Genomic DNA, 56,229 nt, shown 5'->3' on the forward strand with positions numbered 1-56,229 from the left:
GCGAGGGTGCCTTCCGGTCCGTCCTGGACACGCTCATGGGTGGTCCTTGTCGGTCGGCGATGAACTGAACCCGGGCAGCCGGGGCACCCTGATGCAGCCACCCCGGCACGGCGAACCGGCTTCGGGAGGCTCAGGCGAGCTGACGGGCGAAGGTGTCCAGGTCGAAGTAGAGGGTCTCGTCGATCAGGACGTCGCCGTCGAAGTGGAAGAAGACGGCGACGGGGGCCTCGACGGTCTTGCCGTGGTTGGGTATGCCGCGCCAGTCCGCCTCCTGCTTGGCACGCATCTGCGCCTCGAGGATCACCGCGGTCGGCGTGTGGTGGACGTGGAACAGATCGTGCTCGGGGTTCGGGAAGGCCTTCTGCAGTTCGGCGAAGTAGCCCTTCTTGATGGCCTCTTCACCGATGAACGGGCTCTCCTCGTACGCCATGACCCGGTAGACGCCGCCGCGCGGGAACGTGGCGAGCACCCCGTCGATGTCCCAGGCGGACTCCGCGATGGTGTGCTCCGCGACAACCGCCTCACGCCGCTTGCGCAGCTCGGCGTCGGGCTGCGGAAGATCCGCACCAGGCAGCTTGAACTCGTGCTCCTCGGAGGACATGCAGGCTCCTTCAGACTTTGGCTGGTTCGGTTCGAGAGGCGACGCTAGGTCTCTTCCCTCGCCTGTCCCTCGCGCTCTGCTGGAGCGCGAGCGCCGCTCGTGCGCGGCCCGCGAACGGGCGCAGGCCCGTCGGTGCAGGACGGTGACGGAAACGGAATGAGGTGCTCCGTCAGGGCAGAGCGGAAATCTAGGAGCGCTGCACCGGCCGGAGTTAGCTTTCCGGACACTGAAGGGATACGGGTGATCTTCGATGGAGCTCCGGATACTGGGATCAATAGAACTCTGGACGGGCAGCGCGTTGGCCGATATTGGCCCCGCACGGCAACGCAGCATCCTCGGCGCCCTGCTGGTCGATCCGGAACGGCCGGTGCCGTTGGAATCCCTCGTCGACCGGGTGTGGGGCGACCGGCCGCCCGCGGGAGTCCGCAACGTCGTCCACACCTACATCACCCGGCTGCGCCGTGCCCTCGCCCAGGCCTCGGCGGAACTGCCCGAACCGATCGGCCTGATCAGGTCGCCGTCCGGCTACCTGGTCTCGACGGATCTCGGCGCCGTGGACCTGGTGCGGTTCCGCCGGCTGCTCAAGAGCGCCCAGCAGGACGACCTCGGCGACCAGGAACGCAGCGCGCTGCTCCAGCAGGCGCTGCACATGTGGCGGGGCAACGCACTCAGCGGCATGCACAGCGACTGGGCGGCCCGGGTCCGCGAGACACTGCGGCAGCTGCACCACGAGGCACTCAGCCAGTGGGCGGACACCGAGATTCGCCTCGAGCGCCCCGGCGCCGTCCTCGCGGAGCTGCGCGCGGCGCTGCTGACCGACCCGCTCTCCGAACAGCTCTGCGAGCGTCTGATGCTCGCGCTCTACCTGGAGGGGCGCAGCGTCGACGCCCTCGAGCACTACCAGTCGATGCGCCGGCTGATCTCCAAGGAACTCGGCACGGATCCGTCGCGGCGGGTGCAGCAGCTCTACGAGACGATCCTGCGCGGCGAGGTCGCCGCTCCGGCACCGCAGCCCGAGCGGAGCGGCGACCCGCACGGCGCCGGGACACACCAGGCTTTCGTCCCCTCCCGGCCCGCCCCCGTCGTCCCGCGGATGCTCCCGCTCGACCTCCCCGACTTCACGGGGCGCGAACGCGAACTCGACCTGGTCCAAAGGACCCTGACGCAACCAACCGCATCACAGCCGCCCGCCGTCCTGCTCGTCGGCGGCGGCGGTGTCGGCAAAACCGTGCTGGCCGTGCGCCTGGGACATCGGCTGCAGTCCGCCTTCCCGGACGGGCAGTTGTACGCGGCGCTGCGCGGCAGCGGCGCGCGTCCGGCCGACCCCCACGCGGTGCTGGGACGGCTGCTGCGGGCACTGGGGACGGAGCCCGAGCGGATCCCGCCCGACCCCGACGAGCGCGCCGAGGTCTACCGGTCGGCTCTGGCCGGGCGTCAGCTGCTGCTCACGCTCGACGACGCGGTCGACGACGAGCAGGTGCAGCCACTGCTGCCGGGCAGCGGGGACACCGCGGTACTGATCACCAGCAGAGGCCGGCTCAGCACTCCGCTCGGCACCCGCGTCGTGCATCTGGCGGAACTGCCGCACGGTCACAGTGTGCGGCTCCTGGCCAGGATGCTGGGCTCGGAGCGCGTCACCCGGGAGCCGGCCGCGGCTGCCGCGATCGCGCGGTACTGCGGTGGGCTGCCGCTTGCACTGCGCGCCGCGGCCGTACGGCTCAACACGCGCCCCCACTGGTCGCTGCGCCGCTACGCGGAACGGCTGAGTGACGAGGCGCAGCGTCTGGACGAGCTGGCGCACAGCTCGCTGAGCGTGCGCGACAGCTTCACGGCGTCGTACAACGCGCTGCCCGACGATGCCCGCGAGGCACTGCGCTGCCTGGCCGACCTGACGGTGTCCGAGTTCGACGCCCATCTGGCGTGCCCGGTGCTCGGCAAGGACTTCGCCACGGTCGAGGACGCCTGCGAGCAGTTGGTGGAGGCCCATTTCCTGACCGTGGCCGAGGCCGCGGTGGCCGACCTCCCCACCCGCTACCGGCTCGACGGACTGCAACGCAGCTTCGCGAACGGGCTCAGGGCGGGCCGCGCCGGCGAGCCGGCCGCGACCGCGCAGCCGTCCGTATAGGGGCGTCGACCTTTGAGTACACCTCCGGTCAAGAAGCGCTCCAGTCCTGCGTCCATCCCGGTGTCCGACAGTGGACCCCGAAGGCCCGAAGCGACAGGGCAGGACAGAGAGGGACCGCAATGGCTCTTCCGGACGCTCCCCAGGCCGTGCTGCCGGACCTCGGCGAGACCAACTCCGAGACCCCGCCGACGGCACCGGTGCGCACACCCACGATGGCGGACTTGACGGACGAGCTCACCGCCCGCAGGACGCAGGCCCACTTCGGCTCGAACAGCAGTGGAAGGTGATCTGAGATGAAGGGCATCATCCTGGCGGGCGGCAGCGGCACCCGGCTGCGCCCGCTGACCGGCGCGCTGTCCAAACAGATCCTGCCGGTCTACGACAAGCCGATGATCTACTACCCGCTCTCCGTACTGATGCTGGCGGGCATCCGGGACATCCTGCTGATCTCCTCCAAGGACCACTCGGACAGCTTCCGCACCCTCCTCGGGGACGGCTCCCAACTCGGCCTGAACATCTCCTACGCCGAACAGGACCAGCCGCGCGGCATCGCCGAAGCACTCCTCATCGGCGCCGACTTCATCGACGGCGACCAGGTCGCGCTGGTCCTCGGCGACAACATCTTCCACGGGCCACGCTTCTCGCTGCTCCTCGACGACGCGCTGCGCCAACTCGACGGCGCCGCACTGTTCGGCTACCGGGTACGCGATCCCCAGCGCTACGGGATCGGGGAGATCGACGAGCAGGGCCGGCTGCTGTCCCTGGAGGAGAAGCCACGCCACCCGCGCTCCAACCTCGCGGTGACCGGGCTGTACCTCTACGACAACGACGTGGTCGAGATCGCCAAGAACCTCACCCCCTCAGCGCGGGGCGAACTGGAGATCACCGACGTCAACCTGGCCTACCTGGCCCAGGGCCGGGCCCAACTCACCCCCCTCGGCCGCGGCTTCGCCTGGCTCGACATGGGCACCCACGACTCACTGCTGCAGGCAGCGCAGTACGTCCAACTGGTCGAGCAACGGCAGGGCGAGTTCATCGCCTGCCTCGAGGAACTCGCCCTCAACCGCGGCTTCATCACCCCCGAACAGTGCCTGAGCCTCGGCGAGAAAATGAACGGCACGGACTACGGCGCCTACGTCACCGAAGTGGCATCCCGCCGCATCCCACAGCCCGCCGTCCGCGCCGCCTGACCACAGCCCCCTCGCGATCACCGTCCTGGACAAGCTGACGCACGCGGGCAATCCGCGAGGAGCTCGGCTATTCACCCCGAATTGGCTTCGAGGAGGGTCTGGCCGAAACCGTCCGGTGGTACCGCGACAACCGAAGCTGGTGGGAACCACTCAAAGCGGCGACTGACGGAGCTGGGGCCTCCACTTGAGTGAGAACTTCACCCGTCACCAATGAACCCGACACTGTCCGTGAAGCCCTCACCCACGAAGAATTTTGGCCATTGGAGCACCAGCCGACCACGTCAGTGAGGACCTTCTCCGATGAGCCAGGCCATTGCCGCCCCCCTCACCCCCCACTCGGCGCGCATCACCGAGGCAGCTCCCGCACGTCCGTTCCTCGTCGTCGAAACCCTCGACCACGCCGCAGGCGCCACCATGCTGCTCACCTACACCTACGGCATGGAAGCCGCACCGGCACCCACCGGCACCACCCAGTTCACCTTCTGCGCCGACCCCATCCCCATGAACACCGCCCAGTTCACGTTCTGCGCCGACCCCGGCCCCGCCGCCACCCCCCAGCTCACCCAGTGCGCCCAGAGCGGTCCCACCGATGCCCTCGGTGCGCAGAGCGCGGCTCCCGTGGCCGCCGAGTGTGACGCGGTCGCGGGGTCCTGGATATGACTTCCGGGTCGCCGCACACCAGGAGATCCGAACCGGCCGCCCTGCAGGACGACTCAACCCTCGTGGGTTTCAGACACCACCTGCGTCCCGCGACCGTCCCCGGCGAGGCGACCTACCTGGTCTCCCGCCGGGGCGTGACCACCCTGCACGGCGCCCTCGCCGAGGTGCTCGTCCCGCTGCTCGACGGCACCCGGTCACTCGCCGAGATCCTGCACAGTGCCGCGCCCGCGCTGACCGCCGAGGAGGCACAGGGCGGGCTGCGCCTGCTCAGTGATGCCGGGCTGCTCCGCTTCGGCAGCCCCGCCCCGGCGCAGGCCGGCCCGGCGGTGGCGTCCAACGACCCGGTCGCCGAGGCGTACTGGGACCTGGCCGGCCTGGACGGCGCCCGGGCAGCGGCGGGGCTGGCCGGCTCCCGGCTCCGGGTCCTGCCGCTCGGCGGCGTCGACGCCGAGCCGGTGCTCGCGGCGGGTGTCGCGTCCGGCATCAACGTGACCGACGAGGACGCGGACCTCACGCTGGTCCTGTGCGACGACTACCTCTCCCCGGAGCTGGAGTGGGTCGACGCCGAGCACCGGGCGGCGGGCAGGCCGTGGCTGCTCACCCGGCTGTGCGGCTACGAACCCTGGATCGGCCCGTTCTTCCAGCCGGACGAGGGGCCCTGCTGGACGTGCCTGGCCGCCCGGCTGGAGCAGCACCGGGGATACGAGGGATCGCTCCAGCAGGCCCTGGGCCTCGACCGCCCGCTCGGCCGGCCGATCGCCTCACTGTCGGCCGGACGCGTCCTGGCCGCACAGAGCGCGGTCCTGGAGGCCGCCAAGTGGCTGGCCGGTCTGCGCTACGCCGACCAGGGCTCCGTCCGCACGGTCGACACCCTCAATCTGCGGACCCGCGTCCACACCGTGTCCCGGATTCCCCAGTGCCCCTCCTGCGGCGACCCCGGACTGACGAGCCGGCGCGTGCTCGCGCCGTTCGTCCCGGTGTCGCGGCCCAAGGCCGGGCAGGGCGGCGGCGGTCACCGGGCACTCAGCCCCGACCAGTTGCTGAAGCGCTACGAGCACCTGGTGAGCCCGATCACCGGAATCGTTCCGGTGCTCGAACCCTCCCCCGGAGCACCGGAGTTCGCCACCACCTACGTGTCGGGGCGCAACCTCGCGATGCGGGAGCGCGGTCTGGCCGGGCTGCGCTCGCTCAGCGGCGGCAAGGGCCTGACCGACGCCGAGGCCCGCACCAGCGCGCTGTGCGAGTCGGTGGAGCGCTACAGCGGCACCCGGCACGGCGACGAGCCGGTCATGGTGGACACCCTGCGCGCCCTCGGCGACCACGCCCTCCACCCCAACTCCTGCCAGCTGTACGCGGACCGGCAGTTCCGCGAGCGGGACCGCTGGAACCGCTCCGGCTCGCCCTTCCACCACGTACCTGAGCCCTTCGACGTGAACCGGCCGGTGGAGTGGACGCCCGTGTGGTCCATGACCGAGCAGCGTCACCGGTTCCTGCCCACGTCGATGCTCTACTTCCCGTCCACACCCGTTCCGCGCGGGCCGTACGCCGACTCGAACGGCAACGCGGCGGGCAGCAGCCCGGAGGACGCCCTTCTGCAGGGTTTCCTCGAACTCGTGGAGCGGGACGCCGTCGCCCTGTGGTGGTACAACCGCACCCGGCAGCCGGCGATCGACCTGGACTCGTTCGACGAGCCGTACATCGAGCGGCTGCGTGACGGATACCGCAAGCTGGGCCGGGAGTTGTGGGCGCTGGACCTCACCTCGGATCTCGGCATCCCCGCGATCGTGGCACTGTCCCGGCGTACGGAGGGGCCCACCGAGGACATCGTCTTCGGCTTCGGCGCACACTTCGACCCCGCGATCGCGCTGCGGCGGGCGCTCACCGAGATGGGCCAGCTGCTGCCGGCCGTGGGGGCGGGCCGTCCCGGCGGCGGCTACGGCATCACGGATCCGCTTCCGGTTCGCTGGTGGCGGCAGGCCACCCTCGCCAACCAGTCATATCTGGTGCCCGATCCGGCCACCCGGCCACGGACTCCCGCCGCTTGGACCTACGTTGTGCGCACCGATCTGCTCGCCGACGTCGAGGCCATCACCGAACTCGTCGGCGCCAAGGGCCTGGAGCTGCTCGTCCTCGACCAGACCCGGCCGGACGTCGGAATGCCGGTGGTCAAGGTGATCGTGCCGGGACTCCGCCACTTCTGGGCCCGGTACGCACCGGGCAGGCTCTTCGACGCTCCGGTCGCGCTCGGACGGCTCTCCCGACCCACGCCGTACGAGCAGTTGAACCCGATCCCCCTCTTTGTGTGACGCGACTGCTTTTGGACAGTTGCCCAACTGCCCAATGGATACTTTGCGCCAGTCTCCGACCGTGCTCTGTCTAGAATGACGCCGGTTCCATTCGAACCGGATTCGAGACACGACGGGGGAGAGATGAAATGGACGGTATCGATCCAAACAGGTCTCCATCGCATTCCGGCCAATCGCAGGACCACAGCAGCGTGGCCACAAGAACCGCCCGGGGCGTTCTGGTGGCCGCGTTGGTCTGTTATCTGGGGATTACGTTCCTCAACATCCTTTCCCAAGAGCTCAATCTGTACCGCCTGGCCCTCGCGCTGATCTGTCTGGTGCTGGTGTTCCTGCTGCAACTCGTGCACTCGGCACCCGGCATCTCCGGGGCGCGGATGCGCACCAAGATTCTGACCCTGGCCGCCCAAGGCGTCCTCTCCTACCTGCCGTTGATCTGGTTCGGGGTGTCCTGGGGTGCCATGGCGGGCTTCTTCGCCGGCTCCGTGCTGCTTCTCCTGCCGGCCCGGGCAGGCTGGACGCTGTACGGACTGACGACGCTGAGCCTGCTCGTCCCCGGCATCCTGAACGACCGCGGCGTCGTCGACCTGGTGTACATGTGCCAGACCACCGCGCTCACCGGTCTCGTGGTGTACGGCCTGAGCCGCTTGACCAGCCTGGTCGACCAGTTGCACCGGGCCCGCGCCGACCTGGCCCGACTGGCCGTCAGCAACGAGCAGTTACGGTTCTCCAGGGACCTGCACGACCTGCTCGGGTACAGCCTCTCCGCGATAACCCTCAAGAACGAGCTGATCCACCGCCTCATCCCGGCGAACCCGTTCCGGGCCCGTGAGGAGGTCGACGAGGTACTCGTCATCTCCCGCCAGGCACTGGCCGATGTGCGCCGGGTCGCCCGCGGGTACCGGGAGATGTCCCTCGGCTCCGAACTGGCCTCCGCCGAGTCGGTGCTGGCCGCCGCCGGGGTCTCGGTCACCGTCGACACCCACGACGCCATCGACCGCCTGGGACTGGCGACGTCCACCGTGCTGGCCACGGTACTGCGCGAGGGCGTCACCAACCTGCTGCGGCACTCCGTGGCCTCGTACTGCCGGATCTCCGCGCGGATCGAGGGCGATCTCGTCCGCCTCACGATCGTCAACGACGGCCTGATACTTGGCCATCAGGTGCCGTCGCCGGACAGTGGCAGCGGCCTGGGCAACCTCGAGCGGCGGCTGCAGGACATCGGAGGCCGGCTGATCGTGCGGCGCTTCCCCGACGGTTCCGACGTGGACGTCTTCCGGCTCACCGCCGAGGCACCGGTCCAAGAGGCCCGGGCCGGCGACCCGCGCGCAAATGAGGTCACGAGCGGCGGGCAGCCGTACGGCCGGGCCGGCAATGTCGCGTGAGCAATCGTGGCCTGATCTTTGCCTGTTGACGGAAACCCGTCGGCGCATGCGCTTGGGTAGGATCCAGTAACTTTCACGGGGGAACGGGGAAGCGACGATGATACGGATCCTCCTGGCCGAGGACATGCACATGGTTCGCGGCGCACTGGTGGCTCTGCTCAATCTGGAGGACGACCTGAAGGTGATCGCCGAGCTCGAGCGCGGTGATCAGATCCTGAGTGCCGCACGCGAACACCGGCCGGACGTGGCCATCATCGACATCGATCTGCCCGGCCTGGACGGACTCAGCGCGGCCGAACTCCTGCACGAGCGCGTTCCCGAGTGCCGGGCCCTGATCCTCACCAGCCTCGGCCGCCCCGGCACGCTACGCCGGGCGATGTCCGCGCACGTGGCCGGTTTCCTCCTCAAGGACGCCCCGCCCAGCGATCTCGCACAGGCCGTCCGCCGGGTCGTCGCCGGCCAGCGGGTGATCGACCCCCAACTGGCCCTGGCGGCCTGGGGCGGCAGGGAGAGCCCGCTCACCACCCGCGAGACCGAGGTGCTGCAACTGGCCGCACAGGGCACGGAACCACAGGAGATCGCCAAGCATCTCCGTCTTTCGGTGGGCACCGTACGCAACTACCTCACCACTACGGTGACCAAGCTCAACGCGCGTAACCGGGTCGACGCGATCCGTATCGCCCGTGAGTCGGGCTGGCTGCTGTGACCGGCCCGTCGGCTCCGTCCCGCCCCGGGCGATGGCGCGGTCAGCCCGCGGCCACCGTCATCCCGGCCCCTGCCAGATAGGCGAGGATCGCCAGGGTCAACTCGGCGGGCAGGGGTAACACTTCGACCATCGCGTCCGGTGTCATGGGCCAGGCCAGCAGCGACACCACCCACATCGCCTCGGGGCGGTGTATCTCCACCCGATGTTCCAGGGTGCGGCACTGTACGAGGAACACGTCCCCTCGCACGGTGATCGTCACGGTGGGCCGCAGCTGCACCCTGCGCTGCGCCGACAGCCGGACGAGCGAGAAGCGGGCGGTTCGGCCCATCGGCACCACCGACAGCACCGGTCCCTTGAGGTCCTCCAGGGACAGCGTCCTGATCACCACGTGGGAGATCCCGCGAAGCACCGACAGAACCACCGTGTAGGTGTCGTGCCCGGGGACCGCTCCGCCGTTCGACTGCAGCAGGTTGGCGAGCAGCACGGGACCGAGTTCCATCCGGCGCAGCGCCTCGGCCACCGCGGGCGCGGGATCCTCGACCCTCTCCGTGCCCTGCGGGCTGCTGAGGACCAGCGTCCGGCCTTCCTCGTCCCACCCCACCACCGTGTCCTCGCGCAGGGACCACAGGTGATGCATGCGCAGGGGCGAGTCTTCCGTGTGGGGAGTCACGGTCAGCCGACCTCCTCGGGCTATCCGGGCAAGCCGGAAATGCGGCTCTGCACGCCGACCTGCTCGGGCCCTCCAGTATGAAACCGTCCGCAGGGTTCCCAGCAGCGAACGGATCACACCGAAGGCATGAGGAAATCACGGGGTGTTCGCCGCATCCGCCGAGACGCCCGCGGCCCCGCGCGATCGCGTCGCGGTGGGGGGAGCCAGCGACGGACTACGGATTTGTGGTGAGAGGGACGCCACCTGCCGTCTCGGTCTCCGGCACCCGGGTCCGTTCCGCCCAGCGGACGGCGGGGCCGCTGGCGGCCAGCACGCCGAGGAACAGGGCGGAGATCACCAGCCAGCCGGGCCCGCCGAACCGGTCGGGCAGCGTGGTGACCAGGGCCGGCCCGGCGATCAGGGCGAAGGCGTCACCGGTCGCGAAGGCCCCCAGGTACTGTCCCTGCGCATTTGCGGGTGCCAACTCGTAACGCAGCCCCCACCGGGCGGCCTCGCCCCAGATCTCACCGAAGGTGAAGAGCACCGCGACGGCCAGCAGCACGGTGGCGGCCGCCCATCCGGGCATCGATCCGGTCAGTGCGGTGACGGCACAGGCGACGGCGAGGACCACGGCGGTGAACCGCTGCAGTCGGGCCGCCCCCCGTACGGTGTCCGCGTCGCGCGCCATCCGTACCTGGAGGAACACCACCATCAGCGTGTTGACCAGCATGATCCATGCCGCCAGGGCCCGGGGGGCGTCGGTGTGCACCACCAGCCAGAGCGGCAGTCCCACCGCCATTGCGGTCGGCCCGATCCGGGCGATCCCGGAAACCTGCGCGACCAGCAGATAGGGGACGTCGCGCACCGCCGCGCGCGGCTTCTCGCCGCGGGGTGCGCGCGGGATGCCCGGGACCCTGGGCAGCCGCATGTAGAGCGCGGCCACCAGCACCATGGCCACGGCATTGCCCCAGAACAGGGCGAGGAAGGCGGTCTTCGAATCGGCTGCGATGATCAGGCCGGCCGCCAGCGCGGCCAGCGAGAATCCGCCGTTGAACACGCTGCGCATGTACGCCGAGATCCGGACCCGGCCCTCTCGGCCCATCACCCCCGCCACCAGCGCGCCCCGGGCGACGTTGCCGCACTGCTCGGCCAGCCCGAGGGCCACGGCCATCACCAGATAGGCCGAGAAGGAGTGCACGAAGGCCGCCGCGGCCAGCGCCGCCGCCTTTCCGAGCGCGAACACCGCGGTGGTTCCCCGCGGCCCGAACCGGTCGGCGAGATGTCCGGCCGGCACTCCCAGAGCCAGCGCCAGGATGCCGGCAAGCGACATGCCGATGCCCACCTGCCCCGGTGACAGCCCCACGACATGGACGAAGTAGACGGCGCCGCCGGTGACATAAAGTCCGTTGCCGAGGCTGGCCACGGCAGTGCACAGGACCAGCACCCGGCCGGCACCGGGGTCGGGAAGCAGGCGGGAAATCAGGCGGCCCATGACTGGCACCTCGCTCGGTGAATGGCGTTGACTCTGCGGCGGACGGGCGGACATGCTTCGCGGGTTCCGGGCGACCAGGACCCACCGGACAGGAAGCGGGGATGGAATGCAGCCGATCAGTCCCATCGGGGTGGTACGCGGCGGACGCGGACAGGTCCACGAGGACGGATGGGGGGCGGTGGTCTCGCGGATCGAACTGGACCCGGCCGTGTTCGACGAGTCGGCGACCTCCGGCCTCGACGACTACTCGCACGTCGAAGTGATCTTCGCGTTCCATCTGGCGACGCGGACCTGCACCGCTACCCAGCACCCCCGAGGCAACACCGACTGGCCGCTCTCCGGCATCCTGGCGCAGCGCGCACCCAACCGGCCCAACCATCTCGGGGTGTCCGTATGCAGCCTTGCGGCCGTCGACGGGCTGACACTCACCGTGCACGGCCTCGACGCCGTCGACGGCTCCCCGGTACTCGACGTCAAACCGTATCTGCCGGAGTTCGCGCCGCGCGGTGAGGTGCGTGGTCCGGCCTGGGCCGGCGAGCTGATGCGCAACTACTTCTGAGTCCGCCGGGTCGCTACGGCTCACGGCAGAGCCACCAGGTCCGTACGCGCCGCGGCGATCAGGGTGTTGACCTCGTCCCGGGGCAACTTCTCGTCGACCAGCAGCGCGATCGGGAGCGCGACCTCGCTGCGGATCCGCGCGGCGGGCGCGCTCCTGGTCACCCGGCCGCCCGCCGGCCCGGCCTGCACCGCGAGGAAGTCGATCCCCGGCAGTGGCCGGTCGGGGGCCCGGTCCACGACCAGCCCCACCGCCCGGGTGCCGTCCGCGCCGCGCAGCACACACCGGCCGTCCCGGCGCTCCAACTCGACCAGCCGGTGGTCCAGGCGCACCCGGCCCACCGTCAGCGGCACGTCGACGGGCTCCGCGTCGGTGGGGTGGCCGGCCAGTCGCGCCACGGTGCGCGCGACGAACTCCGGATCCCGCTCCCGCAGTCGGCTGAAGGTGTTCACCGCCCGGCGGCTGCGCAACGCGAACACCGTCTGATGCCCCTCCAGCCGCTCACCGCGGCACAGCTGCTCGAACCACGCGGTGCTCTCCGCCGCCTCCGCCTGTGTCTGCTCGGCGACCGGCCGCCGGATGCTCTCGTACTCGGCCGCCGCCTGGAGCGGATCGTCGTGTCCGGCGATACATCGGGCGAGACACAGTGCGTCGTCGATGGCCAGAGCGGTGCCCGAGCCGGTCGAGAAGTGGACCGTGTGCGCGGCGTCCCCAGCCAGCACCGTCCGGCCGTCGGACCAGCGGCGGTTGACGACCGTACGGAAGGGTTGCCAGCCCGATGTCCGGGCCGACAAGGGAGCGCCGCCCAACTCGCTGCGGAACAGCGCGGCAAGCCGCAGCTCCGCCTCGGCCGCCGGCAGGTCGAGCAGGCCGAGGGCGGACAGGGTGTCCGGGTCGGCCTCGACGATGAAGGTGCTCTCGTCGGCCGCATGCGGATAGGCGTGCACCACCAGGGGGCCCGGGCCCAGGTCCTTGAGCAGGAAACACGGTTCGATGACCGAGGGTGTGCTCATCCACAGATACCGGGTGCGTCCCGGAGAGACGGAGGTGCCGAACCGGTCGGCCCGCTCCCGGCGCAGCTCGCTGCCCGCACCGTCGGCCAGCACCACCAGATCCGCCTGCTCCGGCAGCTCGGTGACGGTGCGCCTGATCAGCCGCACATTGGCGTTCCGCGCGGCCAGTTCGCGGACCTGCGCGTGAAAGACATGCCGGGAGATCCCCGACATGCCGAAGGCGCCGGACGGGATGCGTTCGCCGTCGATCATCGTGACCGTCTCGTCCCATGAGGCGTACGCGGCCTGCGGCAGCCGCAGCGCCTCGGGGTGGGCGGCCCGGATGCGCTCGGCGAACTCGTCCGTCAGCACGATGCCGGCCCCCGGCCCGCGGTCCTCCCGGTCGTAGAGCTCGATGGCCGTGTCCGGCAGCAGCCGGGCCAGCTCCAGCGCGCAGAAGGCCCCGGCGGGGCCTCCGCCCACCACGGCCACGGTGCGGACAGGAGTGCCCCTCATGCCGTGGTCCCGTCCCAGTGGAACCGCTCGCCGCGGGCCAGCGCAGCTCCCCGGGACACCGCGGTCATCTCACCACTCGCTATCTTCATGATGGTGAGGAACTCGGTGAAGTGCGGTTCCGCTGCGTCCAGTTGGGTGCCCGCTTCCTTCATCAGGGCCAGCCAGCGCAGCCGTTGCTCGCGGGAGATCAGGAAGTGCGCGTGCGCCTGGTGCATCTTCGGGTCCCAGGCCGCGGTCAGGTCGTTCTCGCCGTAGATCCGGCGGAAGTGGTCGTACAGCCGTGCGGCGTGGCGGCTCCAGTCGGGGACGGCGAAGAGCGGGGACAGCACCTCGTCCGCCGCGACGAGCTCGTAGAAGCGGGTGGTGAGTGCCTGGAAGAACTCGGCACCGCCGATGCCGGTCCAGAAGTCGGAGACCTTCCGGTCGACCTGCGTGGGAGTCATGCCTTCGGCGGACTGCAGGCCCTGGTCGGCGACGAGGAGTACCTTCCCGTCGTGCCGGGGGGCCCGGGTGGCTGGATTGGGCGACATGGGCGTACTCCTTCAGTCGGATCGGTCGAGCACCAGCCCCGCGGCGGACAGCGTGCTGACGGTGCAGCCACGCAGCCGTTTGGCCTGTACGGTCCCGAGCCCGTAGGCGATCGTGGTGATCCCCTGCCCGGGGGCCAGTTCGGCAGGGCGGTAGAACATCGTGGCGAAGTACGTGAACGAGGCGTCGGGATGCTCGTAGTCGGTGCCGCTCATCAGCGCGGTCCACTGATTTCCGTCCCGCACCAGCATCGTGAAGGAGAGCAGAGCACCCTCCTTCCGGGCCTCGACGATCCAGACGTTCTCCGGACCGAAGTGGTCGCGCAGATGCCGGAACGAGTCCGCCTCACGCTTCGCGTCGGGCACGCCGCCGTACTTGGTCACCAACTTGGCCCGCAGCGGCACGAGTTCAGGCTCCTCGTCGCCGATCGGGCGTTCGCTGATCTCGATGCCCCGGGCCGCCATCTCGCGCAGCTCCCGCCGTACCGCGAAGCGCTGGTTGCGCCGCAGCCCGGCTATGTAGCCGTCCAGATCGGCCCAGGTGACATCCATGTCGCTGCGGTCCACCATCGGGACCACGGCGAACCCCGCCGAGCGCAACACATCCAGGAACTCGGGATAGTCGGGGCGCAGGAACAGCGCCGAGACACTGCGCATCCCCTGCTCACGGCACCAGTCGAGCAGGGCGTCCAGATACGCCCTCAGCACCCGCGGATCCCGGGAGCCCGGACCGGCCGGCGCCGACTCGTAGTTGGGGCCCATCAGTACGCAGGACGGGAACAGTTCGTCGGCGGAGAGTCCCTCCCACGGGTGCGGTCCGTCGGCGACCACTCCGTCGGCGACCGAGCCACCCGACAGCACCCGCTGCGGATCGAACCGCACATGTCCTGTGGGGGCCTCCATCACGCCGCCGACCAGGGCCACTTGGTCCCCGTCCGGACCGGGCAGCCCGAAGGTGCGGGCGCCGCCGGGGATCCTGGCCTCGGCGAGAGAGATCCAGCGGCGGCGCAGGGTGACGGGGGCTCTGCCGATCCAGTCGTCCCAGCTCTCGGGGACAGCGGTGCGCATCTGCAGCCCGGCGGTGCCCAGAGCCGGTTCGGGGCGGTGTGTCGTCACGGCATCTCCTTTCCGGCCATGCGCGACGCCCGTCCGGCCCGGCAATCCACAAGGGCGCCGGGCCGAATGGGCTGTGGGTCGACCGTCAGGCCGCCTGCAGTTCCTGCACGCGGTCCCAGACCGGAGCCTGGTCCCAGACCGAGAGTTCGTCGCAACACTGGTCCCAGACCGAAAGGTCGTCGCAGGACTGGTCCCAGACCTTCAGATCCTTCGAAGACCGGTCCCAGACCTTCAGGTTCTCGGAAGACTCGTCCCAGACCGACAGGTCCTCGGGGGCCTGGTCCCACACAGGAGCCATGTCCCACACGCCGAATTCGTCGGCCGACTTCGCTCGGATTACATATACGTCGCGCACATGCACATCCCTTCAGGAGGTTCGCAGAAGGCGATCCACCGGACCGCCGAGACGCGACCCTCGCCGCGCTCATCAAGGAGCCTTGCAGCGTGAGTCACGACCTGTCTTCTCCTTAATTGCTGACCTTCCAAGAAGCATGGCGAGCCAGTTCTTGAAATCCGCTTGAAGCCACTGGAAATTTACTTGAATCCGCTTGATATACGCTTGATATCCGCTTGAACCCGGGTCGAGGAGCCGCCTCGGCGAGCATCTCGAGGCCGGGAGCCACGAACAGGATGGGCGGGTGCGACCAGTCCCGCGGACACAGCACCAGTTCCACCTCGAAGCCGGCGTACGGGTCGATACGTATGGGCCCGAGCGTGGCCGTGAGCAGCATGGTCTCCAGCGGCTGCCCCGGCTGCTCCTGCGCCGCCCGCATCGTCGCGTGCAAGTAGCAGATCCCGTGCGGCACCTGTTGCAGCACAAAGGGTCCGAGGCACTCCGTGGTGGTCCAACTGGACGGATGCCCCTGGAGTATGGGGCTGTCGAAGGAACCGATGTAGATCGAGGAGACGGGCTCAGCCCCCGCCCGGGCCACACCGCGCAAGCAGCGCGTCATGTCGCCCTGACCGCCGGCCGGGGAACGCACGACGTACTCACCCTCGCCCCGACTCACCTGGCGGTATCGAGTGGGCGGGATTCCCACAGATTCGGTGAAGCGGCTGGTGAAACTACCCGTACTGTTATATCCAACCGCGGAAGAAATAGTGGCTACGCCGAGATCAGAATTCTGCAACAGCCGTTTCGCTTCACCAATGCGCACCGCACTGAGAAAACGCCCCGGGGTCACCCCGGTAACCTGACTGAATATCCGCAACAGATGGAATTTGCTCACCAGGACCGCACGGGCGATGTCGTCAAGGCTGAGCGGTTCCGCGTATCGTTCCCGCATGATCTGTACGGCCCGTTCCACAACATGCTCCATACGCATCTCCTGAACAGCCGAATGGAACAGGGCGTACGCCCTGGCCAACGCTAGGGAAAAGGCGTGGAGGCCTGCTTGACCTGAGATCGAGCCACGACCCCGGCGCGGTTCCTCTCTTTCCGGTTCGGTGACGGCCGATCAGATGCCTCACCCCGGGCCAGACGGTCGAGCCGCAGGCCGCCTTCGACGCGGACCGGGGCGTGTACCTCTGCCACTGCCCTCCGCTCGACCATGCGGCGATCGGCATGACGGCCCAGAACAAGGTGAGTTGAGTCGCGGACGCCCGCCGCTGCCGCCATGTGTCGGTCAAGCGATTCTTAAGGGCTCTGCCGGACTGACCGTGGCGCGCAGTGAGCCACCCAGGAGGTCACGGTGATGAAGGCAGTACAAGGCGTGCAGCTCTACGACACCACGCTACAGGGCCTCGACACCCTCTTTCCCGCGCCGGCCGGGCTGGAGCTGACGAACCATCAGGTACGGGTACGGATCCCCACCGGCGGACGGGGCGGCGCGGCCCCTGCCCCGGTGCCGGCCACGTTCGTCGACGGCCGGGGCGCTGGAGCACCGTCGGCGTCGACGAGAACCTGGTCACCGCCTCGTGGCACGCGCCGCTGGACGTGCTCCGGCACACACTGCGCGACAGCGCCGACCCAACCCCGAGACGACACCGCTCGCCGAGCCCGCCCTCTTCTCCCCGGCGACTGACCAGGGGCCCTCGCGCGGCCGCATCGAGGCCCGCTCGATGCCGGCTTCCTTGCTTCCCTGCTCGGGGCCGGCCCGCCGCAGGTGCAAACCACAACGCACCGGCAAGGCACCCGAATTGAGCCGGGACGCAGGTGAGGGCGGCCGCCGACGGCCACGCCGTGGCCATCGGCTCCGGGCCCACCGCGCTCACCCCGCCCCGGGCACCGGCCCGCTCGCGAACCGGGTCACCGGGACCGGGACGCCACGCGGCAAGGAACGCCCGTCCCGCCCATCGCCCAAATCTGCAGGTCAGGCGGTTTTTGCGGCCGGCTCCAGAATCGCCACGCACTCCACATGATGCGTCATCGGAAACAGATCGAACGCCCGCAAAGTCCGCACCTTGTACCCGCCATCGCGGAAATACGCCAAGTCGCGGGCCAGGGCCGCCGGGTCGCAGGCGACGTACGCGATGCGGCGGGCGCCCAGGGACGCGAGGTGTTCGACGGTCTTCTTGCCGGCGCCCGCGCGCGGCGGGTCGAGGACGATCAGGTCGACCTCGCTGATGCCGGTGCGCGGGAGGACCGCCTCGACCTTGCCCTGCTCGATGCGGACGCGGTCGAACGCCGCCAGGTTGTGCCGGGCGTCCTCCACCGCGCGCTTGCCCGACTCGATGCCGAGGACCGCGCCCTTCTCGCCGAGCCGGTCGGCCAGCGCGCCCGCGAACAGGCCGACGCCGCAGTACAGGTCCAGCGCCATGTCGCCCTTGCGCGGCAGCAGGCCCTGCATGACGGCCTTGACCAGGGTGTCCGCGGCCTGCGGGTGGACCTGCCAGAAGCCGCCGCTGCCCACACGGTACGTACGGTCGTCGGCGCGCTCGCGCACGAACGCGCGGCCGTGCACGCGGTGGATGCCGCCGTCGTGCTCCTCGACGCGCATGACCGAGACGGGCCGGTCGAGTTCGACGAGGGGCAGCCGGGCTCCGGGCCGGGGTTCCAGGATCACCATGCGGTCCTGCGACCCGGTCGCGGCGATCGCCTCGACGGACTCCATGCCGGACCAGTCGCGCTGCTCGATGCCCAGCTCGCTGACGCCCTCGGCGGCGATCATGCAGTGCTCGATCGGCTCGACCTCGTGCGAGCGGTGCCGGCGCAGACCGGCGTTGCCGTCCGCGTCCACCGCGTACTGCACGCGCGTACGCCATGCGGGCACCTGGCCGGCCGGCAGCTTGTCGCCCTCGGCGGGCATCACCGTGCCGTCCCAGCCGGCCTCCTCGGGCGTGAGGCCCGCGAGCCGCTGCAGCTGCTCGGTGATCACCTCGCCCTTCAGCCGTCGCTGTGCGCCCGGCTTCGCGTGCTGCCAGTCGCAGCCGCCGCAGCGGCCGGGGCCGGCGTACGGACAGGGCGCCTCGACGCGGTCCTTCGACGCCGAGAGGACCTCCACGGCGTCCGCGCGCAGGAAGCGCGCTCCTTCCTCGCCGTCGGTCACCCGGGCCACGACCCGCTCGCCGGGCAGCGCGTGCCGGACGAAGAGGACCTGGCCCTCACTCGTACGGGCGATGCAGTGCCCTCCGTGGGCGACGGGGCCGATCTCGACCTCGTACTCCTCCCCCACCAGCGACGTCGTCGGTTCTGTCTGCATGGCGGGGTGACTCCAGATGCGAAAAAGGGGGAACGGCCGGACAACAGCCCACCAGTCTACGTGGACGTCACCCGGCCGCTCACCACGAGCACGTCAGCGCTTCGAGCCCGGGGTCTCCTTCGGCCGCTGCTCCGCCGGTCCGCGGCGCACCGCACCCGGTGCGCTCCACTCCTGGCGCCTGCGGGCCCGCTTCTTCGCGGCCTCGGAGGACTCCAGCTGGTAGGGCACGGAGGTCACCATGACGCCGGGTGTGAACAGCAGTCGGCCCTTGAGGCGCAGGGCGCTCTGGTTGTGCAGCAGATGCTCGTACCAGTGGCCGACGACGTACTCGGGGATGATCACCGAGACCGCGTCGCGCGGCGACTCCCGGCGCAGTCCCTTCACGTACTCGATGACGGGCCGGGTGATCTCGCGGTACGGCGAGTCGAGGACCTTCAGCGGTACGTCGATGCCGCGCCGTTCCCACTCGTCGCGCAGGGCCTTCGTCTCCGCGGGATCCACGTTGACGCTGAGCGCCTCCAGGGTGTCGGAGCGCATCAGCTTGGCGTACGCGAGGGCGCGCAACGTCGGGCGGTGGATCTTGGAGATCAGTACGACGGAGTGCACGCGGGAGGGGCGGACGCTGTCGTCGGTGGGGCCCTCGGGGGCGGCGATCTCCTCGGCCACCCGGTCGTAGTGCTTACGGATCGCGCTCATCGTCGCGTAGAAGATGCACATGCCGAGCAGTGCGACCCAGGCGCCGTGCGTGAACTTCGTGACGAGGACCACGACCAGTACGAGCCCGGTGAAGAAGGCGCCGAAGGTGTTGATCGCCCGCGAGCGGACCATGTGGCGGCGCTTGGCCTGGTCGGTCTCGGTGGCCAGGTGACGGTTCCAGTGCCGCACCATGCCGGTCTGGCTGAGCGTGAAGGAGACGAAGACGCCGACGATGTAGAGCTGGATCAGCCGCGTCGAGTCGGCTCCGTAGATGATGACCAGCAGGGTCGCCGTGCCGGCGAGCAGCACGATGCCGTTCGAGAAGGCGAGCCGGTCGCCGCGGGTGTGCAGCTGGCGCGGCAGATAGCGGTCCTGGGCGAGGATCGAGCCGAGCAGCGGGAAGCCGTTGTACGCGGTGTTGGCCGCGAGGAACAGGACCAGCGCGGTGGCCGCCGCCAGCACGATGAACAGGAAGCTGCCCTTGCCGAAGACGGCTTCGGCGACCTGGGAGATCACCGGGTTCTGCACATAGCCGGACCCGAGCGCGGCGCCGTTGTGGAGCAGGTCGGTCGCCGGGTTCTCGGCCATGCGGACCTTGGTCACCATGGCCAGGGCGATGATGCCGCAGAACATGGTGACGGCGAGCAGACCCATCGCGGCGAGCGTGCTCGCGGCGTTCTTCGACTTGGGCTTGCGGAAGGCCGGGACGCCGTTGGAGATCGCCTCGACACCGGTGAGCGCGGCGCAGCCGGAGGAGAAGGCGCGCAGCAGCAGGAAGACCAGGGCGAAGCCCGCGAGCCCCTGGTGCTCGGCCTTGATGTGGTAGTCGGAGGTCGGCGCCCGCATGGTGTCCCCGAGGGCGAGCCCACGGAAGGCACCCCACGCGATCATGATGAAGACGCCCGCCACGAAGACGTACGTCGGAATCGCGAAGAGCTTTCCGGACTCCTTCACGCCGCGCAGGTTCATCAGCGTGAGCAGCACGATGACGGCGACCGCGCAGGACACCTTGTGCTCGACCACGAACGGGACGGCGGAGCCGAGGTTCTCGATGCCGGAGGCGATGGAGACGGCGACGGTGAGGACGTAGTCGACGAGCAGGGCGCTGGCGACCGTGAGGCCGGCCCGGGGGCCGAGGTTGGTGTTGGCCACCTCGTAGTCGCCGCCGCCGCTCGGATACGCGTGCACGTTCTGGCGATAGGAGGCGACGACCGTGAACATCAGCACGACGACCGCGAGCGCGATCCACGGGCTGAAGTGGTAGGCCGACACGCCCGCGATGGAGAGGACCAGCAGCACTTCTCCGGGCGCGTACGCGACGGAGGAGAGTGGGTCGGAAGCGAAGACGGGGAGTGCGATGCGCTTCGGCAGGAGCGTTTCTCCGAGCCGATCACTGCGCAGTGCGCGCCCGATCAAGATCCGTTTGGGCACGTCGGTCAGTTTGGACACGCAGAGGATCGTAAGCGTTCGAACGGGCGCGCGCCCACCCGCCACCCGGCATCTGCCCTCTGAGTGAAATCCCCGGCCGCTCCCGCTGCGGATTCCGTGGTCACGTGGATCCGCATGCCTATATGACAAAACCCCGTCCAACACCGCTTACGGAGGCTCCATGCATGCGACCGCGGAACTCATCGGCGCAGCCGCCGGACTCGTCGGCCTCGGAATCCTGACTCTTGTCAGCGTCCGCAGCATCAGCCGTCGGTGATCGCGGAAATCCCGCAGGCGGACGTGCACAGGGGTGCCCCCGGCTGACCGTGCGTGTGTAGCTTGGGCGACGGTCTGAGACCCTGTTCCACTGAGCCGTATCTGTTGACACCGGAAGGACGGTCGTGCACATCGTCATCATGGGCTGCGGAAGAGTGGGTTCCGCTCTTGCCCAGACCCTGGAGCAACAGGGGCACACGGTCGCCGTGATCGACCAGGACCCCACCGCCTTCCGTCGGCTGGGCTCCGGGTTCGGCGGCCGTCGCGTCACCGGAGTCGGCTTCGACCAGGACACCCTGCGCGAGGCGGGCATCGAGGAGGCCGGGGCCTTCGCCGCCGTCTCCAGCGGTGACAACTCCAACATCATCGCCGCCCGGGTGGCCCGCGAGATGTTCGGCATCGAGAACGTCGCGGCCCGTATCTACGACCCGCGCCGCGCCGAGGTCTACCAGCGCCTGGGCATCCCCACCGTCGCCACCGTCCGCTGGACGGCGGACCAGATGCTGCGCCGGCTGCTCCCCTCCGGCGCCGAGCCGCTGTGGCGCGACCCCACCGGCGGGGTACAGCTCGCCGAAGTGCACGCCTCCGCCTCCTGGGTGGGCCACAAGATCAGCCGGATCCAGGACGACACCGGCGTGCGCGTGGCCTTTCTGACCCGGCTCGGCGAGGCGGTCCTGCCCAGCTCGCAGACGGTGCTGCAGGAAGGCGACCTGGTGCACGTGATGATGCGCACGGACGACGTCGAGAAGGTCGAGGCGGCGTTCGCCGAGGGCCCTGAAGAGGAAGCCGGTCACTGATGAGAGTCGCCATTGCCGGTGCCGGTGCCGTGGGCCGCTCGATCGCGGGCGAGCTCTTGGACAACGGGCACGAGGTCCTCCTGATCGACAAGGCGCCGACCGCCATCTCGGTCGAGCGCGTCCCGCAGGCGGAGTGGCTGCTCGCCGACGCCTGCGAGATCACCTCCCTGGACGAGGCCGCGCTCCAGCGCTGCAACGTGGTCATCGCGTCCACCGGCGACGACAAGGTCAACCTGGTCGTCTCGCTGCTCGCGAAGACCGAGTACGGCGTCCCGCGGGTCGTGGCCCGCGTCAACAACCCCAAGAACGAGTGGCTCTTCAACGAGTCCTGGGGCGTCGACGTCGCCGTCTCCACCCCCCGGCTGATGTCGGCCCTCGTCGAGGAGGCCGTCAGCGTCGGCGACCTGGTCCGCCTGCTCCGCTTCAGCCACGGCGACGCCAACCTCGTCGAGCTGACCCTGCCGCCGGAGTCCGCCCTGGCCGGCACCCGGGTCGGCGACGTGGAGTGGCCCGAGGACACCTCGCTGGTCACGATCATCCGTGGCACGCGCGTCGTCACCCCCTCCCAGGACGACTCCCTGGAGGCGGGTGACGAACTCCTCTTCGTGGCCGCGCAGGCCCGCGAGGAGCAGCTGGAGGACCTGCTGTCGGTGCGCCGCGAGGACGCGACGGGCTGACACTCCGCCGTATACGCCGATGGGGGCGCCCTGAGATCTCAGGGCGCCCCCATCGGCGTATACGGCGGGAAGCCGGTCAGCCGCAGTCCGTGCGGCCCCTGAGGACGGGGCCGTTCAGCAGGGCAGTGCGGGAGGAGCGGCACAGGCAGCGGGAGCGGGACCGGCAGCCCGAGGGCGACCTCCGCACCGCCGCCGTCACGCCTCTCGGCGGTGCCGCGGCCCGGTCGCCTCGTTCGCCTCGACGGCGGTCGCGCGGCGCTCCTTCTCGGCCTTCTCCTCGGCTTCCATCTCGGCGAACACGTCGATGGGCGCGGGCGCCTTCGCGAGGAAGACCCACGTGAGCCAGACGGCGAGCAGGAAGGGCGGGATCTTCAGGGCGATCAGGACCCAGCCGAACTGGGTGGTGTCGGCCCACCAGTACAGCGGGAAGAGCACCGCGCACTTGGCGAGCAGGATCAGGCCCCAGGCCCAACTGGCCTTCGCGTACGCCTTCTTGCGGCCCGGATTGCGCTTGCGCCAGGAGAGGTTCTCCTTGAAGACCGGGCCGAGGATCAGACCGATCAGGGGGACGCCCGCGAGGGTCGTGACGATGTAGGCGATGGCCAGGCCGAGCGTGTAGAGCATGCCCGGCAGGTAGAAGTCCTTGGCGTTGCCGGTCATCATCGCGAAGACCACGCCGAACGCGACGCCGAAGACACCGCTGAAGGCGTGCTTCACGGTGTCCCGCATCACCAGGCGGACCACGACGAGCAGCAGGGACACCGCGAGGGCGGCGATCGCCGACCAGTGCAGATCCTTGTTGATCGTGAAGATGGTGACGAAGAGGAGGCCGGGCACCACGGTCTCGACCATGCCCCGCACACCGCCGAACGCCTCGAAGAGCGCGGCCTCGGTCACCGCCCTCGAATCCTGCTGGGCGTCTTCGGTCGGCTTGTCGAGCGACGTCACCGGCTACTCCCGTCCGAGGGGTCTGAGTTCGTACTTCGGATTGAACAGCACCCTACGGCCTCGGCTCATGGAGATCCGACCCGATGCGATGAGTTTGCGCCCCGGTTCTATGCCGACTATGGAGCGCCGGCCGAGCCAGACCACGTCGAGGGCCGCCGAACCGTCGAACAGCTCGGCCTCCAGGGCCGGCACTCCCGCCCGCGGGCGCAGAGTGACCGTGCGCAACGTACCAGTGACGGTGACGATCTGTCGGTCCTGGCAGTCGCCGATGCGCGTGCAGCCGGTGGTCTCGGTGTCCTCCCGCAGCTCCTCGGACTCCAGGTCCTCCTGGGACGAGGAGAGCCGGTCGAGCATGCGCCGGAACCGGCCCGCCGGCTTTTCGGAACGAGGAATCGCGCTCATATCTGAAGCGTACCGGGGTCCCCTGACACGAGCGGCACAGGTGCGCTCACCTGTGCCGTCCCCTGCTCCGATTCCCGCCCGGGCTACTTCTCGAACCGGTATCCCATGCCCGGCTCGGTCATGAAGTGCCGCGGATGCGACGGGTCCGCCTCCAGCTTGCGGCGCAGCTGGGCCATGTACACGCGCAGGTAGTTCGTCTCCGTGCCGTACGACGGTCCCCAGACCTCCTGGAGCAGCTGCTTCTGGCTGACCAGCCGGCCGCTGTTGCGCACCAGGACCTCCAGGAGGTGCCACTCCGTGGGGGTCAGCCGCACGTCGCGTCCGGCGCGGCCGACCTTCTTGGCGGCCAGGTCGACGGTGAAGTCGTCGGTCTCGACGATCACGTCGTCCTCGTCGCCGCCGGTCGGCTCGGCCCGGCGCACGGCGGCCCGCAGCCGGGCCAGCAGCTCGTCCATGCCGAACGGCTTGGTCACGTAGTCGTCGGCGCCCGCGTCGAGCGCCTCCACCTTCTCGTCCGAGGAGTGCCGGGCCGAGAGCACCAGGATCGGCACCCGGGTCCAGCCGCGCAGGCCCCTGATCACCTCGACGCCGTCCATGTCGGGCAGTCCGAGGTCGAGCACGACCACGTCGGGGTGGCGGGCGGCGGCGAGCTGGAGCGCGGTGGCGCCGTCCGGGGCCGCGTCGACCTCGTACTTGCGTGCCTTCAGGTTGATCACCAGAGCACGGGTGATCTGCGGCTCGTCGTCGACCACGAGCACCCTCGTGGGCGGCTTGGGGTCGTCCCCGGTTAGGCGCCGCATGGGGCCTGCCTTTCTGCTGTCGCCGTGGCCGCGCCTTCTGCCGCGGCGGTGGCGGCGGTGCCCGCCGCCTCGGAGGCGGGCGGTCCGGCTGTCGCGCCGGCCGCCCTGTCAACTGTCGCAGCGGCCGGCCCGTCCGCTCCTGCTCCGGCCGGAATCTCGCCCGGTACGACGGCCCGGCCGTCGACGTCCGCACCAACCGGCTCGGGTGCCCCTTCACCGGCCGGTCCTTCGGCCGCCGCGCCCCCGCCGTGGTGCACCGCCCGGAGCGTCAGCACCATGGTGAGGCCGCCGCCGGGTGTGTCCTCGGCGTCGAGGGTGCCGCTCATGGCCTCGGCAAAGCCGCGGGCGACCGCGAGCCCGAGGCCCACACCGGCTCCGCGCGGGGCGTCGCCGTAGCGCTGGAAGGGCTCGAAGATACGGTCCTTGGCGTCGTCCGGGACGCCGGGGCCACGGTCCACCACCCGGACCTCCACCCGCTGCGCGAGGGCGCTGGCGGCGACCATCACCCGCTCACCGGGAGGGCTGTACTTGACGGCGTTCTCGACGAGGTTGGCGACCGAGCGCTCCAGCAGGCCGGGGTCGACGGCGACCATCGGCAGGGTCTCCGGGATCTCCAGCTCCACGCTGTCCTCGGGGACCCCGCCGAGCGCCATGGGAACCACCTCGTCGAGGTCGACCTCACGGATCAGCGGGGTGACGGTCCCGGTCTGGAGCCGGGACATGTCCAACAGGTTGCCCACCAGGTGATCGAGCCGGTCCGCGCCGTCCTCGATGCCGGCCAGCAGCTCCGCCCGGTCCTCCTCGGACCACTCCACGTCGTCCGAACGCAGAGACGAGACGGCCGCCTTGATCCCGGCGAGCGGGGTGCGCAGGTCGTGGCTGACGGCGGCCAGCAGCGCGGTGCGGATGCGGTTGCCCTCGGCGAGCGCGCGGGCCTGGTCGGCCTCGGACTTCAGGCGCCTGCGGTCGAGGACGACGGCGGCCTGGGCGGCGAAGGCGGCGAGCACCCGCCGGTCCTCCGCGGGCAGCACCCGGCCCGACAGGGCGAGCGCCATATGGGCGCCGACGGGCACGTCCACGTCCGCGTCCTCGGGGCGGCCGACCCGCTGCCGCGGTCCGACGCTGCCCGCGCAGGTCCACGGATCGACCTCGCTCGTACGTTCCAGCAGCGCCGCCGACTCCATCCCGAAGGTCTCCCGGACCCGCTCGAGCAGGGCTTCCAGGCTGGTCTCCCCGCGCAGCACGCTGCCCGCGAGGAAGGACAGGATCTCCGACTCGGCGCGCAGCCGGGCCGCCTGATGGGTCCGCCGGGCCGCCAGGTCCACCACCGACGCCACGGAGACGGCGACGCCGAAGAAGACCGCGATGGCGAGGATGTTCTTCGGGTCGGAGACGGTGAACCGGTGCAGCGGCGGGGCGAAGTAGTAGTTCAGCAGCAGGGAGCCGAAGGCGGCGGAGGCGAGGGCGGGCAGCAGACCGCCGAGCAGGGCCGCGGCGACCGTCAGCGACAGGAACAGCAGCATGTCGTTGGCGATGCCGAGGTCGGCGTCGATGTGCGTGAGCAGCAGGGCGAGGAGGACGGGTCCGCCGACGCCGGTCAGCCGGCCGCCGACGATCCGGGAGCGGCCCAGCCGTGCCCCCCGCGCGACCGGTAGCCCGCGCCCCTTGGCGACCTCTTCATGGGTGACGATGTGCACGTCGAGGTCGGGGCCCGATTCCCGGGCGACCGTGGCGCCGACGCCGGGTCCGAAGACGTACTGCCAGGCCTTGCGGCGGGAGGAACCGAGCACGATCTGCGTGGCGTTGGCCCCGCGGGCGAAGTCGAGCAGGGCGGCCGGGATGTCGTCGCCGACGACATGGTGGAAGGTTCCGCCGAGGTCCTCCACCAGGGTGCGCTGGACGGCCAGTTCCTTCGGGGAGGCCGAGGTCAGCCCGTCGCTGCGGGCGATGTAGACGGCCAGCACCTCGCCGCCGGCGCCCTTCTCCGCGAGGCGTGCGGCCCGGCGGATCAGCGTCCGCCCTTCCGGTCCGCCGGTCAGCCCGACGACGATCCGCTCGCGCGAGCCCCAGATCTTCGAGACGCGGTGCTCGCTGCGGTACTCGGTGAGATAGGCGTCGACCCGGTCGGCGACCCACAGCAGCGCCAGCTCGCGCAGCGCGGTCAGGTTGCCGGGGCGGAAGTAGTTGGACAGCGCCGCGTCGACCTTGTCGGGCCGGTAGATGTTTCCGTGCGCCATACGGCGGCGCAGCGCCTCGGGCGACATGTCGACCAGCTCGATCTGGTCCGCCCGCCGGACCACCTCGTCGGGGACGGTCTCGCGCTGCCGTACGCCGGTGATCGACTCGACGACGTCGCCGAGTGACTCCAGATGCTGGATGTTGACCGTGGAGACGACGTCGATGCCGGCCGCGAGCAGCTCCTCGACGTCCTGCCAGCGCTTGACGTTGCGGGAGCCGGGGACGTTCGTGTGGGCGAGTTCGTCCACCAGGGCGACGGCCGGGGCGCGCTTCAGTACGGCGTCCACGTCCATCTCGGTGAACCGGGAGCCCCGGTGGTCGAGCTCGCGGCGCGGGGTCTGCTCCAGGCCGTGCAGCATGACCTCGGTCCGCGGCCGGTCGTGGTGCTCCACGAAGGCGACGACGCAGTCGGTGCCGCGCTCCACGCGCCGGTGCGCCTCGGAGAGCATCGCGTACGTCTTGCCGACGCCCGGTGCCGCACCGAGATAGATCCGAAGCTTGCCGCGTCCCATGGCCCCATTGTCTTCCCGTGACAGCCGCCCACGCAGCGTCGACCTTACGGCCATCGAGCGGGACAAACGGGACGAGCTGCTGGTCGGGGGATGTCTTTGACGCAACCCTGACGCCGGGCGGCGCGGCCCCCGTGGCGCCGGAGGACCGCGCCGCCCCGGCGTGGTCAGTGCTCGACGATCTCCCCGTCGCTCAGCTCCAGCACCCGGTCGGCCAGCCCGAGCAGGGTCGCGTCGTGGGTGGCCACCAGCGCCGTCACCCGCTCGCTGCGGACGACGGCGCGCAGCAGCTCCATGACAGCGATGCCGGTCTCCGCGTCGAGCTGGCCGGTGGGCTCGTCGGCGATCAGGAGTGCGGGGTTGTTGGCAAGGGCCCGCGCGATGGCCACGCGCTGCTGCTGACCGCCGGACAGCTCGCCGGGCCGCTGCGCCGCGTGGTCGGCGAGGCCGACGAGGGAGAGCAGCAGCTCGACGCGCTCCTCGCGCTCGCGCGGCTCCGCCCGGCGCAGCCGCAGCGGTACGCCGACGTTCTCGGCGGCCGTGAGGATGGGGATGAGCCCGAAGGACTGGAAGACGAAGCCGATCCGCTCCCGGCGCAGTTCCAGCAGTCCGCTCTCGTCGACCCGCGACAGCTCGCGTCCGTCGACGCTGATGCTGCCCTCGTCCGCCGTGTCGAGGCCGCCGACGAGATTGAGGAGCGTGGTCTTCCCCGACCCGGAACGCCCTTTGAGGGCGACGAGTTCACCGCTCGACACCTCGAAGGAGACGCCCCGCAGCGCGTGTACGGCGGCGGCGCCGGTGCCGTACGAGCGGTGCACGTTCTCCACGCGCACCATGGTTTCCGTGACGATCCGGTTCATGATCCTCCCCCGTCGGCCGGGCGCCAGTATCGTCACCTGGCGCCCGGCCCGGCAATGGGTCAGCTCGGGTTGTCCCCGTGCGTCAGCGTCTCCCATGCCACGAACAGGTTGTTGCTGCCGGCCGGCCGGTTCTGCTTGGTCAGCGTCTCGGTGTTGGCCATCGCGTAACCCAGCCGGTTGTGCATGGCGTTGTAGCCGACCTCGGTGACCGGTCCGAGCCCGCGGGTCAGCGTGCCGCCGCACAGCCAGCTCGGCGCCGCCTCGCCCAGCTGGTACTTGGACTGGAAGCCGAGCGCCTGCCGCAGCCGCTCGCCGACGTCCGTGGTGTAGAGGTCGGTGCCCTGGATGCGGCTGGTCTCGGCGACGTGCGAGATCGCGGAAATGCCGTACCCGGTGTGGACGAAGTCCCGGCAGGTCTCCTGGGTGAGCCCGGTGACGAAGGTGGACTGCCCCTGCCAGTAACTGACGATCTTCGCCGTGGTGTTGAGGTTCTGACTCGGCACCGTCTTCGGGACGGACCCGTCGGAGGAGAGGTAGATGTACGCGGCCGTCCGCGTCCGGAACAGCCCCATCGCCTTGTCGTACGACGTCTTGTCCTCCAGGAAGACGGAGATGCCGATGGCGGCCTCCATCATCGACAACTCCCAGTTCCCGTTGGAGTTGGAGCCGTTGATGATCTCGGGGAGGTAGACGTTGCGCAGCATGGTCGCGAAGCGCGCGGAGTTGGTCCAGGTGCCGGTGTACGTGTACTTGATGATCTCGGCGGCCTTGGGCCACGAGGAGCCGGCCCAGCCGGTCTGCAGCGGCGCGTTGCTGTTGGTGTGGTCCTTGATCGTGGCCGACCAGGCGTCCATCAGCTCGATGGCCTTCTTCGCGTACCGGTCGTCACGCGTGATGTACCAGGCGAGGGCGTCGGTGTACGCGGCTATCGCGTCCTCGCGCTCGTCCGTGCAGCCGTAGTTGGGGTTCGAGTACGAGCCGCACTCGACGGTGGCGCGGGGCGCGGGGGTGCGCGTCAGCGAGGCGTACTTGCTCGCCAGCATCTGGTCGTACGCGCCCTTCCAGGGCTGGGTGCCCGCGAGGACCTTGGTGCGGGTGAAGTCCAGCTGGCTCCTGGAGACCGTGACTCCGGGGTGCGCGAAGGTGGCCGGGGCGGCCTCCGCCCGGTGGGTGCCGGGCCAGGCCAGCAGGGCGGCGACGAGGGCCGCGGCGACGGCGCCGACGGCGGCGAGCACGGCGGGGCGTGTTCTGCGGCGGTGCCTTGGAGGGGTCTCAGGCATGTGGGGGGCCATCCGTTCTCGTATGTGAACGACGCACTGGGTTCTGAACACACGCGTTGGCCGGTGACCATAGGTACGGACCAGACTTCCGTCAAGGCCTGAAGAAAGAGAGGCAGCTCAACCGCCGTTCCCGAAGAAGAGCTTGGGCACGCCGAGGGGCGCACCCACCGGGCGAGGGTGCGGGCATGTGAAGGCACCGCGTCACCGGCTGGGAGCGCGGGCGTACGAAGCCCCCGCACCCGCCGCGCGCGTGCGGGCACGCCAACCCGCACCGCCGCACGCGGGTGCGGGCACGCGAAGGGGCCGCACCCCCGGTGAGGGTGCGGCCCCTTTCCGCTTCGGCTCTGCGCGGTGTCTAGCGGACCTCGGTGATCTCCGGTCCGCGCTGCAGCTGCCCCATGCCGCCGGAGAAGCGGGAGCCGGCCTGCTCCTCCTGCTGGACTCCCTCGGGGACCATCTGCGCGTCGTTCGGCAGCTTCAGGACGATCGGGTCGCGCGGGGCCATCGGGCCCTCACCGCGGACGACGACAGCGTCCCGGAAGATCTGCTCCAGCAGGCCCGCGGCCCCGGGCTGTACCGCGCCCTGCCCGGAGATCACTCCGCGCAGGAACCAGCGGGGGCCGTCCACTCCAACGAACCGCACGACCTGGAAGCCGCCCGTGCCGTCCGGCAGTTGCACCGGCACCTGCGCCCGCAGCTCCCAGCCGAGCGGGCCCTCGACCTCGTCGATGACACCACCCTGCTGTGTGATGCCGGAGGCGATCTCCTCGCGGACCTCACCCCAGATGCCCTCACGCTTGGGAGCCGCGAAGGCCTGCAACTGGATCGCGCTGTCCTTCAGGACGACGGTCGCCGCGACGATCGCGTCACCCGCGACCTCGACCCGCAGCTCCATGCCCTCGACTCCGGGCACGAAGAGACCACCGAGGTCCACCCGGCCCTCGGCAGGGTCGCGTACCTCGGAGTCGTCCCACGGGCCGTCGGGACGCGGCTCGGGCTCGAGCCGCACACGCTCGCGCCCGGCTTCGTCGTCCGTCCCGGTGTCGAACTCGTCGACGACCTGCTCGGCCTCGCCCGCCGCGTCCTCGGCGGCACTGCCCTTCTTGCGACGTCCGAACACGTCACTGTCCTTCCCGGTCGGATACGACCGATGCGTATCGATTCCCACCCGCCCCGCCGCCCACGGCGGCATGGCCGCCGGTGGACCCGAAGCCCCCTGCGGCCCGCGCCGAGTCGGGAAGCTCCGCGACTTCCTGGAAGCGGACCTTCTCGACCTGCTGGACGACCAGTTGGGCAATCCGGTCGAAGCGCTCGAACCGCACGGACTCGCGCGGGTCGAGATTCACCACGATCACCTTGATCTCCCCACGGTACCCGGCATCAACCGTCCCCGGGGCATTCACGAGGGCGACACCGCAGCGGGCGGCGAGGCCGGAGCGAGGGTGTACGAAGGCCGCGTACCCCTCCGGGAGCGCGACAGACACTCCGGTCGGCAGAACGGCTCGTTCGCCGGGCTTCAGTTCACAGCTCTCCGTGGTCCGCAGATCGGCTCCGGCGTCACCGGGATGTGCGTACTCGGGAAGCGGCACTTCGGGATCGACGCGCCGGATCAGCACGGCGATCTCCTGTCGGGCGGTCGGGCTCACGGGTTCACCTCGAAGGCGCGGGTGCGCCGAATCTGGTCCGGGTCGTCCATGGCCGCCCGGATCTCCTCGGGCCGGCCGTTGTCGATGAAGTGGTCGACCTTCACCTCGATGAAGAGGGCGTCCGCGCGGACGGCCACAGGACCCTCGGGTCCCCCGATCCGTCCGGTGGCGGTCGAGTAGATCTTGCGGCCCGCGACGGCTACGACCTCGGCCTCCAGATACAGCACCGTGCCCACGGGGACCGGCCGTACGAAGTCGGTCTCCAGACGGCCGGTGACGGCGATGGTGCGCAGCAGCCAGTTCAGCGAACCGAGCGTCTCGTCGAGCGCGGTGGCGAGTACGCCGCCGTGCGCGAGGCCGGGAGCGCCCTGGTGGGCGGGGCGCACGGTGAACTCCGCCGTGATCTGGACGCCCTCCCCCGCACGCGCCTCGAGGTGCAGCCCGTGAACCTGTCCCTCACCACACCCGAAACACTGTCCGTAGTGCGCGCCGAGGAGCTCCCCGGGGGCCGGGGCGTCAGGGTGCCGCACGGGCGCGACGGCGTCGGCCGGGGGCTTCAGAGCTGCGGAAGTACCACTCACAGCCGCAGACCTTACCCGCGCGTCGGCCCCGGGCGGACACCGTGCCAAGCTTGGCTCCATGCAGCTCTCCGCCTCCCCGTACGAAGAACGACTCACCGCGCCCCGCAGCTGGTGGCTGATCTGCGTCCTGGTCGGGGTCGCGATGGCGTTGATCTTTCTCCCGTTCGGCACACTGCCGCTGCTCGGCGGGCTCGTCGGCGGCACCGCCGTCTCGGCCGTGGTGGCCAGCTCGTACGGATCGATCCGCATTCGGGTCGTGGGTGACTCGCTGATCGCGGGCGACGCGAAGATCCCGGTGAAGGCGCTCGGCGAGGCCGAGGTCCTCGACCCGGAGGAGACCCGGGCCTGGCGCACGCACAAGGCGGACACGCGCGCCTTCATGCTGCTGCGGGCGTACATCCCGACGGCTTTGCGCGTCCAGGTCACCGACCCGGAGGACCCGACGCCCTACCTGTATCTGTCGACGCGGGAGCCGGAGCGCCTGGCGGCGGCGCTGGAAGCGGCCCGCGCGACGGCGTAGCGCCGTTCGGGCCGGGGGCAGTGCCCGGCTGCTCCGGGATCAGCGCCCCAGTTCCTTGGGGATCTCCCCGGGCCGCAGCGGATCGGCCGGCTGCTCCAGGGACGGCAGTTCCGGAAGGGCGTCCCACGGCACCTGGGCCTTGCGCAGGTCCTTGCGGATCCGCCCGGCGAGGCGCTTGGTGTCGCGGCGGTTCATCACCGCCCCGACCGCGGCGCCCACCATGAACGGCATCAGGTTCGGCAGGTCCCGGACCATGCGCTTCATGATCTGCTGGCGCAGCTCACGTTTCATCTGGCCGCCGAGTGCGGAGTTGATCGTCGACGGCTTGGTCACGTCGATGCCACGCTCCCCGGACCAGGAGCCCAGATACGCGGTACTGCGTTCCTTGAGGTTTCCCGGTGGTCTCCGGCCGTAGACCTCGTGCAGTTCGGCGATGAGCTTCAGCTCGATGACGGCGACACCGGTGATCTCGGCCGCCAGTTCCGTGGGCATGGCGGGCGGCACGGGCAGCATCGCGGCCGCTCCGATTCCCGCTCCCACGGTCGATGTCGCGTTGGCAGCGCCCGCGACGAGTTTGTCCGCGAGCTGCTCGGGGCCGAGGCCCGGGAACTGCCTGCGGAGGGTCGCGAGGTCCCGTACGGGAATCCGCGGGGCGTTGTCGATGATGCGGTCGGCGAGATGAGCCAGGCCCGCCCTGGCCCGGCTGCCGCCCTTGCGGACGCTGTTGGTCACCCCGTCCCGGACGACCACGGCGCGTCGCCTGGCGGCGGGCGCAGGGGTCTCCACGGGGGTGTCCACGCCGCCTGTGGCGGGCGCCGGTTCGAGCGAGGCTGATCCTGGTCGGGAAGAGCCCCGCTCGTCGTCACGCACGCCGTCAGAGCCGTCTGACGGCCCTTCGTCCGCTCCCGCCTTGTGGGAGCGGCGCTTCCAAGGTGGGGTCGAGCCAGTCACGGCCGACCCTGCCTCAGTCGCAGTCGCGGCAGATCGGCTGACCGTTCTTCTCGCGGGCCAGCTGGCTGCGGTGGTGCACCAGGAAGCAGCTCATGCAGGTGAACTCGTCCTGCTGCTTGGGCAGCACCCGGACGGCCAGCTCTTCGTTCGAGAGGTCCGCGCCGGGCAGTTCCAGGCCTTCTGCGGCCTCGAACTCGTCGACGTCTACTGCCGAGGTCGACTTGTCGTTCCTCCGGGCCTTGAGCTCTTCAAGGCTGTCCGAGTCGACGTCGTCGTCGGTCTTGCGTGGGGTGTCGTAATCCGTTGCCATGTCGCTCTCCCCCTCTGGGTATCTGCGGTGTCTCCAGCGCACGTAACGCGTGAGAGGCCGGACTTGTGCCCGACCCGAGGCGGAGATTTTGCCTCACATCAAGGTCTGTTACTCAATCGACACCCAACCGGACTCCTCAAGAGTGATCGGCTTGGATGGCGAACGGGACCGTACACGGTCCGAATGTCGCACTTCAAAGCGGTCTCCCGTGTACTTCCCGTGATCAGGACTCCCGAAAACCCGGATTTTCCCGGCTTTCCGACAGGGCACATGATCACGGAGAGTATATGGCCGGAAAATCGCCCTTGTGATCGATCACACAGGGGTCTCCCGGACGGGTGACCCGAAAATTCCGCGCAAAGCGAACATCCCTGTGTGTCGGCGACATGGTCTCAGATGGGAAGGGTCACTCGCATCACGAGCCCACCTCCCTCGCGTGGCACCGCGGCGATGTGGCCGCCGTGAGCGCGGGCCACGGACCGCGCGATGGACAGGCCGAGGCCGACGCCCTTGTCGCTGCCCGTGCGCTCCGTACGCAGCCGCCGGAAGGGCTCGAAGAGGTTGTCGATCTCGTACGCGGGCACCACGGGCCCCGTGTTCGAGACCACCAGGACCGCCTGGCCGTGCTGGAACTCCGTCGTGACCTCGACCCAGCCGTCCCCGGGCACGTTGTAGCGCACGGCGTTCTGGACGAGGTTCAGGGCGATCCGCTCCAGGAGGACGCCGTTGCCCTGGACGATCACGGGAGCGCGCTCACCGCGGATCTCCACGCCCTTCGCGTCCGCCTCCGACAGCACCTGGTCGACGGCGCGCGAGGCCACCTCGGCGAGGTCCACCGGCTTGCGCTCGACGATCTGGTTGTCGCTGCGGGCCAGCAGCAGCAGGCCCTCGACGAGCTGCTCGCTGCGCTCGTTCGTCGCCAGCAGGGTCTTGCCGAGCTGCTGGAGCTCGGCCGGCGCCGCCGGGTCGGACAGATGCACTTCGAGAAGGGTCCGGTTGATCGCGAGCGGTGTGCGCAGCTCGTGCGAGGCGTTCCCGACGAACCGCTGCTGGGCCGTGAAGGCCCGCTGCAGCCGTTCCAGCATGTCGTCGAAGGTGTCCGCCAGCTCCTTCAGCTCGTCGTCCGGGCCGTCCAGCTCGATCCGCCGCGACAGGTCCGAGCCCGCCACCGCGCGCGCGGTGCGGGTGATTCGCCCGAGCGGCGAGAGGACCCGGCCGGCCATCGCGTAGCCGAAGGCGAAGGCGATGATCGCCAGGCCGAGGAGGGCCAGGAGTGAGCGGCTGAGCAGGTTGTCGAGGGCGACCTGGCGCTGATGGTCGATGCACGTGCTGATCGCGGCGTTGAACTGTTCGAGCGGCAGGTTGGTGGCGCCGTCGACCGCGGTACAGGTGGTGCTGGTGACCTTGATCGCGTTGCCGTCGACGATCTTGAAGAGCGGTTCGTTGCCCGTGTTCAGCGCCTGCGCCGCGAGCAGGTAGATGATCGACAGCAGCAGAATGCCGGCGATCAGGAACATGCCTCCGTACAGCAGCGTGAGCCGTATCCGGATGGTCGGGCGCAGCCAGGGGAACGGAGGCTCCTGCCTTCTGGGGTCCCAGGTGGGCTTGGGAGGCGCCGTGGGGGGCGCGGGCGTCGTGGCCACGGGGTCTCAGATCCGGTAGCCGGAGCCGGGCACGGTGACGATCACCGGGGGCTCGCTCAGCTTGCGGCGCAGCGTCATCACGGTCACCCGTACGACGTTCGTGAACGGATCCGTGTTCTCGTCCCAGGCCTTCTCCAGGAGCTGCTCGGCGGAGACGACGGCGCCCTCACTGCGCAGCAGCACCTCCAGGACGGCGAACTCCTTCGGCGCGAGCTGGACCTCCTTGCCGTCGCGGAAGACCTCGCGGCGGTTCGGGTCGAGCTTGATGCCGGCGCGCTCCAGGACGGGCGGCAGCGGCACGCTCGTACGACGGCCGAGGGCGCGCACGCGCGCGGTGAGCTCGCTGAACGCGAAGGGCTTGGGGAGGTAGTCGTCGGCGCCGATCTCCAGGCCCTCGACCCGGTCGCTGACGTCTCCGGACGCGGTGAGCATCAGCACGCGCGTGGGCATGCCGAGCTCGACGATCTTGCGGCAGACGTCGTCGCCGTGCACCAGCGGGAGGTCGCGATCGAGGACGACCACGTCGTAGTCGTTCACCCCGATGCGCTCCAGCGCGGCCGCGCCGTCGTACACGACGTCGACGGCCATGGCCTCGCGGCGCAGTCCGGTGGCCACCGCATCGGCGAGCAGCTGCTCGTCCTCGACGACGAGTACGCGCACGTCGCTGTCCTTCCTGTGTCCACCCGCGTAGCGCCCCTCGGGCACGCGCGGGCGGGGTCTGATGAGGTCCCCCCGACTCGAGCGCAGGCGGGAGCGGAGGATGAGGCCTCCATCCTGCCCTTTTCGACCATAAGTCGGCTGTAAGGCGGGTGCGGCGGCCGGGAATGCCAGATTTTCTCGGCCGGTTGAGGTTTCCACGGAAGAGAGCGCGGGGAGGACGGCTTTACACCCCGCGATCACGCTCTGTTTGTGGCACGCCACCTTGTGGTGGGCCGGACCGCTTTCCGCAGAGCGGGCGTGGGTGTCCGGCACCGTCGCCGCCCGGCCGGGCTGCGCTGGGCACCCCATCTGGAGACGTGATCGCCCCTTCCGAACGGCACACCCCCGTGCCACAGACCCACGACCCAGGACGAGGGGGCGCAGCATGGACGCTTTCACCGCAGGACTTCTGCAGCGCATAAGGGCGACCGAGTCCGACCTGACGCGGGCTCGCGAGACTGGCGACGACTTCCTCGCGGAGGTCGAGCAGGCCGAGCTGGACGACCTGCACCGCCTGGCCGCCGAGCACGGTGTGGAGGTCGCGACTCGCGTCTGACGCGGTTGCTACGAGAGCGGGGCCCCGGCATCGATCCAGTGCCGGGGTCCCGCTTTCGTCGTGTCCGCCGTCCGTCGCGGCGCGCAGCGTGCCTCGTGCGGCGTCAGTCGTGCCAGGCGCCGAGGGCTTCCAGGCGGGCCTGGAGGGGCTCGAAGAGGCCGGGCGGGGCTGCGACGGTCAGTTCGGTGGACAGGGCCTCTCCGGGGCGGCCACCGGTCAGGGCGCCCGCCTCGCGGGCGATCAGGTCGCCCGCCGCGTAGTCCCACGGGTTCAGTCCGCGTTCGTAGTACGCGTCCAGGCGGCCCGTCGCCACGTCGCACAGGTCGATCGCCGCCGAGCCACCGCGGCGGATGTCCCGCACCTCGGGGACCAGCTGCCGCAGGACCTCGGCCTGCCGGGCCCGGCGGTCGGCGAGATAGCCGAAGCCGGTGCCGACGAGGGCCGACCCGAAGGCGGGCGCGGGCCGCACGCGCGCGGGATGCTCGTTCACATGGGCGCCCTCGCCCAGGACAGCGCGGTAGGTCTCGCCGCGCAGGGGTGCGTGCACCACGCCGACGAGGGTCTCGCCGTCCTTGCGAGCCGCGATCGAGACGGCCCAACTGGGCAGCCCGTAAAGGTAGTTGACCGTCCCGTCGATCGGGTCGATCACCCACTGGACACCATTCGTGCCCTCGACGCTGGCGCCCTCCTCGCCGATCACACCGTCCTCCGGCCTGCGGTCGGCGATGAGGCCCGTGATCAGCTTCTCCGAGGCGATGTCCATCTCCGTGACGACATCGACGGCGCTGGACTTGGTGGCGGCCACGCCGAGGTCGGCCGGTCGGCCGTCGCGCAGGAAGTCGCCCGCGCGGTGCGCGGCCTCCAGCGCGAGCTCCAGGAGCTCGGCCTTGAGCTGGTCGTTCGCAGGGTCGGTCACGTCGCTCCTCATGCGTACGGGCTGTCGGCGCCCGCGGCGGCGGGCCTGGGGGCGCGGGCGGGGCAGCAGCCCACCGGACACAGGTCGTGGCTCGGGGCGAGCGCTCCGAGGGCACAGGGCGCCACCTGGTGGCCGCCCTCGGTTGCGGCGCGCTCCAGGACGAGGTCACGGACGGCCGCGGCGAACCGCGGGTCGGCGCCCACCGTGGCCGAGCGGCGCACCGGCAGTCCCAGCTCCTCGGCCTTGACCTTCGCCTCCGTGTCGAGGTCGTAGAGCACTTCCATGTGGTCCGAGACGAACCCGATGGGCGCCATCACGACGGCCGGGACCCCGGCGCCGTGCAGCTCCTCCAGGTGGTCGCAGATGTCGGGCTCGAGCCAGGGGATGTGCGGGGCTCCGGAGCGCGACTGGTAGACGAGCCGCCAGGGGTGCTCGGTCCCGGTCTGCTCCCGTACGGCATCCGCGATCAGCCGCGCCACCTCCAGGTGCTGCCGCACGTACGCACCGCCGTCGCCGTGGTCCTCGACGGGCCCGGAGGTGTCGGCGGCTGCGACCGGGATGGAGTGCGTGGTGAAGGCCAGGTGGGCGCCCGCCCGGACGTCCTCGGGGAGCTCGGCCAGGGACTCCAGGACGCCGTCGATCATGGGGCGCACGAAGCCGGGGTGGTTGAAGTAGTGCCGCAGCTTGTCGATCCTCGGCAGCTCCAGGCCCTCGGCCTCCAGGGTGGCCAGCGCCTCCGCGAGGTTCTCGCGGTACTGGCGGCAGCCCGAGTAGGACGCGTAGGCGCTGGTGGCCAGGACGAGGATGCGCCGTCGGCCGTCGCCGGCCATCTCGCGCAGGGTGTCGGTCAGATAGGGCGCCCAGTTGCGGTTGCCCCAGTACACGGGCAGGTCCAGGCCGTGCTCCGCGAAGTCCTTGCGCAGGGCATCGAGCAGCGCGCGGTTCTGGTCGTTGATGGGACTGACCCCGCCGAACCGGAAGTAGTGCTGCCCCACTTCCTTGAGCCGCTCCCTGGGGATGCCGCGTCCGCGCGTCACGTTCTCCAGGAACGGGACCACGTCGTCCGGGCCCTCGGGGCCGCCGAACGAGAGCAGGAGCAGGGCGTCGTAGGGTCTGGCGTCGAGCACGTCTGGCATGTCTCGATCCTGCCACCCGCCTCCGACAGCCGGGATCCCGGCCCGCGTTCGGGCGTGCGTGAGGGTTGCCCGACCCGTAAGCTGTATCGGCTAGCTTCACGCCTTACCGGCCCCCGGAGACCCCTCGTGCCCAGCCCGTACCGTGCCCTGTTCGCCGCCCCCGGCTCCAAGGGTTTCTCCACCGCGGGCTTCCTCGGACGGATGCCGCTGTCGATGATGGGCATCGGCGTGGTCACGATGATCTCCCAGCTCACCGGGCGCTACGGCCTCGCGGGCGCGCTGTCGGCGGCCATGGCGCTGGCCGCCGCGGTGATGGGTCCCCAGGTCTCGCGTCTGGTGGACCGGTACGGGCAGCGGCGGGTGCTGCGGCCCGTGACGCTCTTCGCGCTCGTCGCGGCCGCGGGCCTGCTGATCGCCGCGCACTACGAGTGGCCCGACTGGGTGCTGTTCGTCTGCTCGGCCGGCATCGGCTGCGTGCCCAGCATCGGGGCGATGATCAGGGCGCGCTGGGCTGCCCTCTACCGGGGCACTCCGCAGCTGCACACCGCGTACTCCTTCGAGTCCGTGGTCGACGAGATCTGCTTCATCTTCGGACCGATCATTTCCATCGGTCTGTCCACGGCCTGGTTCCCGGAGGCGGGCCCGCTGCTCGCCGCCTGCTTCCTCGCGACCGGCGTCTTCTGGCTGACGTCCCAGCGCGGCACCGAGCCCGTACCGCATCCGCGCGAGCACCACTCCCGCGGTTCGGCGCTGCGCTCGGCCGGTCTCCAGGTGCTGGTGGCCACCTTCGTGGCGACCGGGGCGATCTTCGGCGCGGTGGACGTGGTCACCGTGGCCTTCGCCGAGGAGCAGGGCCACAAGGGCGCGGCGAGCGTGGTCCTCGCGCTGTACGCGGCGGGATCCTGCGCGGCGGGCGCCGTGTTCGGGCTGCTGCGCTTCTCCGGGGCGCCCGAACGCCGGTGGCTGCTGGGCATATGCGCGATGGCCGTGAGTATGATCCCCCTCCTACTGGTCGGAAACTTGCCGTTCCTGGCCGTGGCGCTGTTCGTTGCGGGCCTGTCCATCGCACCCACGATGATCACGACGATGTCCCTCATCGAACAGCACGTTCCACGCGCGAAACTGACCGAGGGAATGACCTGGGTGAGCACCGGACTCGCGGTCGGGGTCGCGCTCGGCTCCTCCGTGTCCGGCTGGGTGATCGACGCCGCCGGAGCGAAGGCCGGGTACGGGGTTCCGGCGGTGTCCGGAGCCGTCGCGGTCGCGGTGGGTTTCCTCGGGTATCGCCGGCTCAACAGGCCGGTTCCGCAGCGGGGAGGGACCCATGAGCAGCACACCGAGCGGCAAGAGCGCCACGTGGCGTAACTGGGCCGGGAACGTCACAGCCCGTCCGGTGCGAGAGGTCGCTCCCGCCTCCGTCGAGGAGCTCTCCGCGGCCGTGCGCCGAGCCGCCGAGGAGGGCCTGAAGGTGAAGGCCGTCGGCACCGGGCACTCGTTCACGGCGGCCGCGGCGACCGACGGCGTCCTCATCCGCCCTCAGCTGCTGACCGGCATCCGCGGGATCGACCGCGAGGCCGGCACCGTCACCGTCGAGGCGGGCACCCCGCTCAAGCGCCTCAACCTGGCCCTGGCCCGCGAGGGACTGTCGCTCACGAACATGGGCGACATCATGGAGCAGACGGTGTCGGGCGCGACCAGCACCGGAACCCATGGCACAGGGCGCGACTCAGCCTCGATCGCCGCGCAGATCAAAGGACTTGAGCTGGTCACGGCGGACGGCTCGGTGCTCACCTGCTCCGAGAAGGAGAACCCCGACGTCTTCGCGGCGGCCCGGATAGGCATCGGCGCCCTGGGGATCGTCACCGCGATCACCTTCTCCGTAGAGCCCGTTTTTCTGCTCACCGCGCGCGAGGAGCCGATGACCTTCGACAAGGTCACCGCCGACTTCGACGAACTCTTCGCGGAGAACGAGCACTTCGAGTTCTACTGGTTCCCGCACACCGGCAACTGCAACACCAAGCGCAACAACCGCAGCGCGGGTCCCGAGAGGCCGGTGGGGCGGCTCAGCGGCTGGATCGAGGACGAGTTCCTCTCCAACGGCGTCTTCCACGTGGCCAATCTGGTCGGCCGGGCCGTGCCCGCGGCCATCCCGACGATCGCGTCGGTCTCCAGCCGCGCCCTGTCCGCGCGGACGTACACCGACATCCCTTACAAGGTCTTCACTTCGCCGCGCCGGGTGCGCTTCGTGGAGATGGAGTACGCCGTTCCGCGCGAGGCCCTCGTCGAGACGCTGCGCGAGCTGCGGACGATGGTCGACCGCTCGACGCTGCGGGTCAGCTTCCCCGTGGAGGTCCGCACGGCTCCCGCCGACGACATCACGCTCTCCACGGCGTCCGGCCGGGAGAGCGCCTACATCGCCGTGCACATGTTCAAGGGCACCCCCTATCAGGCGTACTTCACCGCCGCGGAGCGGATCTTCACCGCGCACGGCGGACGGCCGCACTGGGGCAAGGTGCACACGCGAGACGCGGAGTACTTCTCCGAGGTCTATCCGCGCTTCGGCGAGTTCACTGCCCTGAGGGATCGACTCGACCCGGATCGGCGCTTTGGGAACGACTACTTGCGCCGGGTCCTGGGGTCGTAGGCACGCTGGGCGAGGGCGGCGGTGTCGAGGCGCCGTCGGTGCCCTGACTGTCCGTTGAGCCGGGCGTCGGTGTCGGGCTCTGCGCCTTCCCGCCGTCGCCGCTCCGCGGGGAGTCGCTCTCCGACGGCGTGGGACCGTTGCCCGCGGACGGCGTCGGCGAGGGATCAGGGGATGGCGCATCACCGGACGAGGGCGCCTTGTTGTGGCCGGACAGGGCGTCGCCGACGGTGGTGCTGCCGCCCCCGCTGAAGCTGTTGCCCGATGCCAGTTCGTACGTGCTGATGCCGGCCATGGTGACGCCGAAGACGAGGGCCGCGGCGAGCACCGGCCGCTTCCAGCTCCTGACCCGCGCCCGGTAGACGGTTCCCGCACCGAAGCCCTCACCGAATTCCGCACCGAACTCATTTACGGGAGTCGCCACTTGGCTTTCCGGCAGCGGTTTCGGTCTGGTCGGCACCGTCACATCGCGGATCTGTTCGCCGGTCCGCCGGAAGAAGTGCTGGAAGACCGTGCCCCCGCAGGTGGCGATCGCGCTCACCACTCCCGCGCCGAGGATCGTCCCGTACACCCCGAAGTAGGAGGCGAGTTTGGCCGCCACCACCGCGGCCACGGCGCTTCCCGCGACCTGCGGGACACTCAGCTCCACCCGCTTCCTCTTCGGCTTCTCCGCGGTTTCGGACTTCTCACCCATTCCCGAACCTTGCCTACCTTTCCCGTACTTGATCGACCGGCTGCACGAGAAAAGGACGTATGGGCGAAACCATAAGTTCCGTTTCGGGCGATTTCGTGAAGTGCGCCACGTTTCAAGGTGACAAGGGCCGCACATCGGGCGGCCAACTCCCGCCCCCCATGAGAAGTTGAGCGGCGCGGCGATCCACGCACGTGGCCCGAATGGAGTACTGTTGCGAGCCCTGGGTCCGGACTCCCGCCAGGGTGTCCGGGGCCTTGCAGGACCGCCGGGAGGGGGCTCGTTGCACAGGGTGATGGAGTTCGTCACTTAGCGTTGCGAATAGGTAACCGTGCCATAACGGCGCTCCCGGGCCTGTGCCCGACACGCCGGGCAACTCGGCAAGGTTGTGGCAGGCTGCGCCCGGGCAGGCCACACTCGACTAGCGGAAGCAGCGACGCACGTGACGTCGGCAGGCACCACCCGGGAGGTCCCCATGCCCGAACTGCGTGTCGTGGCCGTCTCTAACGACGGCACACGGCTGGTGCTGAAGGCTGCGGACAGCACGGAGTACACGCTTCCGATTGACGAACGTCTCCGTGCCGCCGTGCGCGGCGACCGTCCCCGCCTCGGCCAGATCGAGATCGAGGTGGAGAGCCATCTCCGCCCCCGAGACATTCAGGCGCGTATACGCGCCGGCGCCTCCGCGGAGGAGGTCGCACAGCTCGCCGGCATCCCCGTCGATCGCGTACGCCGCTTCGAGGGTCCCGTGCTGGCCGAGCGCGCCTTCATGGCCGAGCGGGCCCGGAAGACTCCGGTCCGCCGCCCCGGTGAGAACGCCGGACCCCAGCTCGGTGAGGCGGTCCAGGAGCGACTGCTGATCCGCGGCGCGGAGAAGGACACCGTCCAGTGGGACTCGTGGCGCCGCGACGACGGCACCTGGGAAGTGCTGCTGGTCTACCTGGTGGCGGGTGAGCCCCACTCGGCGAGCTGGACGTACGACCCGCCCCGGCGGCTCGTCCAGGCCGTCGACGACGAGGCACGCTCGCTGATCGGTGAGTCCGAGGACCTCGCGGCGCCCGAGCCGAGCTTCCCGTTCGTGCCGCGGATCGCCCGGCTGCCGCGCGACCGTCCGCTGGACCGCGCCCTGGACCGGCAGATGGAGCGCCCGAGCCCGCCGGCGCCGCCGGCCGAGCCCGTCGAGGAGACCGCGAGCGAGCGCGATTCGCTCACCAGTCTTCTGGAGGCGGTGCCCAGCTTCCGCGGCGACATGGTGGTGCCCGAGCGTCCCTCGACCACGGAGCGGCCTGCCGCCGAGGAGCCGCCGGCTCCCGAGCCCGAGGCGGAGGAGCCCCCGGCTCCCGCGGCCTCGGCCGGCGCCGGTTCTGCCTACGCGGACGTCCTCATGCCCCGCTCGGTCGGCAGCCATCGCGACCGTCTCGTCGGTGCCACCGACCGCCAGGCCGAGGCCGACGGCGTCCGGCCGGGCCGCCGCGCGGCGGTCCCGAGCTGGGACGAGATCGTCTTCGGTACGCGCCGGAAGAAGCAGGAGTAGTCACCGGTCCGAGGACTGCTGCGCACGCTACGGACGCAGCAGGACTACGGACGCAGAAGACTGCGGACCCACTTGTACGAGGAAGGGGCCCGCGCCCGGTTGGGTGCGGGCCCTTCTCCATGTCCGAGGGCGGGGCTGGTGCCGGCCCCTTCTCCATGTCCGAGGCCGGGGCTGGTGCCGGCCCCTTCCCTGCGCCCAGGGCCCAGACCACTGCGGGCCTCTCCCCTGCGCCCGAGGGCGGCCGAGCGCCGGGCCGGCCTCCCCCGCCTCGCCGGGGAGAGTCGACGTAGGAACTACTGCGGGTCCGGTCCGACCGCCACCGGACGGCTGCCGTCCCGGGACCACTCCGACCAGGAACCCACGTAGAGCGCCGCCGGGATGCCGGCGACGTCCAGGGCGAGGATCTGCTGGGCGGCCGAGACGCCGGAACCGCAGTAGACACCGACCTCGGTGTCGCCGGTCGCCCCCAGGGACTTGAAGCGTTCGGCCAATTCGACGGCGGGTCGCAGGCGGCCGTTTTCGGCCACGTTGTCCGCGGTCGGCGCCGAGACCGCGCCCGGGATGTGGCCCGCGACCGGGTCGATCGGCTCGACCTCGCCGCGGTAGCGCTCGCCGGCCCGGGCGTCGAGGAGCAGACCGGTGCGGGCGAGGGCCGCGGCTCCTTCCGCGTCGATCAGCGGGAGTGCGCCCGGTGCCGGCACGAAGGTCCCCGGCGACGGGTCCGGCACCTCCGACGTCAACGCGCCGCCCCAGGCGGCCAGCCCGCCGTCAAGCACACGCACCGACGGATGCCCCGTCCAGCGCAACAGCCACCAGGCCCGCGCGGAGGCCCACCCGAGGCCACCGTCGTACACAACGACATCGCGGTCCGTCGAGACCCCGGCTGCCCTCATCGCGGCTCCGAACACCTCCGGGTCGGGCAGCGGATGCCGGCCCCCAGCACCCGGCGTACCTGCCAGTTCGGATTCCAGATCGATGAAAACGGCGCCTGGGAGATGTGCCTTCTCGTACTCGGGCCGCAGATTCGGGCTGCCCATCTGGTAGCGCACATCGAGGAGCACCGGAGGGTGGGGGCCGGCCAACTCGCCGACGAGTTCGGATGTGGAGATGATGGCGTTCATGGCCACCATCCTTGCGCACGGGGTGGCCGCGTCGTCCAGGTCCGGCTACTCTGCTCCGCCGGACAGCCCCGATCACGTGGCGTATGGGATCGGGCACATGCTGTACAGCTGATGGCCACCGGACGGCAACGGCGCGGAAACGGACGGGAAACCGCAAATCGGGCATCCTCCCGCGGTAGAAGGGCCTCCGGCGGCGCGGCCGGAGCGCGCGGTGCGACCGGTGGTGCCAACATCGGCACGGGGCGTGCACGCGCGTGGCTGCGGTACGCGCATGCGTAGGCGGAAGTCGACCGGCCACCGCGAGGGGCCAAGGAGAGAGTGACGATGACCGAGGCACGGGGGTCCGCGGGCCGCCTGAACGGCACCACGCACGCTGGGCGTACGCCCGGCACACCGTGTTGGGTGAGCCTGATGGTGCACGGGATGGCGGCGACCCAGGACTTCTACGGAGCGCTGTTCGGCTGGGAGTTCCAGCCCGGCCCCCAGCAACTCGGCCCCTACGCTCGGGCTCTCCTCGACGGCAACGAGGTGGCAGGCATCGGTCAGCTGCCGCCCGACCGGCATCTGCCCATCGCCTGGACCCCGTATCTCGCCACGGACGACGTGAACCAGACAGCCGAGACCGTACGGCACTCCGGCGGCACCGTCGGTGTCGGTCCCCTCGACGCCGCCGACGCCGGCCGGCTCGCCATCGCGTCCGACCCGACGGGCGCCGTCTTCGGCATCTGGCAGGCGTCGGATCATCTGGGCACCGGGATCACCGGGGTGCCCGGCACGCCCGCCTGGAACGAGCTCCTGACCCGCGACTCCGGGAGCGTCGCCAAGTTCTACCAGGGGGTCTTCGGCTACGAGCTGGAGCCGGTCGCGTCCGCCGACCTCGACTACGTCACCCTGTACATCGACGGGCGGCCGGTCGCGGGCATCCACGGCGTCGGCAGCGACCTGCCCCGTGACCGGGGTGCGCACTGGCTGACGTACTTCGAGGTCGCCGACACCGATGACGCCGTCGCACGCGTCGCCGACCTGGGCGGCCGGCTCCTGAAGCCCGCGCACGATTCGCCGCACGGCCGCATGGCCACGGTCGCGGACCCGGAGGGCGCCGTCTTCTCGCTGGTCCACAAGGCGGCCTGAGCCCGTCCCGCTCGCAGAAGCCTTCGCGGGAGCGGATCCTGAAGTCATCAGCAGGCTCCGCACACCGTCGCGAAGCACCTCGAGTTCACCGGGAGGAGCGATGCGTCGTTCCACCGTTCCCTGGGCGGCCGCTCTGCTCACCGCGCCGGTCCTGGCCCTGCTTCCGGCGGGGTTGGCCGCTTCCGCGATGGCCGCCGGCAGCGCTCACGCCGTGGCCGTTCAGGGCGACACGTCCGACGACAAGGTCGGGGACACGCTGCGCCTCACCGGCTTCAAGAAGGCCGAGGCGCTGGACGTGACGGTCACCAAGGTCGTCGACCCGACCCGCGCGGAGGACGCGTATCTGGTGCCGAGCGCGGGCAAGCACCTGGCCGCCGTCCAGTTCCGGCTCAGGAACACCGGCACCGCGGTCTACAAGGACTCGCCGTCGAACGGCGCGACCGTCGTCGACAAGCAGGGGCAGCGGTTCAACTCGTCGCTCTTCCCGACGAGGGCAGGCGCCGAGTTCCCGGCGACCGTGACGGTCCGTCCGGGCGGCACGGCGCTGGGGTTCATCTCCTTCGAGGTGCCGAACGGAACGAAGATCGTCGCTGTCCAGTTCGCCATGGAAAGCGGGTTCGCCGATGACGTCGGGGAGTGGTCCGTGCCCTGAGGTCAGGCGGAACCGATCGGCAGGACGTCCGGGGAGAGCGCGCTCGCATGGGCCGTCGCGGCCGTCATACGACGGCGGTGGTGGCGGCGGCAGAGCACCTCGTAGCCGACGGCGTCGGACTGGTTGACGTCACCGACGACCACCTGCGCCCCCTCGACCACCATCTCGCCGCCTATCGTGCGGGCGTTGTGCGTGGCGCGCGCCCCGCACCAGCACAGGGCCTCGACCTGGAGGACCTCGACCCGGTCGGCGAGCTCCACGAGGCGCTGGGAACCGGGGAAGAGCTTCGAGCGGAAGTCGGTGGTGATGCCGAAGGCGAAGACGTCGATGCCCAGGTCGTCCACGATGCGGGCCAGTTGGTCGATCTGCCCCGGCGTCAGGAACTGTGCCTCGTCCGCGATCACGTAGTCCGCGCGGCCACCCTGCGAGAGCTGGTCGACCACATACGCGTACACGTCCTGGTCGTCCGCCACCTCCACGGCGTCCGTGACCAGGCCGAGCCGGGAGGAGAGCTTGCCCTCGCCCGCTCGGTCGTCCCGGGTGAAGATCAGGCCCTGCAGGCCCCGCGCGGAGCGGTTGTGCTCGATCTGGAGAGCCAGCGTCGACTTCCCGCAGTCCATGGTTCCGGAGAAGAACACCAGCTCGGGCATGGCGAGTTGAGCACCTTTCGGCGGGCGGAAGCAGGGGACTTTCACGGGCGTGGCGGAGCTTCCGGGGCGGACGGAAACGTCAGGAGCGTACTTGGAGGAGCGGGACCAACTGCTCGACGGGGGTCATCGAGCCGTGGTTGCCGACCATCGCCGACTCCTTCGGCTCCCGCTCGGAGGCGATGATCAGGACGTCGTCCCGGGCCGCCGCGACCACGTCGCCGATCCGCCCGTACACCCGCTCGTCGATGTGCGGACCGAACCAGCCCGCCGCGATCGCCTCGTCGCGCGACGCGATCCAGAACTGCTCGCCGAGCACCTCGCGCCAGCACGTCAGGACGTCCGCCTGGGCACCGGGAACGGCGTAGACATGGCGGGCGCGGCCCTCGCCGCCCAGCAGGGCGACGCCGGCGCGCAGCTCCCAGTCCTCGTCGAAGTCGATGCGGTGCTGCTCGTCGAACGGGATGTCGATCATGCCGTGGTCCGCGGTGACGTACAGGGCCGTCCTCGGAGGCAGCTGTTCCGCCAGGCGCTGGACCAGGCGGTCGACGTACATCAACTGGCCGCGCCAGGGGTCCGAGTCCACGCCGAAGCGGTGGCCCTTGCCGTCCACCTCGGCGTAGTACGTGTAGACCAGGGAGCGGTCGCCCGCGGCCAGTTGCTCGGCCGCGAAGTCCATCCGGTCCTCGCCGGTCAGCCGGCCGTGGAACGTGCCGCCGCTGAGGGCAACCTTCGTCAGTGGCGTGTTCTGGAAGCCGGGCGACGAGACCTGGGCGGTGTGCACACCGGCCGCGTCCGCCAGCTGGAAGACGGTGGGGTACGGCTGCCAGGCGTGCGGATCCGTCCAGGGATTCCAGCGGAGCTGGTTCATCAGCGCGCCGGTCGCCGGGTTGCGCACGGTGTAACCGGGCAGGCCGTGCGCGCCGGGCGGCAGGCCGGTGCCGACCGAGGCGAGCGAGGTCGCGGTGGTGGCCGGGTAGCCCGCGGTGATCGGGCGGCCGGTGCCGCCTCGGGAGGACGCCAGCAGCGAGGTCATGAAAGGAGCCTCGTCCGGGTGTGCCTTCAGCTGCTCCCAGCCGAGCCCGTCGATCAGGAAGACGCAGTTCCGGTCGGCCTCGGTCAGTTCCGGTATGGCGGCGATCATGCCCGGTACGGCCATGCCCGCGGCGAGCGTGGGCAGCAGATCGGCCAGCGAGCCCGAGCCGTACTCGGGGACGGGGGCGGAGCCGACGGCGAGCGGCTCCGGGTCGACCCAGGCGGGAACAGGAGGGGCGGGCGCGGAACGCCCTCGGTCACGGGCGGCGGGGGACGGGTGGGACATCAGCGCGTGATGTCCGCGGTCGCCTCGGAGAGACACTGCGCGAAGGCGAGCGCCTGGCGCACCGTCTCCGGACCGTCCCCGGCCTCGCTGACGCGCAGGCTGAGGTCGTCCGCCGTCGAGTTGCCCGTGTAGCCGTGGTCCGCCTCGCAGTTGGGGTCGCCGCAGGCGGCGGGCTCCAGGTCGATACGGGAGACGGCGCCCCAGCCGATGGTCAGGACGACCTCGCGCGGCAGCGTGCCCGGCTTGTACGACTCGGGATTGGCCACGACCCGGCTCAGGACGACCGACGAGATCCGGCTGATCTTCACGGACTCGGTCGACGTCGTCGCGTACGGGGTCGGCGAGGTGGTGTCCGCGGCCTGCTCGTCGGTGTGGCTCACGATGAAGCGGTCGGCGGTCAGGACCAGGACCGTGACATGCCGGCGCACTTCGTTCGCGTCGAACGTCGTCTCCTGGTGGACCAGGAACGACCGGACGGCTTCGCCGCCGACGGCGGCTTCCACCGCCTCGGCCACGAGGGCCGGGTAGTAGCCGCTGCGCTCGATCGCCGCTCGCAGCCCCTGGGTCGTCGTACTGGTCTTGGCCATGACGTCCATCCTACGGTGGTGCACTGACTGCGAGGCACCGCTCGCGAGTGTCTGTCGGGCTCGGAATCGACCGGGTGTCCACCGCGAGCCGAGCCCCCGGGCCCGTCCGGCTCGGGCGGGATCAGATGACGGGCAGCGTGCGCGGCCCGAGGTCGTCACGGGCGGGCGGGCGCGCGAGCCGCACGGTGGCGCCGAGCGCGCTCAGGCCCTGGGCGGCGACGACCACGGGTTCCAGGGAGACTCCGACGACCTCAGGGTGGTCGTCGACCAGCCGCGACAGGCGCAGCAGCAGCTCTTCGAGCGCGGCCGTGTCGACCGGTGCCGAGCCCCGCCAGCCGAACAGGAGTGGTGCCGTCCGGATCGACCGCACCAGCGAGGTCGCGTCCCGGTCCGTGACCGGGATCAGGCGGTGCGCGACGTCCCCGAGCAGCTGCGAGGCGGCTCCGGCGAGCCCGAACGAGAGGACGGCGCCGGCCGCCGGGTCGATGACGGCACGTACGACCGTGTCGACACCGCGCGGGGCCATGCTCTGCACGACCGGCCGCAGCTCTTCGGGTGTGCCGAACAGCTCGGTCAACTCGGTGTACGTCCGCCGCAGTTGCTCCTCGTCCGCCAGATCCAGTCGGACGCCTCCGAGGTCGGCGCGGTGGCGCAGGTGCGGGGCGGTGGCCTTGAGGGCCACGGGGTAGCCGAGGGTGCGCGCGGCCGCGGCGGCCTCGTCGGGCGTGGGCGCGGGCAGCGCACGGCGTACGTCGATGCCGTACCGCCCGAGCAGGGCGCAGGCGTCCGCCTCGCCCAGCGTCAGCCCCTCCCCGCCCGCGAGCAGCCCGTCGATCAGCTCGGCGGCGCCCTTCTCGTCGATGTCCTCGTACTCGGGGACCTTGCCGGGCTCCGCGACCTCGCGCCGCCACTGCGCGTAGTTCACCGCTTCGGCGAGGGCGCGGACGGCCCGCTCGGCGGCGGGGTAGGCGGGGATGAGACGGGAGCCGGCGGTCCCGGGGTCACGGAGGGCCTGGGGCGGTGGAGGCGTGGTCTCCGGAGGTGCAGCTGCCGTGGAGGGCCGCTGCGGTACGTCCTCGGCCTGCGCATCGGGTGTTTCCACCGGAGCTCTCGGCGCGGTGCTGGCGGCGGCGGACAGGGCCTCGGCGAGCCCGCCCAGCTCGACGTGGACCACCAGGACCGGCTTCGCCGGAGCCGCCGCGGCGGCCGAGCGCAGGGCCTCGGCCAGGGCCTCGTCGGCCGCCGACTCCTCCCCCACCGCCGGGATGGCGGTCACGACCACGGCGTCGCACGTGTCGTCGGCCAGCGCCCGGGCCAGCGCGCGGTGGAAGTCGTCGGCCGAGGCCGCCGTCGTCAGATCCAGCGGGGAAAGCGGCCGCAGCCCCTGAGCCAGACACGCGTCGTACGTGAGCAGCCCCAATGATTCCGAGTTGCCCAGGATGGCCACCCGGGGGCCGCGCGGGAGCGGCTGGCGGGCCAGCAGGAGGCCCGCGTCGACGAGCTCGGTGATCGTGTCCACCCGGATCACGCCGGCCTGCCGCAGCAGTGCGGAGACGGTCGCGTGCGGCAGCCGCGTGGCCCGTACGGCATGCCCCTGGGGAGTGACCGCGTGCCGTGCGCCCTGCACCACGACCAGCGGCTTCGCCGCCGCGGTCCGCCGGGCGAGCCGGGTGAACTTGCGCGGGTTGCCGATGGATTCGAGGTACATCAGGGCGACATCGGTGTCCGGGTCGTCGTACCAGTACTGGAGTACGTCGTTGCCGGACACGTCCGCGCGGTTGCCGGACGAGACGAAGGTGGACACGCCGGTCACGCCGGTGACCCCGCCGCCGCGCCGCTGCAGCCGGGACAGCAGCGCGATCCCGATCGCGCCGGACTGCGCGAACAGGCCGATCCGGCCGGGCGGCGGCATCTCCGGCGCGAGCGAGGCGTTGAGCCGCACGTCGGGTGAGGTGTTGATGACCCCGAAGGCGTTCGGTCCGATGATGCGCATGCCGTACGTCCGCGCCTGGCGCACCAGCTCGCGCTGGCGCTCGCGCCCCTCCGGGCCGCTTTCCGCGTACCCGGCGGAGACGACCACGAGGCCCTGCACTCCGTGCTCACCGCACTCCGCGACGACCTCGGGCACCAGCGGTGCGGGAACGGCGACGACCGCGAGGTCGACGGGCTCGGCGATGTCGCGGACGGAGCGGTGCGCCGGGACCCCGTCGAGCTCCTTCCCCTCGAGGGCCCTGTTCACCGCGTACAGCCGCCCGGCGAAACCGGCGGCACGGAGGTTTTCGAGGACGCTGCGGCCCACGCCGCCGGGTGTGCGGCCCGCGCCGATCACGGCCACCGAGCCCGGCGCGAGCAGCCGCTGCACGGACCGCGCCTCGGCGCGCTGCTCCCGGGCCCACTGCACCGCGCGCGAGCGGTCCGTCGGCTCCAGGTCGAACTCCAGCCGGACGACGCCGTCCTCGAAGCTGCGCTTCTGGGTGTACCCGGCGTCCGTGAACACCTTGATCATCTTGTTGTTGGCGGGCAGCACCTCGGCGGCGAACCGGCGGATGCCACGCTCCCGGGCCACCGCCCCGATGTGTTCGAGGAGTGCGGAGGCGACGCCGCGTCCCTGGTGGGCGTCCTGCACGAGGAAGGCGACCTCGGCCTCGTCCGCGGGGGCCGAGGCGGGCCGGCCGTCCGCACTGATGCGATCGAACCGTACGGTGGCGATGAACTCGCCGCCGATCGTGGCCGCGAGTCCCACCCGGTCCACGAAGTCGTGGTGCGTGAAGCGGTGGACGTCCTTGGCGGACAGCCGCGGGTAGGGCGCGAAGAAGCGGTAGTACTTCGACTCGTCAGAGACCTGTTCGTAGAAGCTGACCAGGCGGTCGGCGTCGTCGACGGTGATGGGCCGGACGCGCGCGGTACCGCCGTCGCGCAGCACCACGTCGGCCTCCCAGTGGGCGGGGTACTCGTGCCGATCCGACGAGGTCTGCATGCGCCCCAGACTACGGCTCGCGTACGACAACAGCGCGGGGCAGGCTTGGGGTGGCGCACACCCCCCGGGGGCACCCGCGGAGTGTGCGGCACAGACATCCTGGGGGTTGTCCCGGGGAGTCGAAGGTCCGTCCGGGCCCGGGCCCAAGGCCCGCTCCGGGCACGCTTCACCGTATGGGACACTGGTCTAGACAACCCTGAAAAACCTGAAGGGCAGCATCGCATGGCTGAGCGCCGCGTCAACGTCGGCTGGGCCGAGGGCCTCCACGCCCGCCCCGCCTCCATCTTCGTCCGGGCGGCCACGGCCTCCGGCGTCCCCGTGACGATCGCCAAGGCGGACGGCAACCCCGTCAACGCCGCGTCGATGCTCGCGGTCCTCGGCCTGGGTGCCCAGGGCGGCGAGGAGATCGTCCTGGCCTCCGACGCGGAGGGCGCGGACACCGCGCTCGACCGTCTGGCCAAGCTGGTCTCCGAGGGGCTCGACGAGCTTCCCGAGACCGTCTGAGCTCGCTCGACTTCACGCCGGGGCTGCACGGCCCCGGCGGAAGCGGCCGCGCGCCGCGGGGGCTTCTCCCTTAATGGTGGCGACCACCGACGCCACATAAGAGATTGTCCCGAACGCACATCGAAGGGCTCGTCCGGTATTCCGGTCGAGCCCTTCGGCCTTTCCATTCTGCGGGCAGCAAAAATAATCCCCCGCGAATTACTCCTCTTTGTATACGGCGCTTTTGTTAATGCCGCAGGCCCGTCATGTTTACGGGATGTTGCGAAGTCCTCACACGGTCCGGGCGGTCCCCGCTATCCCCGCGCCCGGGGAAACGAAGGCGGTGCGCCGCGCTCGCCCGTTCGGTGTGCAGCGCGGTGATCGCGCGCGCCCGCTCGCTGTCGCCGCGCGCGACGGCGTCCACGATCCCGCCGTGCTCCGCCCAGGACTCCGCCGGGTTGGCCGGCGCCTCCACCGCGTACATCCAGGCGATCTTGTGCCGCAGCTGGGCGAGGGTGGACGTCAGCGCGGGGCTGCCGGACGCCTGTGCGAGCGTCTCGTGGAACCAGCCCCCCAGGGAGCGCAGATCGTCGCTGTGGCCCCTCCTGGCCCGCTCCTGGCCCAGTCTGACCAGGCCTCGCAATACCTTGAGGTGGGCTTCGGTGCGGCGCTGTGCGGCCCGGGCGGCGCCCAGCGGCTCCAGGAGCATCCGCATCTCCAGCAGGTCCGCGGCCTCCCGCTCGTTCGGCTCCGCGACGCACGCGCCCGCGTGCCGCCGGGTGACGACGAAGCCCTCGGCCTCCAGGGTGCGCAGCGCCTCGCGCACGGGGACGCGGGAGACGCCGTAGCGCCGCGCGAGCAGTTCCTCGGTGAGTCGGCCGCCCCGCTCGTAGACACCCGCGACGATGTCATCACGGATCGCCGTGCATACCGAGTGCGCCGGAATGCGCATGAGCGGACCTCCGCCTTAATCCTCGCGAAACGCCGTCGATTGACGCTTGTTCAGTGACTCTATTGCAGAGAGACGGAATTTCCGATGGCGGACCGGAATCCATGGATATTTTTTGGACAGCGGACCGTTCGAAACGGCGAAGGCCCCGGCTCTATGAGCCGGGGCCTTCGAAGTCCGTACGCGGTCGACCGGGCGCACGCGTGCGCGCGCCCCGCGGGCCTGTGTCAGACGTTCACGCCGTGCGAGCGGAGGTAGGCGACGGGGTCCATGTCCGAGCCGTACTCGGCCGTCGTACGGGCCTCGAAGTGGAGGTGGGGCCCGGTGGTGTTGCCGGTCGAGCCGGAGAGGGCTATCTGCTGCCCCGGGGTGACCGTCTGCCCCACGGAGACACCGATGGACGACAGGTGGCCGTACATGGTGTACGTACCGTCGTGCATCTTGATGACGATCTGGTTGCCGTACGCGCCTCCCCAGCCGGCCGTCACGACGGTGCCGGAGCCCACGGCGTGGACGGCGGTGCCGGACGCGGCGTGGAAGTCCACACCGGTGTGGCTGCCGGAGGACCAGAGGCTGCCGCCGGTCTTGTAGCCCGTGGAGACGTACGAGCCGGTGATCGGCGAGACGAAGGTGTTGAGGCGCTTGCGCTCGGCGGCGCGGGCGGCACGGGCCTTGGCCTCGCGCTCCTTCTCGGCCTTCTCCGCGGCGCGCTTCCTGGCGGCCTCCTCGGCCTTCTTCAGCGCGGCGGCCTCCTCGGCCGCCTGCTGCTGGGCGGCGGCCTGCGCGTCGATCTGGTCGGCGACCGAGTCGCCGATGGTGACGGCCTGGGTCAGCCCGGTCTGTTCTACGGAAGTGTCCGCGGCGAATGCCGGAGCGGCCAGGGTTCCGATGACACCGGTGGTGGTGAGCACTGCGACGCCTGCGGCGTTCTTGGTCGTACGGGTGAGCCTGCTCGGACGACGGTGCTTCCCGGTGGCACGGGTGAACGCCATGAAGGGGCTGGTCCTTTCCTTCCTTCTCGCCTACCGGGTTAGCTGACGGGTTCGGAGCAGGAAGGTCTCCTACGGGACCCTTCCAGGAAGGGCGCCCGATTCACCCCAGGGACTGCGATGGGTCCCCGGCTCCCCTGGCTCGCGCCGTACGGGGACTCGGCGATGACTGTCCGGTGCCGCGGACGCGGCGCACTGCCTGACGAACAGCCGGACTGACGCTAAACGGGACATCTTTCAATCGACAAACGGATCACGGCTTTTGTAGTGCATGCCACAGGGCAGATGCATGATCAACCCATCAATACGGACATATTGAGGGCGAGTCCGGGCAAGCCACTCCGAAGTACGGACAAAGAAGGGCCCAGGCGACTCTTCAGTCACCTGGGCCCGTTGGGAGTTGTCGCTCTACTCCGCGGTCACGACGCTCACTTCACCGATCCCGAGGGCTCGTACGGGCTCCGCGATCTGTGCCGCGTCGCCGACGAGGACGGTCACCAGCCGGTCCACCGGGAAGGCACTCACAGCGGCCGCGGTGGCCTCCACGGTGCCCGTCGCGGCGAGCTGCTGGTACAGCGTCGACTGGTAGTCGTCCGGCAGGTGCTGCTCGACCTGGTCCGCCAGCGTGCTCGCCACGGCCGCGGCCGTCTCGAACTTGAGGGGCGCGACACCCACCAGGTTCTGTACGGCGACATCGCGCTCGGCGTCCGTCAGGCCCTCCGCCGCGAGGGTGCGCAGCACCTTCCAGAGGTCGTCCAGCGCCGGGCCGGTGTTGGGCGTGTCCACGGAGCCGCTGATGGCGAGCATCGCGGCGCCCGTGCCGTCGGGAGCGGACCGCAGCACCTGGCCGAACGCCCGCACGCCGTAGGTGTATCCCTTCTCCTCGCGCAGGACGCGGTCCAGGCGCGAGGTGAGGGTGCCGCCGAGGCAGTACGTACCGAGCACCTGCGCGGGCCACACGCGGTCGTGCCGGTCGGCCCCGACGCGGCCGATGAGCAACTGCGTCTGGACGGCGCCGGGCCGGTCGACGATGATCACGCGGCCCCGGTCGTCGGCGGTCACCGGCGGCACCGGGCGCGGCTCGGCGGACGAGCCGGTCCAGGCACCGAGCGTGTCGGCGAGCAGCGCGTCGAGATCGACACCGGTGAGGTCACCGACGACCACGGCGGTGGCCGTGGCGGGGCGAACGTGCTTCTCGTAGAAGGCGCGTACGGCCGCCGAGTCGATGGCCTGCACGGTCTCCTCGGTGCCCTGGCGAGGGCGCGACATGCGCGAGGTGACCGGGAACAGCTCCTTGGAGAGCTCCTTTGCGGCGCGGCGGGCCGGGTTGGCGGTCTCGTGCGGGATCTCGTCCAGCCGGTTGCGGACCAGCCGCTCGATCTCGCTGTCGTCGAACGCCGGTGCCCTCAGGGCGTCGGCGAGCAGCCCGAGGGCCTTCGGCAGGCGCGACACCGGGACTTCGAGCGAGAGGCGCACACCGGGGTGGTCGGCGTGCGAGTCGAGAGTGGCGCCGCAGCGCTCCAGCTCGGCGGCGAACTCCTCGGCGGAGTGTTTGTCGGTGCCCTCGGAGAAGGCCCGGGCCATGATCGTGCCCACACCGTCGAGACCGGCCGGCTCGGCGTCCAGGGGCGCGTCGACGAGCACCTCGACGGCGACGACCTGCTGACCGGGGCGGTGGCAGCGCAGCACCGTCAGGCCGTTGTCGAGCGCGCCGCGCCCGGGGGCCGGGAACGCCCACGGCCTGGCCTCGCCGGCCTGGGGCTGCGGGTGGAACTCCATGCTCGCGAGCTCGGTCACTTCGCCGACTCCTCGTCCTCGTCGGTGGCTTCGGCGGCCGCTGCGGCTTCCGCCTCTTCGGCGGCTGTCGGCTCGTACACGAGCACCGCGCGGTTGTCGGGCCGCAGCCGGGCCTTGGCGATCTCCTGCACCTCTTCGGGGGTGATGGAGAGCACGCGCTGTACGGCGGTCAGGGCGAGCTGGGGGTCGCCGAACAGGACGGCGTACCGGCACAGTTCGTCGGCGCGGCCCGCGACCGTGCCGAGCCGGTCGAGCCACTCGCGCTCCAACTGGGCCTGGGCGCGCTCCATCTCCTCGGTCGTGGGGCCCTCCGCGGCGAACCGGGCGAGCTCCTCGTCGACCGCGGCCTCGATGACCGGGACCTCGACGTCACCGGACGTC

Annotated in this window: 53 protein-coding genes and 1 riboswitch (1 of these 54 only partly in view); of the genes, 18 read left to right on the top strand and 35 right to left on the bottom strand. The window is 70.6% G+C overall.

Going from position 1 to position 56,229, the window contains the following annotated elements:
• Positions 1-130: 130 nt before the first annotated feature.
• Complete coding sequence (locus ACFWM2_RS35370) at positions 131-601, bottom strand: nuclear transport factor 2 family protein (protein WP_355588348.1); 471 nt, start codon at positions 599-601, stop codon at positions 131-133.
• Between the two features lie 250 nt (positions 602-851).
• Here ACFWM2_RS35370 and ACFWM2_RS35375 point away from each other — a divergent pair, with 250 nt between their 5' ends.
• From ACFWM2_RS35375 to ACFWM2_RS35405, 7 genes are all read left to right on the top strand, one after another.
• The gene (locus ACFWM2_RS35375) at positions 852-2,726 is read left to right on the top strand and encodes a BTAD domain-containing putative transcriptional regulator (protein WP_383288673.1); all 1,875 of its coding nucleotides are present in this window, start codon (positions 852-854) and stop codon (positions 2,724-2,726) included.
• A gap of 119 nt (positions 2,727-2,845) precedes the next feature.
• Positions 2,846-3,013: a hypothetical protein gene (locus tag ACFWM2_RS35380; protein WP_383288676.1), complete on the top strand. Its 168-nt coding sequence runs from the start codon at positions 2,846-2,848 to the stop codon at positions 3,011-3,013.
• A 6-nt stretch (positions 3,014-3,019) separates the two neighbouring features.
• The gene (gene rfbA, locus ACFWM2_RS35385; RefSeq protein ID WP_383288679.1) at positions 3,020-3,916 is read left to right on the top strand and encodes a glucose-1-phosphate thymidylyltransferase RfbA; all 897 of its coding nucleotides are present in this window, start codon (positions 3,020-3,022) and stop codon (positions 3,914-3,916) included.
• A gap of 300 nt (positions 3,917-4,216) precedes the next feature.
• Positions 4,217-4,576, top strand: a complete 360-nt coding sequence (locus tag ACFWM2_RS35390) for a hypothetical protein (RefSeq protein ID WP_383288682.1) — start codon at positions 4,217-4,219, stop codon at positions 4,574-4,576.
• On the top strand, positions 4,573-6,882 hold the full coding sequence (locus tag ACFWM2_RS35395) for a TOMM precursor leader peptide-binding protein (RefSeq protein ID WP_383288685.1): 2,310 nt from the start codon (positions 4,573-4,575) through the stop codon (positions 6,880-6,882). Before ACFWM2_RS35390 ends, ACFWM2_RS35395 begins: the two co-directional genes overlap by 4 nt.
• Before the next feature lie 191 nt (positions 6,883-7,073).
• Positions 7,074-8,264, top strand: a complete 1,191-nt coding sequence (locus tag ACFWM2_RS35400) for a sensor histidine kinase (protein WP_383288688.1) — start codon at positions 7,074-7,076, stop codon at positions 8,262-8,264.
• Between the two features lie 97 nt (positions 8,265-8,361).
• Complete coding sequence (locus ACFWM2_RS35405; RefSeq protein WP_383288691.1) at positions 8,362-8,970, top strand: response regulator; 609 nt, start codon at positions 8,362-8,364, stop codon at positions 8,968-8,970.
• A gap of 40 nt (positions 8,971-9,010) precedes the next feature.
• On the opposite strand, the gene ACFWM2_RS35410 is transcribed toward ACFWM2_RS35405, so the two are convergent.
• Positions 9,011-9,640, bottom strand: coding sequence for an NADH oxidase (locus ACFWM2_RS35410; protein ID WP_383288694.1), 630 nt, complete (start codon positions 9,638-9,640; stop codon positions 9,011-9,013).
• 214 nt (positions 9,641-9,854) lie between these two features.
• The gene (locus tag ACFWM2_RS35415) at positions 9,855-11,111 is read right to left on the bottom strand and encodes an MFS transporter (protein ID WP_383288697.1); all 1,257 of its coding nucleotides are present in this window, start codon (positions 11,109-11,111) and stop codon (positions 9,855-9,857) included.
• A gap of 106 nt (positions 11,112-11,217) precedes the next feature.
• Here ACFWM2_RS35415 and ACFWM2_RS35420 point away from each other — a divergent pair, with 106 nt between their 5' ends.
• Positions 11,218-11,670: an SAM-dependent methyltransferase gene (locus tag ACFWM2_RS35420; protein ID WP_383288700.1), complete on the top strand. Its 453-nt coding sequence runs from the start codon at positions 11,218-11,220 to the stop codon at positions 11,668-11,670.
• Between the two features lie 20 nt (positions 11,671-11,690).
• Here the strand turns inward: ACFWM2_RS35420 and ACFWM2_RS35425 are convergent, their stop codons facing one another.
• The 7 genes from ACFWM2_RS35425 to ACFWM2_RS35455 form a co-directional block, all read right to left on the bottom strand.
• Positions 11,691-13,175 carry an FAD-dependent monooxygenase gene (locus tag ACFWM2_RS35425; RefSeq protein ID WP_383288703.1) on the bottom strand — a complete coding sequence of 495 codons (1,485 nt, stop codon included), beginning with the start codon at positions 13,173-13,175 and terminating at the stop codon, positions 11,691-11,693.
• Complete coding sequence (locus tag ACFWM2_RS35430) at positions 13,172-13,705, bottom strand: truncated hemoglobin (RefSeq protein WP_383288706.1); 534 nt, start codon at positions 13,703-13,705, stop codon at positions 13,172-13,174. Before ACFWM2_RS35430 ends, ACFWM2_RS35425 begins: the two co-directional genes overlap by 4 nt.
• 12 nt (positions 13,706-13,717) lie before the next feature.
• Entirely contained in the window at positions 13,718-14,818 is a 1,101-nt protein-coding gene (locus ACFWM2_RS35435) for a hypothetical protein (protein WP_383288709.1), read from the bottom strand.
• A gap of 85 nt (positions 14,819-14,903) precedes the next feature.
• Complete coding sequence (locus ACFWM2_RS35440; RefSeq protein ID WP_383288712.1) at positions 14,904-15,173, bottom strand: hypothetical protein; 270 nt, start codon at positions 15,171-15,173, stop codon at positions 14,904-14,906.
• Between the two features lie 112 nt (positions 15,174-15,285).
• Positions 15,286-16,137: a helix-turn-helix domain-containing protein gene (locus ACFWM2_RS35445; protein ID WP_383288715.1), complete on the bottom strand. Its 852-nt coding sequence runs from the start codon at positions 16,135-16,137 to the stop codon at positions 15,286-15,288.
• A 993-nt stretch (positions 16,138-17,130) separates the two neighbouring features.
• Positions 17,131-18,459: a class I SAM-dependent RNA methyltransferase gene (locus ACFWM2_RS35450; protein WP_383288718.1), complete on the bottom strand. Its 1,329-nt coding sequence runs from the start codon at positions 18,457-18,459 to the stop codon at positions 17,131-17,133.
• 93 nt (positions 18,460-18,552) lie between these two features.
• On the bottom strand, positions 18,553-20,604 hold the full coding sequence (locus ACFWM2_RS35455; RefSeq protein WP_383288721.1) for an APC family permease: 2,052 nt from the start codon (positions 20,602-20,604) through the stop codon (positions 18,553-18,555).
• A gap of 380 nt (positions 20,605-20,984) precedes the next feature.
• On the opposite strand from ACFWM2_RS35455, the gene ACFWM2_RS35460 reads away from it, so the two are divergent.
• On the top strand, positions 20,985-21,656 hold the full coding sequence (locus tag ACFWM2_RS35460) for a potassium channel family protein (protein WP_383288724.1): 672 nt from the start codon (positions 20,985-20,987) through the stop codon (positions 21,654-21,656).
• On the top strand, positions 21,656-22,333 hold the full coding sequence (locus ACFWM2_RS35465) for a potassium channel family protein (RefSeq protein ID WP_383288727.1): 678 nt from the start codon (positions 21,656-21,658) through the stop codon (positions 22,331-22,333). The genes ACFWM2_RS35460 and ACFWM2_RS35465 overlap by 1 nt, the downstream gene beginning before the upstream one ends.
• Positions 22,334-22,528: 195 nt before the next feature.
• On the opposite strand, the gene ACFWM2_RS35470 is transcribed toward ACFWM2_RS35465, so the two are convergent.
• The 9 genes from ACFWM2_RS35470 to ACFWM2_RS35510 form a co-directional block, all read right to left on the bottom strand.
• The gene (locus ACFWM2_RS35470) at positions 22,529-23,281 is read right to left on the bottom strand and encodes a DUF3159 domain-containing protein (RefSeq protein ID WP_383288730.1); all 753 of its coding nucleotides are present in this window, start codon (positions 23,279-23,281) and stop codon (positions 22,529-22,531) included.
• Between the two features lie 3 nt (positions 23,282-23,284).
• Positions 23,285-23,683 (bottom strand): OB-fold nucleic acid binding domain-containing protein, encoded by a 399-nt coding sequence (locus ACFWM2_RS35475; RefSeq protein ID WP_383288733.1) that lies wholly within the window; start codon positions 23,681-23,683, stop codon positions 23,285-23,287.
• An 83-nt stretch (positions 23,684-23,766) separates the two neighbouring features.
• A complete protein-coding gene (locus ACFWM2_RS35480) occupies positions 23,767-24,483 on the bottom strand; it encodes a response regulator (protein ID WP_383288736.1) in 717 nt (238 codons plus the stop codon).
• On the bottom strand, positions 24,471-27,233 hold the full coding sequence (locus ACFWM2_RS35485; RefSeq protein ID WP_383288739.1) for an ATP-binding protein: 2,763 nt from the start codon (positions 27,231-27,233) through the stop codon (positions 24,471-24,473). Before ACFWM2_RS35485 ends, ACFWM2_RS35480 begins: the two co-directional genes overlap by 13 nt.
• 164 nt (positions 27,234-27,397) lie before the next feature.
• Positions 27,398-28,090 (bottom strand): ABC transporter ATP-binding protein, encoded by a 693-nt coding sequence (locus ACFWM2_RS35490; RefSeq protein ID WP_383288742.1) that lies wholly within the window; start codon positions 28,088-28,090, stop codon positions 27,398-27,400.
• Positions 28,091-28,149: 59 nt separating this feature from the next.
• The gene (locus tag ACFWM2_RS35495; protein WP_383288745.1) at positions 28,150-29,370 is read right to left on the bottom strand and encodes an alginate lyase family protein; all 1,221 of its coding nucleotides are present in this window, start codon (positions 29,368-29,370) and stop codon (positions 28,150-28,152) included.
• Positions 29,371-29,725: 355 nt separating this feature from the next.
• A complete protein-coding gene (locus tag ACFWM2_RS35500; protein ID WP_383288748.1) occupies positions 29,726-30,490 on the bottom strand; it encodes a DUF3710 domain-containing protein in 765 nt (254 codons plus the stop codon).
• 1 nt (position 30,491) lies between these two features.
• Entirely contained in the window at positions 30,492-30,986 is a 495-nt protein-coding gene (gene dut, locus ACFWM2_RS35505; protein WP_383289083.1) for a dUTP diphosphatase, read from the bottom strand.
• A gap of 26 nt (positions 30,987-31,012) precedes the next feature.
• Positions 31,013-31,597 carry a PaaI family thioesterase gene (locus ACFWM2_RS35510; RefSeq protein ID WP_383288751.1) on the bottom strand — a complete coding sequence of 195 codons (585 nt, stop codon included), beginning with the start codon at positions 31,595-31,597 and terminating at the stop codon, positions 31,013-31,015.
• A 58-nt stretch (positions 31,598-31,655) separates the two neighbouring features.
• On the opposite strand from ACFWM2_RS35510, the gene ACFWM2_RS35515 reads away from it, so the two are divergent.
• The gene (locus ACFWM2_RS35515) at positions 31,656-32,117 is read left to right on the top strand and encodes a DUF3093 domain-containing protein (RefSeq protein ID WP_383288754.1); all 462 of its coding nucleotides are present in this window, start codon (positions 31,656-31,658) and stop codon (positions 32,115-32,117) included.
• A 39-nt stretch (positions 32,118-32,156) separates the two neighbouring features.
• Here the strand turns inward: ACFWM2_RS35515 and ACFWM2_RS35520 are convergent, their stop codons facing one another.
• The 4 genes from ACFWM2_RS35520 to ACFWM2_RS35535 form a co-directional block, all read right to left on the bottom strand.
• Complete coding sequence (locus ACFWM2_RS35520; RefSeq protein ID WP_383288757.1) at positions 32,157-33,068, bottom strand: hypothetical protein; 912 nt, start codon at positions 33,066-33,068, stop codon at positions 32,157-32,159.
• Between the two features lie 13 nt (positions 33,069-33,081).
• Positions 33,082-33,378, bottom strand: coding sequence for a DUF4193 domain-containing protein (locus tag ACFWM2_RS35525; RefSeq protein ID WP_005481602.1), 297 nt, complete (start codon positions 33,376-33,378; stop codon positions 33,082-33,084).
• Positions 33,379-33,770: 392 nt separating this feature from the next.
• On the bottom strand, positions 33,771-35,021 hold the full coding sequence (locus ACFWM2_RS35530; RefSeq protein ID WP_383288760.1) for a sensor histidine kinase: 1,251 nt from the start codon (positions 35,019-35,021) through the stop codon (positions 33,771-33,773).
• A gap of 6 nt (positions 35,022-35,027) precedes the next feature.
• Positions 35,028-35,681: a response regulator transcription factor gene (locus tag ACFWM2_RS35535; protein ID WP_383288763.1), complete on the bottom strand. Its 654-nt coding sequence runs from the start codon at positions 35,679-35,681 to the stop codon at positions 35,028-35,030.
• A 424-nt stretch (positions 35,682-36,105) separates the two neighbouring features.
• On the opposite strand from ACFWM2_RS35535, the gene ACFWM2_RS35540 reads away from it, so the two are divergent.
• Complete coding sequence (locus tag ACFWM2_RS35540) at positions 36,106-36,276, top strand: hypothetical protein (protein ID WP_383288766.1); 171 nt, start codon at positions 36,106-36,108, stop codon at positions 36,274-36,276.
• A gap of 103 nt (positions 36,277-36,379) precedes the next feature.
• On the opposite strand, the gene ACFWM2_RS35545 is transcribed toward ACFWM2_RS35540, so the two are convergent.
• A complete protein-coding gene (locus tag ACFWM2_RS35545) occupies positions 36,380-37,204 on the bottom strand; it encodes an inositol monophosphatase family protein (RefSeq protein ID WP_383288769.1) in 825 nt (274 codons plus the stop codon).
• The gene (locus ACFWM2_RS35550) at positions 37,201-38,328 is read right to left on the bottom strand and encodes a ferrochelatase (protein ID WP_383288772.1); all 1,128 of its coding nucleotides are present in this window, start codon (positions 38,326-38,328) and stop codon (positions 37,201-37,203) included. The genes ACFWM2_RS35545 and ACFWM2_RS35550 overlap by 4 nt, the downstream gene beginning before the upstream one ends.
• Before the next feature lie 126 nt (positions 38,329-38,454).
• Between ACFWM2_RS35550 and ACFWM2_RS35555 the strand changes: the two genes are divergently transcribed.
• Together ACFWM2_RS35555 and ACFWM2_RS35560 are read left to right on the top strand one after the other, a co-directional pair.
• On the top strand, positions 38,455-39,693 hold the full coding sequence (locus tag ACFWM2_RS35555; RefSeq protein ID WP_383288775.1) for an MFS transporter: 1,239 nt from the start codon (positions 38,455-38,457) through the stop codon (positions 39,691-39,693).
• Positions 39,653-40,972, top strand: a complete 1,320-nt coding sequence (locus tag ACFWM2_RS35560) for a D-arabinono-1,4-lactone oxidase (protein ID WP_383288778.1) — start codon at positions 39,653-39,655, stop codon at positions 40,970-40,972. The genes ACFWM2_RS35555 and ACFWM2_RS35560 overlap by 41 nt, the downstream gene beginning before the upstream one ends.
• On the opposite strand, the gene ACFWM2_RS35565 is transcribed toward ACFWM2_RS35560, so the two are convergent.
• The gene (locus tag ACFWM2_RS35565) at positions 40,896-41,663 is read right to left on the bottom strand and encodes a hypothetical protein (RefSeq protein WP_383288781.1); all 768 of its coding nucleotides are present in this window, start codon (positions 41,661-41,663) and stop codon (positions 40,896-40,898) included. The two genes, ACFWM2_RS35560 and ACFWM2_RS35565, sit on opposite strands and share 77 nt — an antisense overlap.
• A gap of 472 nt (positions 41,664-42,135) precedes the next feature.
• Between ACFWM2_RS35565 and sepH the strand changes: the two genes are divergently transcribed.
• Positions 42,136-43,194, top strand: coding sequence for a septation protein SepH (gene sepH / locus ACFWM2_RS35570; RefSeq protein WP_383288784.1), 1,059 nt, complete (start codon positions 42,136-42,138; stop codon positions 43,192-43,194).
• 293 nt (positions 43,195-43,487) lie between these two features.
• Here sepH and ACFWM2_RS35575 read toward each other — a convergent pair whose 3' ends face one another.
• Entirely contained in the window at positions 43,488-44,315 is an 828-nt protein-coding gene (locus ACFWM2_RS35575) for a sulfurtransferase (protein ID WP_383288787.1), read from the bottom strand.
• Positions 44,316-44,639: 324 nt separating this feature from the next.
• Here ACFWM2_RS35575 and ACFWM2_RS35580 point away from each other — a divergent pair, with 324 nt between their 5' ends.
• Both ACFWM2_RS35580 and ACFWM2_RS35585 read left to right on the top strand, forming a co-directional pair.
• The gene (locus tag ACFWM2_RS35580; RefSeq protein WP_383288790.1) at positions 44,640-45,446 is read left to right on the top strand and encodes a VOC family protein; all 807 of its coding nucleotides are present in this window, start codon (positions 44,640-44,642) and stop codon (positions 45,444-45,446) included.
• Positions 45,447-45,546: 100 nt separating this feature from the next.
• Positions 45,547-46,098 (top strand): DUF4352 domain-containing protein, encoded by a 552-nt coding sequence (locus ACFWM2_RS35585; protein ID WP_383288793.1) that lies wholly within the window; start codon positions 45,547-45,549, stop codon positions 46,096-46,098.
• 2 nt (positions 46,099-46,100) lie between these two features.
• On the opposite strand, the gene ACFWM2_RS35590 is transcribed toward ACFWM2_RS35585, so the two are convergent.
• The 4 genes from ACFWM2_RS35590 to ACFWM2_RS35605 all read right to left on the bottom strand — a co-directional run bounded on the left by ACFWM2_RS35590 (position 46,101) and on the right by ACFWM2_RS35605 (position 51,630).
• Positions 46,101-46,748 carry a thymidine kinase gene (locus ACFWM2_RS35590; RefSeq protein WP_383288796.1) on the bottom strand — a complete coding sequence of 216 codons (648 nt, stop codon included), beginning with the start codon at positions 46,746-46,748 and terminating at the stop codon, positions 46,101-46,103.
• Between the two features lie 79 nt (positions 46,749-46,827).
• The gene (locus tag ACFWM2_RS35595; RefSeq protein WP_383288799.1) at positions 46,828-48,066 is read right to left on the bottom strand and encodes an alkaline phosphatase family protein; all 1,239 of its coding nucleotides are present in this window, start codon (positions 48,064-48,066) and stop codon (positions 46,828-46,830) included.
• Complete coding sequence (locus ACFWM2_RS35600; protein WP_383288802.1) at positions 48,066-48,662, bottom strand: DUF5998 family protein; 597 nt, start codon at positions 48,660-48,662, stop codon at positions 48,066-48,068. Before ACFWM2_RS35600 ends, ACFWM2_RS35595 begins: the two co-directional genes overlap by 1 nt.
• A 112-nt stretch (positions 48,663-48,774) precedes the next feature.
• Complete coding sequence (locus ACFWM2_RS35605; protein WP_383288805.1) at positions 48,775-51,630, bottom strand: GNAT family N-acetyltransferase; 2,856 nt, start codon at positions 51,628-51,630, stop codon at positions 48,775-48,777.
• A 222-nt stretch (positions 51,631-51,852) separates the two neighbouring features.
• Here ACFWM2_RS35605 and ACFWM2_RS35610 point away from each other — a divergent pair, with 222 nt between their 5' ends.
• Complete coding sequence (locus ACFWM2_RS35610; RefSeq protein WP_383288808.1) at positions 51,853-52,134, top strand: HPr family phosphocarrier protein; 282 nt, start codon at positions 51,853-51,855, stop codon at positions 52,132-52,134.
• A 226-nt stretch (positions 52,135-52,360) separates the two neighbouring features.
• Here ACFWM2_RS35610 and ACFWM2_RS35615 read toward each other — a convergent pair whose 3' ends face one another.
• The 4 genes from ACFWM2_RS35615 to ACFWM2_RS35630 all read right to left on the bottom strand — a co-directional run.
• A complete protein-coding gene (locus tag ACFWM2_RS35615) occupies positions 52,361-53,065 on the bottom strand; it encodes a GntR family transcriptional regulator (protein WP_383288811.1) in 705 nt (234 codons plus the stop codon).
• Between the two features lie 224 nt (positions 53,066-53,289).
• Positions 53,290-54,054: a M23 family metallopeptidase gene (locus tag ACFWM2_RS35620; RefSeq protein ID WP_383288815.1), complete on the bottom strand. Its 765-nt coding sequence runs from the start codon at positions 54,052-54,054 to the stop codon at positions 53,290-53,292.
• Positions 54,055-54,066: 12 nt separating this feature from the next.
• A riboswitch (cyclic di-AMP (ydaO/yuaA leader) is annotated at positions 54,067-54,226 on the bottom strand.
• A gap of 233 nt (positions 54,227-54,459) precedes the next feature.
• Positions 54,460-55,848: a M16 family metallopeptidase gene (locus ACFWM2_RS35625; RefSeq protein ID WP_383288818.1), complete on the bottom strand. Its 1,389-nt coding sequence runs from the start codon at positions 55,846-55,848 to the stop codon at positions 54,460-54,462.
• Positions 55,845-56,229: the end of a M16 family metallopeptidase gene (locus ACFWM2_RS35630; RefSeq protein ID WP_383288821.1), read on the bottom strand. The gene runs 983 nt beyond the window's last position; only the last 385 of its 1,368 coding nucleotides appear in the window; the start codon falls outside the window, past its right edge; its stop codon occupies positions 55,845-55,847. Before ACFWM2_RS35630 ends, ACFWM2_RS35625 begins: the two co-directional genes overlap by 4 nt.

This window comes from Streptomyces sp. NPDC058371 (genome assembly GCF_042723265.1).
GTDB lineage: Bacteria > Actinomycetota > Actinomycetes > Streptomycetales > Streptomycetaceae > Streptomyces.

Excerpts from the sequence above, each read along its gene's own strand:
- ACFWM2_RS35370 (WP_355588348.1), bottom strand. The coding sequence starts at position 601 with ATGTCCTCCGAGGAGCACGAGTTCAAGCTGCCTGGTGCGGATCTTCCG.
- ACFWM2_RS35375 (WP_383288673.1), top strand. The coding sequence starts at position 852 with ATGGAGCTCCGGATACTGGGATCAATAGAACTCTGGACGGGCAGCGCG.
- ACFWM2_RS35380 (WP_383288676.1), top strand. The coding sequence starts at position 2,846 with ATGGCTCTTCCGGACGCTCCCCAGGCCGTGCTGCCGGACCTCGGCGAG.
- rfbA (WP_383288679.1), top strand. The coding sequence starts at position 3,020 with ATGAAGGGCATCATCCTGGCGGGCGGCAGCGGCACCCGGCTGCGCCCG.
- ACFWM2_RS35390 (WP_383288682.1), top strand. The coding sequence starts at position 4,217 with ATGAGCCAGGCCATTGCCGCCCCCCTCACCCCCCACTCGGCGCGCATC.
- ACFWM2_RS35395 (WP_383288685.1), top strand. The coding sequence starts at position 4,573 with ATGACTTCCGGGTCGCCGCACACCAGGAGATCCGAACCGGCCGCCCTG.
- ACFWM2_RS35405 (WP_383288691.1), top strand. The coding sequence starts at position 8,362 with ATGATACGGATCCTCCTGGCCGAGGACATGCACATGGTTCGCGGCGCA.
- ACFWM2_RS35415 (WP_383288697.1), bottom strand. The coding sequence starts at position 11,111 with ATGGGCCGCCTGATTTCCCGCCTGCTTCCCGACCCCGGTGCCGGCCGG.
- ACFWM2_RS35420 (WP_383288700.1), top strand. The coding sequence starts at position 11,218 with ATGCAGCCGATCAGTCCCATCGGGGTGGTACGCGGCGGACGCGGACAG.
- ACFWM2_RS35425 (WP_383288703.1), bottom strand. The coding sequence starts at position 13,175 with ATGAGGGGCACTCCTGTCCGCACCGTGGCCGTGGTGGGCGGAGGCCCC.
- ACFWM2_RS35430 (WP_383288706.1), bottom strand. The coding sequence starts at position 13,705 with ATGTCGCCCAATCCAGCCACCCGGGCCCCCCGGCACGACGGGAAGGTA.
- ACFWM2_RS35445 (WP_383288715.1), bottom strand. The coding sequence starts at position 16,137 with ATGGAGCATGTTGTGGAACGGGCCGTACAGATCATGCGGGAACGATAC.
- ACFWM2_RS35450 (WP_383288718.1), bottom strand. The coding sequence starts at position 18,459 with ATGCAGACAGAACCGACGACGTCGCTGGTGGGGGAGGAGTACGAGGTC.
- ACFWM2_RS35465 (WP_383288727.1), top strand. The coding sequence starts at position 21,656 with ATGAGAGTCGCCATTGCCGGTGCCGGTGCCGTGGGCCGCTCGATCGCG.
- ACFWM2_RS35475 (WP_383288733.1), bottom strand. The coding sequence starts at position 23,683 with ATGAGCGCGATTCCTCGTTCCGAAAAGCCGGCGGGCCGGTTCCGGCGC.
- ACFWM2_RS35480 (WP_383288736.1), bottom strand. The coding sequence starts at position 24,483 with ATGCGGCGCCTAACCGGGGACGACCCCAAGCCGCCCACGAGGGTGCTC.
- ACFWM2_RS35485 (WP_383288739.1), bottom strand. The coding sequence starts at position 27,233 with ATGGGACGCGGCAAGCTTCGGATCTATCTCGGTGCGGCACCGGGCGTC.
- ACFWM2_RS35490 (WP_383288742.1), bottom strand. The coding sequence starts at position 28,090 with ATGAACCGGATCGTCACGGAAACCATGGTGCGCGTGGAGAACGTGCAC.
- ACFWM2_RS35495 (WP_383288745.1), bottom strand. The coding sequence starts at position 29,370 with ATGCCTGAGACCCCTCCAAGGCACCGCCGCAGAACACGCCCCGCCGTG.
- ACFWM2_RS35515 (WP_383288754.1), top strand. The coding sequence starts at position 31,656 with ATGCAGCTCTCCGCCTCCCCGTACGAAGAACGACTCACCGCGCCCCGC.
- ACFWM2_RS35525 (WP_005481602.1), bottom strand. The coding sequence starts at position 33,378 with ATGGCAACGGATTACGACACCCCACGCAAGACCGACGACGACGTCGAC.
- ACFWM2_RS35540 (WP_383288766.1), top strand. The coding sequence starts at position 36,106 with ATGGACGCTTTCACCGCAGGACTTCTGCAGCGCATAAGGGCGACCGAG.
- ACFWM2_RS35545 (WP_383288769.1), bottom strand. The coding sequence starts at position 37,204 with ATGAGGAGCGACGTGACCGACCCTGCGAACGACCAGCTCAAGGCCGAG.
- ACFWM2_RS35550 (WP_383288772.1), bottom strand. The coding sequence starts at position 38,328 with ATGCCAGACGTGCTCGACGCCAGACCCTACGACGCCCTGCTCCTGCTC.
- ACFWM2_RS35560 (WP_383288778.1), top strand. The coding sequence starts at position 39,653 with ATGAGCAGCACACCGAGCGGCAAGAGCGCCACGTGGCGTAACTGGGCC.
- ACFWM2_RS35565 (WP_383288781.1), bottom strand. The coding sequence starts at position 41,663 with ATGGGTGAGAAGTCCGAAACCGCGGAGAAGCCGAAGAGGAAGCGGGTG.
- sepH (WP_383288784.1), top strand. The coding sequence starts at position 42,136 with ATGCCCGAACTGCGTGTCGTGGCCGTCTCTAACGACGGCACACGGCTG.
- ACFWM2_RS35575 (WP_383288787.1), bottom strand. The coding sequence starts at position 44,315 with ATGAACGCCATCATCTCCACATCCGAACTCGTCGGCGAGTTGGCCGGC.
- ACFWM2_RS35580 (WP_383288790.1), top strand. The coding sequence starts at position 44,640 with ATGACCGAGGCACGGGGGTCCGCGGGCCGCCTGAACGGCACCACGCAC.
- ACFWM2_RS35585 (WP_383288793.1), top strand. The coding sequence starts at position 45,547 with ATGCGTCGTTCCACCGTTCCCTGGGCGGCCGCTCTGCTCACCGCGCCG.
- ACFWM2_RS35590 (WP_383288796.1), bottom strand. The coding sequence starts at position 46,748 with ATGCCCGAGCTGGTGTTCTTCTCCGGAACCATGGACTGCGGGAAGTCG.
- ACFWM2_RS35595 (WP_383288799.1), bottom strand. The coding sequence starts at position 48,066 with ATGTCCCACCCGTCCCCCGCCGCCCGTGACCGAGGGCGTTCCGCGCCC.
- ACFWM2_RS35600 (WP_383288802.1), bottom strand. The coding sequence starts at position 48,662 with ATGGACGTCATGGCCAAGACCAGTACGACGACCCAGGGGCTGCGAGCG.
- ACFWM2_RS35605 (WP_383288805.1), bottom strand. The coding sequence starts at position 51,630 with ATGCAGACCTCGTCGGATCGGCACGAGTACCCCGCCCACTGGGAGGCC.
- ACFWM2_RS35610 (WP_383288808.1), top strand. The coding sequence starts at position 51,853 with ATGGCTGAGCGCCGCGTCAACGTCGGCTGGGCCGAGGGCCTCCACGCC.
- ACFWM2_RS35615 (WP_383288811.1), bottom strand. The coding sequence starts at position 53,065 with ATGCGCATTCCGGCGCACTCGGTATGCACGGCGATCCGTGATGACATC.
- ACFWM2_RS35620 (WP_383288815.1), bottom strand. The coding sequence starts at position 54,054 with ATGGCGTTCACCCGTGCCACCGGGAAGCACCGTCGTCCGAGCAGGCTC.